Source organism: Bradyrhizobium sp. CCBAU 11434 (assembly GCF_028128895.1).
In the GTDB taxonomy this organism is placed as follows: domain Bacteria; phylum Pseudomonadota; class Alphaproteobacteria; order Rhizobiales; family Xanthobacteraceae; genus Bradyrhizobium; species Bradyrhizobium zhengyangense.
On the sequence record NZ_LBJX01000002.1, the window covers coordinates 269,161 to 325,821 of the forward strand.

Consider the following 56,661-nt stretch of genomic DNA (forward strand, 5'->3'; position numbering starts at 1 on the left):
CCCCCCCCCCCCCCCCCCCCACTCCTCGTTCAACGGCGTCAACCTGCTGAACGGCGACCAGCTCAAGCTGGTGTTCGACGAAACCGGCAAGTCGAGCCTCAACATCACCGGCGTGACCTACAACTCCAAGGGTCTGGGTCTCGCTTCGCTGGTGAGTGGCTCGGACTTCATCGACAACGCCGCGACCAACAAGGTGCTGACGAGCCTCAACTCGGCTTCCAGCACGCTACGCTCGGAAGCCTCGACGCTCGGTTCGAACCTCTCGGCCCCCCCCCCCCCCCCCCCCCCCCCCCCCCCCCCCCCCTCGTGCAGGTTCGTCAGGACTTCAACAAGAACCTGATCAACGTGCTGCAGACCGGTTCGTCCAACCTGACGCTGGCCGACACCAACGTCGAAGCGGCGAACAGCCAGGCACTGTCGACCCGGCAGTCGATCGCGGTCTCTGCGCTGTCGCTGGCCAACCAGTCGCAGCAGAGCGTGCTCCAGCTGCTCCGCTAATAGCAGCTCGCATCGCAAGCAAGATCCGGCGGCGGGGCTTCGGCTCCGCCGCTTTCTTTTTGCGCGGGATCACGATGCCGCTGCCTCAGATAAGGACGATGCCTTCGAAGGCAGAGCTCGCTCCGTATGGTTGACAAATGGCAAACGTCCTGCCGCCGTACCGACGCGCTCAGATGGGATGATGCAATCGAATGCAGCGAATTGCGCACTGTGAGTTATGGTTGACAAGTGGCAAACGTCCGGTCGCTGACTCGAAAAGCGTCATCCGATCATGACGATACAGGTTGGCTCGATCCGGCACGGAGCGCGTATATGGTGAATCCGCGCAAAGACTCGCGCGACACGCTTCATGCTTTGTTAGCCCTCAACGTTCACCGTCCCGGCATCGATTAATCCTAATCGAAGTTTGTTGCGTTGCGTACCAGAAGGGTAACAGCTTATGTCCGGTATCGTTCTCTCGTCCTCGGTTCGTCAGAACCTGCTCTCTCTTCAATCTACTGCTGATCTCCTCGCCACCACGCAGAGCCGCCTGTCGACCGGCAAGAGTGTCAACTCGGCTCTGGACAACCCCACCAACTTCTTCACCGCCCAGTCGCTCGACAACCGCGCCAGCGACATCAACAACCTGCTCGATGGCATCGCCAACGGCGTGCAAGTGCTGCAGGCCGCCAACACCGGCATCACCTCGCTGCAGAAGCTGACAGCGTGCTCCAGCTGCTCCGCTAATAGCAGCTCGCATCGCAAGCAAGATCCGGCGGCGGGGCTTCGGCTCCGCCGCTTTTTTGTTCACCATTGTTCGGCGAACAGCATTCGAGAAGGCGGGGAGCGATCGATAAAGTAACCAGCGGTTATGGTTAATGGAGAGTAAGCGCGCAAAATCGCCAACGATTTCAGATTGATTGCGAGACCGGCTAGCGCGCCCCGACGGTTTATGGTGAACGGGCGCTTATGAGAGTGAAGTTCGTTTCACCCTTTGTTAGCCATGTCATCGCACCCTGTGCCGGTCACTCGATCCAGAAGCGATCGAACGAAGACGCGTAAACCAGAAGGGTAAGAGTCATGTCCGGTATTGTTCTCTCTGCGTCGGTTCGTCAGAACCTGCTGTCTCTCCAGTCCACCGCCGATCTTCTCGCCACCACACAGAACCGTCTGTCGACCGGTAAGAGCGTCAACTCGGCCCTGGACAATCCCACCAACTTCTTCACCGCACAGTCGCTCGACAATCGCGCCAGTGACATCAACAACCTGCTCGATGGCATCGCCAACGGCGTGCAGGTGCTGCAGGCTGCCAACACCGGCCTGACCTCGCTGCAGAAGCTGATCGACAGCGCAAAGTCGATCGCCAACCAGGCGCTGCAGACCACTGTCGGCTATTCTTCGAAGTCCAGCGTTTCGACCACGATCGCCGGCGCGACGGCGGCCGACCTGCGCGGCACCACGAGCTTCGCCAGCGCAGTCGCCAACAGCAACGTGCTGTACAGCGGTGCTGCGGGTGGTGTGACCGCCGCTACGTCTGGCGCCACGCTGGGCGGCATTTCGGGATCCGACACGGGAACCGTCATCAACGCTGCGACGACTGCGGCCAAGCTCCTGAACGGCGCGGCTGCGGGCGACGCGAACGCCGGCGTTGCGGCCGGCGACACGCTCACCGTCAACGGCAAGACCGTCACGTTTGCTGCGGGTGACGTTCCGACCACGATTCCGACCGGCCTGACCCAGGTTGCGGCATCGGCAGGCGTGACCACGGGCAACGTCTTCACCGACACGAGCGGCAATGTCACCGTTTATCTCGGTTCGACCACGAAGGCCTCGATCGGCGACGTGCTGACTGCAGTCGACCTTGCCAGCGGAACGCAGAGCAACGTTGCCGGCACCCTCACGCTCAACGCCGGGCAGACCGCCTCTACCGTCACGGGCGGCGGCGCGCTGAAGCTGCAAAGTACCACCGGTTCCGACCTGAGCGTGACCGGCAAGGCCGACATCCTGAAGGCCCTCGGTCTCACCAGTGCGACCGGCGCCGGCAATGTCACGGCAACTGCTGCGCGCACCACGAGCTCGACGACCGTGTCGTCGCTTGTTTCGTCGGGTTCGACGCTGAACGTCGACGGACATGTCATCACCTTCAAGGATGCACCGACGCCTTCTGCGGCTTCACTCGGCGCCACTCAGGGTGTGTCGGGCAACGTCGTCACCGACGGTAACGGCAACTCGACGGTCTATCTGCAGAACGGCACGATCTCCGACGTTCTGAAGGCTATCGACTTCGCCACGGGCGTGCAGACCTTCACGCTCAACGGCAGCGGCAGCGGCACGCTCGCGACCGCCTCGGGCCAGACAGCCTCGTCGATCAACACCTCCGGCCAGCTCAAGATTTCGACCGGAGTCAATGCCGATCTGTCGATCACCGGTACCGGCAATGCGCTGTCGGTGTTCGGTCTCGCCGGCAATACCGGCACGGCCTCGGCCTTCACCGCTGCGCGCACCTCTGGTGTCGGTGGCATCGCCGGCAAGACCCTGACCTTCACCTCCTTCAACGGCGGCACGGCGGTCAACGTCACCTTCGGCGACGGTACCAACGGTACGGTCAAGACACTCGACCAGCTCAATTCGCAGCTTCAGGCCAACAACCTAGCCGCAACGATCGACGCCAACGGTCAGCTAACCATCACCGCCTCAAACGACTACGCGTCTTCGACGATTGGCTCGACCGCGGCCGGTGGTGCGATCGGCGGCACGCTGACGTCCGCTCTGACGTTCACGACCGCCTCCACACCGGTCCAGGACGTGGTGGCGCAGTCGGCCCGCGCCAATCTGGTGTCGCAGTACAACAACATCCTGAATCAGATCGACACGACCTCGGTCGACTCTTCGTTCAACGGTGTCAACCTGCTGAATGGCGACCAGCTCAAGCTGGTGTTCGACGAGACCGGCAAGTCAAGCCTGAACATCACCGGCGTGACCTACAACTCCAAGGGTCTGGGCCTTGCCGCGCTGTCTGTCGGTGTCGACTTCATCGACAACGCCGCGACCAACCGGGTGCTGACCAATCTGAACTCGGCCTCGAGCACGCTGCGTTCGGAAGCCTCGGCTCTCGGTTCGAACCTCTCGGTCGTGCAGATCCGCCAGGACTTCAACAAGAACCTGATCAACGTGCTGCAGACCGGCTCGTCGAATCTGACGCTCGCTGACACCAACGTCGAAGCGGCGAACAGCCAGGCGCTGTCCACCCGCCAGTCGATCGCGGTCTCCGCGCTGTCGCTGGCCAACACCTCGCAGCAGAGCGTGCTCCAGCTGCTTCGCTAATAAGAAGCTGAAATTACTCAATAAAATCCGGCGGCGGGGCTTTTGCCCCGCTGCTCTTTTTTGCGTTCCGAGTTAGGGCAGGGCGTACACCAGCCATTAACCCTATCCCTTAAACCGGCGTTAACCATACTTTAAAGGACAGGTCCTAAAACTGGACAAAAGCCCGCTTCCAGACCCGCGCGGCCGATTCGTATCCGGTTCAAGAGGAAGACCTGCCAATGTCCAACATCGTTCTCTCGGCGTCAGTTCGCCAGAACCTGTTGTCGCTGCAGTCGACGGCCGACTTGCTGGCCACGACGCAGGAACGGCTGTCGACCGGCAAGAAGGTCAACACGGCGCTCGACAATCCCACCAACTTCTTCACGGCGCAGGGGTTGGACAACCGGGCGAGCGACATCAGCAACCTCCTGGACGGTATCAACAACGGTGTGCAGGTGCTCCAGGCGGCGAATACCGGCATCACCTCGCTGCAGAAGCTGATCGACTCCGCGAAATCGATCGCCAACCAGGCGCTCCAGACCACGGTCGGCTACTCCACCAAGTCCAACGTCTCGACCACGATCCCGGGCGCGACGCCGGCGGACCTGCGCGGCACGACCTCGTATGCGAGCGCGACCGCCAACAGCAATGTGCTCTATACGGGCGCGGCCGGCGGCGTCACGCCGGTGACGGCGGCCGCCGCGCTCGGCGCCTCGCTGGGATCGACCGCCGGCACGTTGACGACCGGTACTGCGGTGAATGCCGCCGACAACAGCACCGCGCTCATCGGTACCGACACGCTGCTCGGCACCACCACGTCCACCACGTTCAGCACGCCCCCCACAGACGGCGACACCATCACCGTGAACGGCAAGACCGTCACGTTCCGCACCGGTCCCGCGCCAGCGACGCAGCCGACCGGCTGGGGCCTCAATGCCAGCGGAAGCATCGCCACCGACGGCAACGGCAACTCGATCGTCTATGAGGGAACCGCGGCCGCACCCAAGGCAACCGTCAACGACGTCCTCAGCGCGATCGACCTTGCCAGCGGCGTCAAGACGGCTACGATCAGCGCCGGCGCGGCCACGATCGCGACCAGCGGCGCGACTGTCGGTACGCTGCAGACGCCGTCCTCCATCACCGCCGGCGTGGTCACGCTGAAGAGCTCAACCGGCGCTGACCTGAGCGTGACGGGCAACGCCGACTTCCTCCACGCCCTCGGCCTGACGGCCGCGACCGGCGCGGGCAATGCCAGCGTGAGCGCAAGCCGGTCGACGACCGCGGGCTCGCTCGGCACGCTGGTCCAGGACGGCTCGACGCTGAACGTCGACGGCCACACCATCACCTTCAAGAACGCGCAGACGCCGCAATCGGCAGCGAGCGTGCCCACCGGCTACGGGGTCAACGGCAACGTCGTCACCGACGGCAACGGCAACTCGACGGTCTATCTGCAGAGCGCGAACCTGACCGACCTGCTCAACTCGATCGACCTTGCGACCGGCGTGAAGACCGCCAGCCTCTTCAACGGCGCAGCGACGATCAGCACCACGTCGGGGCAGATCCCGTCGTCGGTGAACTCCAGCGGCCAGCTCTCGATCTCGACCGGCATCAACGCCGACCTCTCGATCACCGGCACCGGCAACGCGCTCAGCGCCTTCGGTCTCAGCGGCAACACCGGAACGGCGACCGCGTTCAGCGCGGACCGCAAGTCCGGTGTCGGTGGCGTCAGCGGCAAGACCCTGACCTTCACCTCCTTCAACGGTGGCACGCCTGTCAACGTCACCTTCGGCGACGGCACCAACGGTACGGTCAAGACGCTCGACCAGCTCAACGTCCAGCTTCAGGCGAACCACCTGACGGCGACGATCGATGCCAACGGCGTGTTGACGGTGACCACCGTCAACGAATACGCATCCTCGACCCTCGGCTCGTCCACCGCGGGCGGCACGGTCGGCGGCACGCTCACCGGCGTGCTCGCCTTCACCACTGCGCAGCCGCCGGTGCAGGATCCCGTGGCGCAGACCGCGCGTTCGAGCCTGGTCAGTCAGTTCAACAACATCCTGGCGCAGATCGACACGACCTCGCAGGACTCATCCTTCAACGGCGTCAACCTCTTGAATGGCGACACGCTGAAGCTGGTGTTCAACGAGACCGGCAGCTCCACGCTCGGCATCAACGGCGTGGTGTTCAACGCGGCGGGTCTCGGCCTTAGCAATCTCGTGCCCGGCACCGACTTCATCGACAACGGCGCGACCAACAAGGTGCTGCAGAGCCTGAACGCGGCCTCGAGCACGCTGCGCTCGGAAGGGTCGTCGCTCGGTTCGAACCTGTCGATCGTGCAGGTGCGCCAGGACTTCTCGAAGAACCTGATCAACGTGCTGCAGACCGGCTCGTCCAACCTGACGCTCGCCGACACCAATGAGGAAGCGGCCAACAGCCAGGCGCTGTCGACCCGCCAGTCGATCGCGGTCTCCGCGCTGTCGCTGGCCAACCAGTCGCAGCAGAGCGTGCTGCAGCTGCTCCGCTAATCCGCGAACGCAAGAACGAAGCTTGAGACGGCGCGGCGGGGCTAATGCTCCGCCGCTCTTTTGAGGGAGTTCGCTAAGACAAGATTAGCCGCGATCGATGCGCATGATGCAGTGCAAGTTTACAGCTTGCGTCTCGCGCATTTATCCTCGCGCTCACAAGGACGCCGCGACCCGTAATAATCCGGAGTCCTTCCAGGCGCACATGTAAGCAAATCTTAAGCGCTACTGCATAGGGTTGGGAAAGAAATCCTTAAGTCCGTTCAACGGGCTAGGAAGCTTCCAAGGTGTGATTGATGTCGAATTCCGCTGCCTCGGCCTACGCGCGTGTTGCAACGACCACTGCATCTCCTCGCGACATCGAGGCGCAGACTCTGTTGAAGGCCGCCAACAAGCTCCAGGACGCGGTCAATGCCGCCGATCCGTTCAGCGAGCAGACTACGCAGGCGCTGCTGTTCAATCGCAAGCTCTGGACCATTTTCCTCAGCGAGGCGATGCGCGACAACAACCCGCAGCCGCTCGACGTCAGGCAGAAGATCGCCAACATCAGCGTGTTCGTGTTGAGCCAGACCGCGGCGCTGCAGATGAGCCCGCAGTTCGATCACTTCCGTCCGCTGATCGAGATCAACCGCAACATCGCTGCCGGTCTGTCCGGCCGGCCGTGACGGAGAGCCATGATGTCGGACATCATGAGCATCCTGTCGACCGCCTATAAGTCGAGCTCGCTTTCGAGCACCTCGGGCTCGTCCAAATACGTTCCGGTCGATTCGCAGCTCTATCAGGGCAACTGGAGCGGCACCTACTCTGACGGCAAGACATTCTCGCTCAATATCTCGCAGGTCGACGGGTTCCGCGCGCAGATCCACTACCAGAGCGGCGGGACCTCGCAATACCAGCAGGTGCTGATCAAGGATTCCTCGTTCCGCTTCGGCAATACGAAGTTCACGCTGACGAAATCAGGCGTGGCGCAGATCAAGAACGTCGTCACCGATCCTGCAACAGGCTCGAGCTATCTCGACACCGCCCAGGCCACGCTCGACAGCTGATCGACAGGCGCTAAGCGCTGAGGTCCGTGTTGAGCGGACGCGAGGGCTCCGACTTCAAATCCAGTGCGTGGAAATAGGCTCGCCGGCGCAGGATCGCCTCGTCGGGAAATTGATTGACCACTGCGTCGGTCTTTTCGTTGACGACCTGGAAAACCATGGATGCAGCCGCCTGGTCGAACACGACCTGGCGCGAGATGTTCGCGTTGCTCTGCAGATCATTGCTCGCAGGCGCGCTCGTATCGCTTGCGGCGACCGTCTGGCGCACCGGCAAATCGGTTTGCACGGCATCGTTCGCCGCCGAATTCGACGTCGCGACGATCTGTACGGGGGCCGGGATCCCCACCGGCCTGATGCTGAAATCTGTACTCATGGCAGCCTCCTGGTTGCCTCGCGTGAGTCAAATCCCAACCCCTCTCAATACGCAACCATGGAACAACAGGATTGAATACCCGGTAAGGAAACGTGCCTAACCGCGCGACGCTTTTGCCGCGCGGTTTTTCGTAAAATTTGAAGTGGTTTTGGTGTGTGCCTAGAGCGTGCGGCTAACCGCGAGCGGCGTGATGTGACGCGGGCCTGGCGTGGCACGGCGGCCCGCCGCGGTATAGGTGTTCGGCACGTTGCGCTTCTGGATCTCGGTGTTGACGCCGCGCACGACGCTTTCCGAGACCGCATGCGCGGTCGCGAGCACGGTGAGGTTGACCTGGAGCATGGCGCGGAAGGCGTCGTGATGCCGGTGCAGGGTCGACAGCAGCTCGGGCGCCGATTTTGCAAGCTTGTCCTGGTTCGCCTTCAGCTGGCCGACGGCGACGACATAGCGCCGCGACAGCTCCTGCTTCTTGCCTTCCATCATCATGGCCTCGCGGACCTTGCCGGCGCGGACCAGTTCGGTCTCGCGCTCGATCAGGCCGAGCAGGGCGTTCATCGCATCCATCAGATCTTCGGCGAGCTTGCGCGCCTCGGCGCTGCCTGGCGTGTTGCTCGGGCGCTGCGCGGGCATCGGCTGACGTGACGCGTTGAAGTGGTTCATCTCGTTTGACCTTATGCCGTACGAAGAGTGGTTTTGGCCTGCTGCATGATCAGGGTACGGTAGACGTCGCGGGCGACGCCGACGCCACCGGCGCTGGCGAAGTTCTTGGAATATTGCTCGGTCAGCATCGAGCGCCACACGCCGGTACCCGGCGTGTCGCCGAACGGACCTTCGCCCTTCAGGCCCGAGGTCATCTGCGCGAACATGCTGTTGAGGAACATGCCTTCGAAATCGGTGGCGGTCTTCTGCGCCTTGGCCTGCTGCTGCGGCGAGACCTTCTGAAGCGCTGCGGCAAGCTCGAAGTCGGGCCGGCCGTTACGGCTTTCCACCGAGAAGGCTGGGTTCGGGGATAGGGTGGCGGTGGCGAGATGCGCAGAGTTGATCATGCCGGTCTGCATCACATCACCTCGATGTCGGCTTCAATTGCGCCGGCGGCCTTGATCGCCTGCAGGATGCTGATGAGGTCGCGCGGGCCGATGCCGAGGCCGTTGAGTCCGTCGACGAGCTGTTGCAGCGAGACGCCGTCCTTGACGACGGCGAACTTCTTGCCGTCCTCGGTGACGCCGACGCTGGAGCGTGGCGTGACCACGGTCCGGCCCCGCGACAGCGGGTTGGGCTGGCTCACTTGCGGACTCTCGGAGATCGTGACCGTGAGATTGCCTTGCGCGACCGCGACGGTGGCGACGCGAACGTCGCGGCCCATCACGATGATGCCGGAGCGCTCGTCGATGACGATCTTGGCGGCGAGGTCCGGATCGACCTGAAGCTGCTCGATCTCGGTCAGGAAGGCGACCACATTGCCCTTGAACTCCGGCGGGATCGTCAGCTGCACAGTCGAGGGATCGATCGGCTCGGCGCTCTTGACGCCGAGATAGTCGTTGATCGCGGCCGCAATGCGTTTGGCGGTGGTGAAGTCGGCGTTGCGCAGCGCGAGCCGTACGTTCGGCAGACGATTGAGCGCAAACTCGATCTCGCGTTCGATGATGGCGCCGTTGGCGATGCGGCCCACGGTCGGCACGCCGCGCACGATCTTGGCCGCTTCGCCTTCGGCCTGGAAGCCGGAGATCGCGAGCGAGCCCTGCGCGACCGCGTAGACGTTGCCGTCGGCGCCGAGCAGGGGGGTGACGAGCAGGGTACCGCCGCGCAGATCCTTGGCATCGCCAAGGGCGGAGACGGTGACGTCCATGCGCGTGCCTTGCGTGGCGAAGGCCGGCAGGTTGCCGGTCACCATCACGGCGGCGACGTTGCCGGTACGGATCGTGGCGCCGCGGATGTTGACGCCCATGCGTTCCAGCATCGCTTGCAGCGACTGCTTGGTGAAGGGGATGTTGTTGAGGGTATCGCCGGTGCCGTTGAGGCCGACGACGAGGCCGTAGCCGATCAACTGGTTCTGCCGCACGCCTTCGATATTGGCGAGATCCTTGATGCGTGAGGTCGCGTTCGCGGACGCGACCGAAAGCGCCAGCGCCGACAGCGCGGCACAGGCCACCCCAAAAATCCTCACCCAACGAACGCCTGGCATCCTCTGCTCCCCAAGGCTCCCGAGAAGCCTCCTCACATCTCGGACCGTCTGCGACACTCCCATGTCGAGCTGGTCCGACGCTGTCCTTGCGAGTGCTGTGCCAACGCAGAGCGGAGGGGTTAGGCGATTGAATAGGTTGAGTAAATTTGTTTCCTCCGATGTCAGCGCCCGTTGTCGCTGAGGAGCGAAACTGCCGTGTGCCGGCAGATTTTGCCGGGCCGTTTACGCGTCGTTAACCATAATGCGGCGAATGTGGCGCATCGATCACCCGGATTGCTTCGATGCGCATCTACGGACCGAATGGCACCACGCTAGGGACGCCGGCCAGCCAGGCCAGGCGGACGAGCTCCGGCACCTTCGTGCTGCCGGATACCTCGTCGGCGCAGGAGACGCGCAGCGCGGCTGCGCCGAAGGCCACCGCCAACATCGACGGGCTGCTTGCACTCCAAGGTATCGAGGAAGATCCGGTCGAACGCCGGAAGCGTTCGGTTGCCCGCGGCAAGACCGCGCTCGACGTGCTCGACAATCTCAAGATGGGACTGTTGTCGGGCAATCTCGATAAGTCGACCGTGATGCGGCTGCGTGATGCGGCGGCAAACCTGAAGTCGTCCTCTGGCGATCCTGGCCTGGATTCCGTCCTGTCCGAGATCGAGCTGCGCGTCGAGGTCGAGCTGGCGAAGGCCGGGCAGGGCTGATCATTATTCAACTAGCTGAGCGTTCGGGGAACGGCTCGACGCCGCTTCCTCCTTTTGCTGCGTGTCGTAGCGGCGCTGGGCGGCGAGCACGTCTTTCAGATTCTCTTCGGCCCAATCGCGCAGCGGATCGACCGCGGTGGCGAGCGTCACGCCGAGCTGCGTGATCGAATATTCAACAGTCACCGGCACGGTCGCGATAGCGCGCCGCTTGAGCAGGCCGTCGCGTTCGAGCGACTTGAGAACCTGGCTCAGCATCTTCTGCGAGATCCCTTCAATCGTACGACGTAACTGATTGAAGCGCATCGGCTCCTCGCGCAGCAACAGCAGGATCAGCACGGCCCATTTGTCGCCGACCCGATCGAGGATTTGGCGCGTCGGACATTCGGAGGCATAGACATTGGGTTTCATCTCGGGCTCTCGCGCTTGCCTGGCTCGGCATCCGTTGTTGCTGGTTACTCGTGCGTAATCAGGTAAGCACAAAGTGCGCTCTTAACACCAGCATTCTTTGCGATATCTAGTTACTGTTAGTTACTATAGCAGCAAAGGAGCCTTCCATGAAAATCGCAGTCGCCGGCGCCTCGGGCCGGGCCGGGTCGGAGATCACCAAGGAACTGTCCCGTCGCGGTCACGCGGTCACCGCCATTGCCCGGAACCCGGAAAAGATTGCGGCGCTGCCGAACGTCACGCCGACCAAGGGCGACGTGCTCGACCGGGCCGCTCTGACGAAGCTCTGGGCCGGGCACGACGTTGCGGTGAGTTCCGTGCACTTCCTGGCGAGCGACCCGCACAAGCTGATCGGCGCAGCCAAGACGTCCGGCGTCGGGCGTTATCTGGTTGTCGGTGGCGCCGGCAGCCTTGAGGTCGCTCCCGGCGTAAAATTGGTCACAACCCCCGGGTTTCCCGCCCAATACAAGGCCGAGGCGGAGGCGGGATCCGCGTTCCTCGACCTGCTGCGTCAGGAAAAGGAGCTGAACTGGACCTTCATCTCGCCATCGGCGCTGTTCGTCGAGGAGGCGCGGACGGGCAAGTTCCGACTCGGCACCGACCGGCTTCTCGCAGATGCGAACGGCAAGAGCTGGATCAGCTTCGCCGACTACGCCATCGCGCTCGCCGATGAGATCGAGAAACCCGCCCATCAGAGGCAGCGTTTTACGGTCGGCTACTAGGCTTTTGGCCGCCCCCGGGCTTCTCCCGGATAAACCTTCCTGTGCAAGGGCTTGGGGGCGGTAACTGCGCCATTAAGGAAATATTGTCTGTCACAAGGGGTAGCTATATAAGCCCCGGCTCAACGGACCCCGTTCCGTTCGCGAGTCGTTGCTTAAAAAGATAGGCCGCCCTTGGAAAAGTTGAAAAACTACCGACCGACCGAAAAAGAGCCTTTCATGAACGACCGGCAGAAGGAGTACTTCCGTTTGAAGCTCCTCGCCTGGAAGGATGAGATCCTCAAAGAGTCCAAGCTCACCCTGCAAGCCCTGCAGGAGGAGAACGTGAACCACCCCGATCTCGCTGATCGGGCATCGTCCGAAACCGACCGTGCCATCGAACTCCGCGCCCGCGACCGCCAGCGCAAGTTGATCGCCAAGATCGACGCCGCGCTCCAGCGCATCGAGGACAACACCTACGGCTATTGCGAGGATACCGGCGAGCCAATCTCGTTGAAACGGCTCGAGGCCCGGCCCATCGCGACGCTCTCGGTGGAAGCGCAGGAGCGCCACGAGAAACGCGAGAAGGTCTATCGCGACGAATAGAATCCGAGCCGCAGAGATGCGGCTCTTTGTTTTTGGACTATGCCGCCACCCAAAGAACGGGTCGATCGCGGTTTAAGAACGAGTCGGTTGGTGCGAAGGCACATTTGCAACCGGCGGGCAGCGCGTGGTTAGAATATACGCGGAGTTCATGAGCCGCCAGAAGATGAAGGTCTCCTACACTCGCTTTTCGGCATTCGTTGCCGAACTTGGATTTGCCCGGGACGCGGACACCCGACGTCTGAAGAGACGGTGACGAGCGGGTTTGATGACGCCGCGCCCGACGAAACCAGTTCCGTCAACGCATCTTTTGCGCACAAACCCCGCCGATGCTGCGACCAACGGGCTTATTGCCAACACAGGTTAATCCCCCTAAGGTCTACCCCGCCAGCGAGAACAACGAATACGTGTCGCAGGGGAATCCCCTGCGAGGGAGATGCTCATGCCGCCGGCAGACGCCGCACCGTAGCGCTTCGGCGAGGGGCCAGGCTTTGGCTGCTGCCCCCACCTCCAGAACGGAGAATTCGAGACTTCAGGACGAGCGAACTCGCCGTGCGCGGGTTCGCCACGACACGACGCGACCTATCGGTAGGGAGAGGCGAGGTGGGACGGGCCTGGACTACGCAAGACGACGTTCGGTTGCGCTCCGAGCGCTTCAACAGCATCGAAACTCTGAAGAACCCGATCGGCAACTCCCAGATCGAAATCGTTCAACTCGGGCGGGGAAGGCTTTCTGGCGAGCTCCTGCATGGACGGATCGAGGACGTCGCTTTCAGTCGCGGGCAGTTCTCCCTCAGCGTACGCGCCACCGGCGTATTCAGCCCGGACAAGATCGTCGTCGGGACCCTCCTGGCCTGCGTTGGAGGATCCCGTAGCCTGGGCGACACCGTCGTCCCGGGGGACGTCCTCATGCATCCACCCGGAGCCGAGCATGATAGGCTCTACGAAGGCGCTGCACGGTTCGCAGGCGTGATGTGCGACCCCGCGGAGATTTTGGACTTGTTCGTGGCCGAGGAGCATGTCTCGGATCCGGAGTTCTGGACCAAACGCCGACACTTTCGCTTCACGGATCGCCGTACTGGCGCGCTCGGCGCGTTATTGGCGCTGCTTGCGGGCCGGCTGCAACATGGCGGCATCCCTCAAGGGGCGGCCGCGGAGTATTGGAAGCGCTCGGTCCTCGACGCCTTCATCGGTCCCGTCGCGATGGAGCCGGGGGCCGGCAGGGAGCGGCCCGTCGCGTCGTCGACGAGGATCGTCCACGACGTCGAAAGATACCTCCATAAATACGGTAATCGGGCCGTCCACGTCTCCGAGATCTGCGAGAAGCTCAAGCTCAAGCGACGAACCCTGTATCGCGCCTTCGACGAGGCCCTCGGGATCGGACCGATCGAATTTCTGAGGGCGAAGCGGCTGTCCATGGTCCATCTCCGCCTGCGACAGGCAAGTCCCGATGAGACCGGCGTCCTCGATGTCGCGACCGAGCTCGGCTTCCTCGAATTCGGTCGCTTTGCGCAGCAGTATCGGGCGCTCTTCGGCGAATACCCTCGCGAGACGCTTCACCGCAACGCTCGCAAGAAGCGGCCCGATCTAAAAACGTCCTCTTCCCCTGACGATTTGGCACGATTCGCATAACGCCGCGATCGCGTCCGAGTTTAAGCTACGCCCACGTAGTTTGCGTAACTATGCTTACCAGAATTCTTATTTCGGCCCGGGGCGACCCCGGAGGGAATTGGAAGCATGCGTGACATTGTTTGCGGCACTGTCCGTCGTTCAGTCTCGATCTCACTCTTCACAATCTCACTGACCGTTTCATCGCTGGATAAGGTCGCGGCGGCTCCCCTGCCTCCGCCAACGGTCATCCAGGCGCCAGATACAAGTTCCGCTGCCATCGAGGTACGAGCCGCCGCACGGGGAGGGCGTGCAGTCGTCGGGCCGCGAGGCGGTGCGGTGGTACACCGAGGCGGCGCCGTCGTCGGACCCCGAGGAGCGGCATACCGCGGCCGCACGGCGGTAGTCGGGCCACGCGGCAACGTGGCGGTGCGACGAACGACGGTCGTTCGGCCGGGCTATAATGGCGGCGGTGTCCGTTGGGCGCGCCCCGGCTGGTATCGGTGGCCCGCCGGTGGCGCGATTGCGGCAGGAGCCGCGATCGGCGTCGTTACCGCTGCGACCGCAGCGGCGTGGGCCGGTGCTGCGCCGGCGCCCGGCATGTGCTGGTACTACACGGATCCCTCCCGCACGCAGGGCTTCTGGGATTATTGCCAGTAGCCGCAGCGGATGGGCGCCATCATGTTGCAGGCAGAGAGCGATCATGATCGTCAAGGTGAGGCATCGACCGACGACATGATCTGGATTCCCGGCGGCATGTTCCGAATGGGGTCCGACCATCACTATCCCGAAGAGGCTCCGAGCCACAGGGCCGTCGTGGACGGCTTCTGGATCGATCGCACCCCGGTAACCAACCGGCAGTTCAAGGCGTTCGTCAACGCGACCGGCCACGTCACCACGGCGCAGATCGTTCCGGATCCGAAGGACTATCCCGGCGCCCGGCCGGAGATGATTTATGCGGGCTCGCTTGTGTTCTCGCCCCCATCGCTGGTGACCGATCTCAACGACTGGAGCCAGTGGTGGACTTTCATGAAGGGCGCGACCTGGCGTCGCCCTTACGGTCCCAAGAGCAATATCAAGGATCTGGACGACCATCCGGTCGTCCATGTGTCCTACAGCGACGCGCTGGCCTACGCGAATTGGGCCGGCAAGGATTTGCCGACTGAAGCCGAGTGGGAATTCGCCGCGCGCGGCGGACTCGACGGCGAAGATTTCGCCTGGGGCAACGCATTCAATCCGGGCGGCCGGCACATGGCCAACACCTGGCAGGGGATCTTCCCGCTGGAAAACCGCTGCGAGGACGGCTTCGAACGCACCTCGCCGGTGACGGCTTTCCCGCCCAACGGATACGGCGTCCACGACATGATAGGCAACGTTTGGGAATGGACTGCCGATTGGTGGTCGGCCCGGCATGATGCCGATGCGCACAAGGCTTGTTGCACCCCGCAAAATCCGCGCGGAGGTCCCGAGAGCGCCAGCTTCGATTCCTGCCAGCCTCACATCAAGATCCCAAGGAAAGTCTTGAAGGGAGGCTCGCATCTTTGCGCGCCCAATTACTGCCGTCGCTACAGGCCTGCGGCGCGCCATGCGGAGCCTATCGATACCTCAACCAGTCACGTCGGTTTCCGATGCGTCGTTAGAAAGGGGAGTGAACGATGAGCGAAAAGAAGCAGTCAAATCCCAATCGCCGCAGCATCCTTCTGAGCGGAACGGCGCTCGTCGCAGCGTCGATTGCAACCGACGCGTTCGCGCAGGCGCAGAAGGCCGCACCAGGTTCTCCCGCTGCGACCGCAGGTCCATCCGGCCGCAGGCCGAACATCCTCGTCATATTCGGCGACGACATCGGCCAGAGCAACGTCAGCGCCTATTCTTTCGGGCTGATGGGCTACCGGACGCCCAACATCGACCGGATCGCCCGCGAAGGCATGATGTTCACCGACTACTATGCCGAGCAGAGTTGCACGGCCGGACGGTCGAGCTTCATCACGGGACAATGCACTCTTCGCACCGGGCTATCGAAAGTCGGCATGCCGGGCGCGACGGTCGGACTGCAGGCACGCGACGTCACCATCGCCGAAGTGCTGAAGCCGCTCGGCTATGCCACGGGCCAATTCGGCAAGAACCACCTCGGAGACCGCAACGAGTACCTTCCGACTGTGCACGGCTTCGACGAGTTCTTCGGCAACCTCTACCATCTGAATGCCGAAGAGGATCCGGAATCCCGCACTTACCCGCGCGATCCGCGGTTTCTTGCAACGCTCGGCCCACGGGGCGTCCTGCGCTGCAAGGCCTCGGACCGGGACGATCAGACCGAGCAGCCGCGCTGGGGACGGGTCGGCAAGCAGACGATCGAGGATACCGGGCCTCTCACCAGGAAGCGCATGGAAACGGTCGACGACGAAACCTCGGCGGCCGCGATCGACTTCATGCAACGGCAGACACGGGCGAACACGCCCTTCTTCTGCTGGTTCAACTCGACCCGCATGCACTTCCGCACACATGTGCGGGACTCGCATCGTGACCAGCCCGGCCTGACCTCGAGGACCGAATACGCCGACGGCATGATCGAGCACGATGCGGTCGTCGGGAATATCCTCAAAGCACTCGACGATCTCGGCATCGCGAACGACACCATCGTGCTCTACACGACGGACAACGGCCCGCATCAGAATTCCTGGCCGGATGCCGGAACGACGCCGTTCCGCAGCGAGAAAAACACCAATTGGGAGGGCGCGTTCCGCGTGCCCTGCATGATCCGCTGGCCGGGCCACATTCAGCCGGGCTCCGTGTCGAACGACATCGTCAGCGGCCTCGACTGGATGCCCACGCTGCTTGCCGCGGCGGGCGAGCCAGACATCAAAAGCAAGCTGCTCAACGGCTATGACGTAGCGGGCAAGACCTTCAAGGTCCACCTCGATGGCTACAATCAACTGCCATACCTCACGGGTCAGCAACCGAACGGCGCGCGCAAGGAGTTCGTCTACTTCGATGACGACGGCGATCTCGTCGCCATGCGTTACGAAAACTGGAAGATCGTGTTCGACGAGCAGCGCGCGACTGGCACCATGCGAATCTGGGCCGAGCCGTTCACCAAACTCCGGGTTCCCAAAATGTTTGACTTACGGTCCGACCCGTTCGAACGGGCCGATATCACTTCGAATTCCTACTACGACTGGTTCATGTCGAACCCGGCGCCGTTCCTGGCCTCGCAATCGATCGTCGGGCCATTTCTCGCGACCTTCAAGGATTACCCGCCGAGCCAGCGGCCCTCGAGCTTCAGCATCGATCAGTTGGTCGAGAAGATGCAGAAGAATTTAGAGCCGGCGCATTAGCGCTGAATGAGGGAGGCTCCGGTGAAAAAAGGACTGCTCGCCGCGTTCGCACTGGTTTGCATTTCGGGCGCCGCCTTCGCGCAGGCTACAGATGACAGCCGCGTGCGCAGCCGCGCCGTCGAGGCCGTCATCTGGGGCATGCCGGCCGTCAACTTCGACCTGATGTTGCAGGCGGCGCTGAAGGCCGGAGCCAGGGAAAATCAGATCGTGTTCTGGTCGCGAATTCCGGATTGGAAGAACCAGACGCTCACGCCCAATCCCAGCACGATCTACCTGATGCCGTTCATCGACACGAAGAGCAACGGCCCGATGGTGCTCGAAATCCCGCCGGCGCGCGGAGGCGAGATCACCGGCACGATCATGGATGCCTGGCAAGCCGCCCTCGACGACGTGGGACCGGCGGGCGCAGACAAGGGCAAGGGCGGAAAGTATCTCATCCTTCCGCCGGGCTACGCCGAGAGAACTCCTGACGGCTACATTCCCCTCGCGTCCGACACCAACATGGGCTACGCGCTGCTGCGCTCGAACGTCGGCAGCGGCAGCGACGTCGACGTCGCCAAAGCGGTCGCCTACGCCAAGCAGATCAAACTCTACCCGTTATCCCAGGCGGCGGCGCCGCCATCAACGACCTTCATCGACGTCGTCGACGCCACGTATGACAGCACGATCCCCTACGACATCCGCTTTTTCCAGTCGCTCGATCGCTTCATCCAGCGGGAAACCTGGCTCGAACGCGACAAGGCGATGATCGATCAGGTCAAGGCAATCGGCATCGAGAAGGGCAAACCGTTCGATCCTAATCTTCAAGCGCAAAAGATGCTCGAGGAGGCGGCCCGAGACGCCCGCTTGTGGCTCGATCTCAGGTACGAAGGCCTCTTCAAGCCGCCCTTCTATGAAGGCGGCCAATGGGCGCTGCCGGTCGCGCACGACGTCACCGAAGGGCTGGCGAATCTCTTCACCAAGCCAAACGTCTACCCGGTCGACGACCGCGGCGCGTTCTACTCGTTCGCATTCTCCAGCGTGAAGCACCTCGGCACCGGCCAATTCTATCTCGTCACGATCCGGGACAAGGAGGGCAAGGCGCTCGACGGGGGAAGCACCTATCGGCTGACGGTGCCGGCCAACGCCCCGGTCTCTCTCTACTGGTCGGGCACGGTCTACGATCGCGAGACGCATGGACTCGTCAAGGACACGAAGTGGTCGAGCCGGGGGTCGAATACGCCAGGTCTGCAGACCAATCCCGACGGCTCGGCCGACATCTTCTTCGGCCCGAAGGCTCCAGACGGCAAGGAGTCCAACTGGGTTCCGACCAAGGCCGGTGGAGGATGGGAGATCATCTTCCGTTTCTACGGTCCGCAGAAGGCCCTCTTCGACAAGACATGGCGGTTGCCGGACATCGAGAGGATCGCGGCGCAATGAGCGGTCTCGATCTCTTCGCCTGGGTCGTGCTGATCATCGTGCTTGCCGTGATCGTGCTCGTCTTCTGGCTAATGGGATCCACTCCTGGGCATGTCGCGCGTCGCCGCGGCCATCCATGGGCCGAAGCGGTGGCGGTCGCCGGCTGGATCACACTGATCTTCGGTTTCGTGCTGTGGCCGGTCGCGATGATCTGGGCCTATGTCGACGTCCCGGCGAAGCGGACAGTGGAGCCAAGGTCATGATGATCGCCCTCATGGCGCTCTATCTGGCGCTGCTGTTCACGCTGGTCTGGCTTGGCGCGATCCGGTTCAACGCGTTCTGGAAGGCCTCGCCGCTTGTCGTGCTGCTTCTTCTGAACGTCGGCCTGTTCATCCCGATGGGATGGGGTGCTCCGCAAGGCAAGGCCCTGGTCTACCGCAATGCCGTCTCGATCGTTCCGGACGTCGCCGGCGAGGTCATGGACGTTCCGGTTCGGCCGAACGCGTCCCTGAAGCAGGGCGATGTCCTCTTCAAGATCGACCCGACGCCCTACGACGCCCAGGTGAAGGCGATCGAGGCACAGCTCAAGCTGTCGAGCACGCGCCTGACCCAGATGACGTCGCTGTACGAACGGGACGCGGGCCGCGGCTTCGACGTCGAGCAGCGGCAATCCGAAGTCGACCAGCTCAAGGCCCAGCTTCAATCCGCCCAGTGGAATCTCGACAAGACCGTGGTGCGCGCGCCGGCCGACGGCTACGTCACCAACGTTGCGCTGCGCAAGGGCGCCCGCGTCGGAAATCTTTCAGCCGCGCCCGTGATGGCCTTCATCGATACGTCCGCCACCCAGGTCGCGGTCGAGATCGACCAGATCAATGCCCGCTACGTCGCACCGGGCGACGCAGTGGAGATCGCGTTCAAATACGTTCCGGGGCGCGTGCTCTCAGGAAAAGTCGAGAGCGTGTTGCAGGCCGTCGCCACGGGACAGACCCTGGTCTCGGGCGCCGCGGTCGCGCCCAAGGGCATCGAAACCGTCCCGTTCGTCGTGCGGGTGGCGCTCGACGACGCCGAACTCGCGAAGGCGCTCCCTGCGGGTGCCACGGGAACCGCGGCCATCTTCACCGACCACGTCAAGGTCAGCCACGTGCTCCGCCGCGTTCTGCTGCGGCAGATCTCGATCATCGACTACGTCAATCCGTTCTAAGCAGGGGAGAGCATCATGAGCAAAAGGGCACGTTGCGCGCTGATGGCGACCCTCGGCTGGGCCGTCGCCGCCATTCCCTCCCCCGCTTTTGCCGATGCGGGCGGCGTCGGGTTCTGGCTTCCCGGGATATTCGGCAGCCTCGCCGCGACGCCGACCGTGCCGGGCTGGGCCTACGCGTCGATCTATCTGCATCTGCAAGCCAATGCCGGTGCCTCGCAGAACTTCGTCACCAGCAACGGCGCGCGCGGCTCGGTCGTCGCGGGCTTGAACGCGCATGGCGATGCCCTGGCGCTGGGAATCACCTATGTCTCCCCGACGCCGGTTCTCGGCGGCCAGGCATCCTTCGGGATCGTCACCGCCCCCGGCAATGTCGGGCTTGGCGTCGATGCCACGCTGACCGGGCCACGCGGTAACGCCATCTCCGGGGCTGTGACGGACAACCGAACGACGCTGTCGGACGTCTACTACCAGGGCTCCCTGAAGTGGAACCAGGGCGTGCACAGCGAGATGGTCTACATCACCAGCAACATCCCGAGCGGCACCTACGATCCGAACCGCCTCGCCAACCTCAATCTGGGCTTCGTCGCTTGGGACGTCGGCGGAGGCTACACGTATTTCGATCCCAAGACCGGCCACGAATTCTCGGCGGTCGCAGGCGTCACCTACAATCTGATGAACCCGTATTTGCAGTATCAGAACGGCATCGACTTCCATGTCGACTGGGCGGCCTCACAGTTCCTGAGCAAGAACTTCCAGATCGGCGTTGCCGGCTATTTTTACCAGCAGCTCACCGACGACAGTGGCCCCGGCGCCAAGCTCGGCGGCTTCCGGGGGCGCGCGATTGGGATTGGGCCTCAGGTCGGCTTCATCATTCCGATGTCGGATGGCTACCAGGGATATCTCAACATCAAAGGCTACAAGGATATCGAGGTGGAGAACCGGGCTTCAACCTGGAGCACCTGGGTGACGTTCGCGGTTTCCGCGGCACCGCCGGAGCCGGCGAACAAGCCCAAGCTGCGCAAGTAAGAATCTCAATGGGTTGAACGGTGCGACCCGGTGCTATTGTCAAAGGCGCCCGATCGCCCCATTCTTGAAGTCAACGCCGTCTTGTTCTATCGGAGCGGCATCAAGAAATTTCAATGGTTTAGGCGACCCCCTGTTAATGTGGCAGCATATGGACTCACGGTGCCGCTTGAGCGCCGCCGGGTTGGCGCGTAGATTCGCGCCGCCATGATGATTTGCTCCCTCAATATCGCTTCGGTCTTCTTCCTGGACTGAGCGCAGGCGCCTCCGCCACGGAGGCATTGCGTGCCGCGCGGCTTGCCTCGCGGAGTCCCGACCGAGCCGGCCGGTTCCGCATTGAGCGGACGATGAGGGCTGGCAAGCATAGAGAGACATCATGGCTGCCACTTCCCGCGCGCTCGACAACGCGCAAATCGCCCAATTCATTCGCGACGGCTTTGTCCGGATCGACAACGCCTTTCCTCGCGAGCTCGCCGAGCAGGGCCGCGCCATCTTGTGGCGCGATCTGCCCTGTAGCGAGCACGATCCGTCCACTTGGACGCGCCCGGTGATCCGGCTGTCCGGCTACGGCGGTCCTGTTTCGAGAGATTGCCAACACGCCGGTGCTGCATCGCGCGTTCGATCAGCTGGTCGGCGTCGGCCGCTGGCGGGCGCGCAGGGACATCGGCGGCACTTTTCCGGTCCGCTTCCCGCATCCGGACGATGCCGGCGATGCCGGCTGGCATATCCACCTCAGCTTCCCCGGTGAAGACTGTGACCCCAACGAGCGGCACGATCATTCGGCGTGGCGAGCCAACATTGTCTCGCGTGGCCGTGCGCTGCTGATGCTGTTCCTGTTCTCCGATGTCGGCGAGAATGACGCGCCGACGCGCATCAGGGTCGGCTCGCACATGCCGATGGCGCGCTATCTGGCGCCATGGGGTGAGGCGGGCTACGCGCGGATGGTGCTGGATGACATGGGCGCCGATTGCGAGATTGCGCTCGCGACCGGTGAGGCTGGTACCGTCTATCTCTGCCATCCTTTCCTGGTACATGCGGCGCAAAAGCACCGCGGAAAGACACCGCGCTTCATGGCGCAGCCGGATCTCCCTCCGGCCGAGCCCCATCGGCTCGAACGCGAGGATAGCGCCTACTCGCCGGTCGAGATCGCAATCCGGATCGCACTCGACGCCGCCTGAGGCAAGCGGCTTCAACAGGCCATGTCGTGGCGCAGCTTTAAGCGCCATGACATGGCGCCCATCCTTGCCATTGCGAAAAATGAATCGCGATCAATGAGCTAGAGTCGATTCCTGTGAACTCACGTGAGTTCACATGAGAAACAGCCTTCACTTCAGGTGCGAGGGGTTTTTGCGAGTCGCATCAACGAGATCGGCCCGGATGCTGTGAAGCTGATCAAGCAGCATCATGTTTCGCTGCAATTAGGCTTCATGCGACACGACGAGGCGCGCATCCCCATAAAGCCTGGACCAGCTCAATATTTCCTTAAATGCCGGCAGCAGGCCGTAGGCGGCATCGGTCAGCTCGTACTCGACCCGCAACGGCTTTTCCGCAAAGGCGGTGCGCGACACCAATCCGTCCTGTTCGAGCTCGCGCAGCTGCGTGGTCAGCACGTGCTGGGTGATACCTCCGATCGATCGCCGCAACGCACCGAAACGAACCGCGCCGTCCATCAGCGCGAACAGGATCTCCAGTTTCCACTTGCCACCGAGCGCATGGATGGCGCGCTTGAAGTCGGCAAGCAAGGCAGGGTCGGGGCTGCAATCGCACGCGCCGTCGCAAGCGCTGGTCAGGTTTTCCATACCGGTCTCGAACTCCATTCTACTTGTTCCCCCGGGAGATAGTGACCAGATGCGTCCTTGAGCAGGGGAGCGGAACAAATTGGCCGGCCGGCGCAACGAGGGAAATTTGGCAATGAGCACTGTTCTGGTTACCGGCGGGTCCGGCTTCGTCGGCATCCATGTGATCCTGCAGCTTCTGGCGGCCGGCCATGCTGTCCGAACGACGGTGCGCCGGCCGGACCGGCAGGCCGCGGTGCTGGCGATGTTGCGCGAGGGCGGGGCGGCATCGCCCGACAGCCTCTTGTTCTTCACCGCAGATCTCACGGCGGACCACGGCTGGCGCGAGGCGGCGATGGGCTGCGAGTACCTGCTCCACGTCGCCTCGCCGCTGTCGACCAGTGTTCCCAAGGACGAGAACGAGATGATTGTCCCGGCCCGTGACGGCACGTTGCGGGTTCTGCGCGCCGCGCGGGATACCGAAGTCAAAAGGGTCGTCGTCACCTCGTCGCTGGGCGCGATCGGCTACGGGCATTCGCCGCGCCAAAAACCGTTCGACGAGACCGACTGGACCAATCTCGATGGCGCCGACGTGCAGCCCTACATCAAGTCCAAGACCCTGGCCGAACGAGCGGCCTGGGATTTCGTCGCGCGCGAGGGCGGCGGCCTGGAGATGTCGGTGGTCAACCCCGCCGGCATTTTCGGCCCGGTGCTGGGGCCGGATTTCTCCGGCTCGATCGAGATCGTCAAATCGCTGCTCGACGCTGCCATGCCGGCGGTGCCGCGGGTCTATTTCGGCGTGGTCGACGTGCGTGACGTCGCCGATCTGCATTTGCGAGCGATGACCGCGCCGGAAGCAAAGGGCGAGCGTTTCATCGCGGTCTCCGGCGAGACGATGTCAATCCTCGACATCGCCAAGGTGCTGCGGCGGGAACTGGGCTTCAAAGCGCGCCGGGTTCCGCGGCTGCAGGCGCCGGACTGGCTCGTGCGGCTTGCCGCGCGCCGGATTCCCCTGCTGCAAGCGGTGGTGCCGATGCTCGGGCGTGTCAGGCATTCCACCAGCGCCAAGGCGAGGTCGGTGCTTGGCTGGCAGCCCCGTTCCAACGACGAAGCGATCCTCGCCACCGCCGAAAGCCTGATCCGGCTCGGCCTGATCAAGGCGTGATGCTGCACGCCGCCAGCGCTTGTCAGGCCGGGGCTGGGATGCTGAAGTGCCGCCCTTGATTAGGTAGCGTGGGAGAGGCGGCGCCGATGGACAAAATTCTCGTGGCCGCAAAGGCGATCGCGCTGGCGCGCCGCAACCATGCGCCGCTCGCGGCGCTGGAACATCCGCCTGCTGACGAGGCCGAGGGCTATCAGGTCCAGCGCGCACTGCACGATCTCCTGCTGCCGCATGTGGGGCCGCTGGTCGGCTACAAGATCGGCTGCACCAGCCAGGTCATGCAGGAGTACATCGGCATCCCGCACCCCTGCGGCGGCGGCGTGTTCCAGAAGGGTGTGCACGACAGCGGTGTCAAGCTCGCAGCGTCCGACTATGTCCGCGTCGGCGTCGAATGCGAGATCGCGGTGCGCCTGAAGAGGAACCTCGCCGCCGGCGAGGCGCCGTTTACGGCCGAATGGGTCGGTGAGGCCGTCGAGGCCTATCATCCCGCGATCGAGATCGTCGACGACCGCTACGTGAAATGGGAGACGATGGGCGCGCCGACCTTGATCGCCGACGATTTCTTCGCCGCCGGCTGCGTGCTGGGACCCTCCGTCCCGCGCTCGTCGGTGCCCGACCTGAAGGCCGTCAAGGGCCGCGCCATCGTCAACGGCGAGGAGATCAGCCACGGCACCGGCGCCGACGTGCTCGGCCATCCCCACAACGCACTCGCCTGGCTTGCCAACCATCTCGCCGCCGAAGGCAAGGGCCTGCATGCGGGACAACTCGTGCTGACGGGGAGCCTCGTGAAGACGCTGTGGCTGAAAGCCGGCGACAAGGTGCGGATGGAATTGGACGGGCTGGGCGTGGTGGAGGCGGAGTTTACGTAAGTTCGCGGACATGACTCGTAGCCGCAAGGCATCCTCGCCAAAAATACATGCGGCCCTCGCCAGGGGAGCTAGCGAGGGCCGCGTAGTACATCGTCGTTCGCGCCTAGGTTCGCGAGCACGATGTGGGAGCTCTTGCGGAGGTTAGAAGGGCAGCAGCACGTCCATGACTTGCTGGCCGTAGCGCGGCTGCTGCACGTCCATGATCTGGCCGCGGCCGCCATAGGCGATGCGGGCCTGTGCGATCTTGGTGGAATCGATGGTGTTGTCGCTCTGGATGTCTTCGGGGCGGACGATGCCGGCGACGATGAGTTCGCGGATCTCGTAGTTGACGCGGATCTCCTGCTTGCCCTCGACTACCAGGTTGCCGTTCGGCAGCACCTGCGTCACGACTGCAGCGACGTTGGTCTGCAAGGCTTCCTTGCGATCGACGCTTCCCTTGCCCTCGCTGGACGCGGTGGAGTCGGCAGTGAGGATGCGGCCGGGCAGGATCTTGTTGGCCTGCGTGATCGTCTTGGCGCCGATGAAGTCGGTAATGCCGGAGTCTTCCTTGTTGCTGCGACTGCGCTGGGTGTCGTTCTCGATGTTGGCCTTGTCGGTGATGTTCACGGTCACCGTCAGGAGGTCGCCGACCTGATGAGCGCGCTGGTCCTTGAAGAAAGCGCGGCTGCCATTGCGCCACAGCGAGTTCGGGTTGTAGGAGGCGACTTCCGGCTTCGGCATCGGCATCTGCACCGGCTTGTAGCCGGGCTGCGTCGTCGGATTGTCGATCGCCGACAGCTTCGGTTGCTCGCCGATCTGGGACAGGCGGTCGATCGAAGAGCAGCCGCCCAGCGCGCTGACTGTCAGCAACAGTGCGGAGATCGCGATGCGACGAAGACGGGAAGCCGAACTGAAAGCGGACATGACTAACTCTTACTTTGCTTGTGCTTGCGAGGCGCGAGCTTGCGGGATCTGGACTTGTGCGACTTGAGCCTGGGCAGCTTGACCTTGAGTGGCTTGCGAGGCGGGGGCCTGAACGAGATTGCGGACGAGGGCCTCCGTGTCGACAGGAGCGGGCGCTTCGTCCCGCTTGAGCGAGGAGGTCTGTTCGACGGCAGGTGCCATTGGCACGGACTGGCTCGCACCCTGCACGGTCACCTGGCCGCGGCCGGTGACGACCCCGCTCAGAGTACGCTTGGTCTGCAGATTGAGGACGCTCACGGTGTCGCCCTCGGCGCCGCTCTCGATCGCCTTGCCGCGGGTGGTGAGGTAGATGCCGGGGACCTGGTAGATGACGGTGACGCTCTGGTCGCGCGACACGAATTCGGGCTTGGCGACGTCGGCGACGCGGATCGGCATGCCGGCGCGCATCGGCCGGCGCAGCTGCATGCCGATGGCGCGCTCGCGCAGCGCTGCCTCGCCCGTCACTTCGGCCTTGGGCCGCCGCTCCAGCGCGACGTCGGAGGATTTCAGCGTCTCGGTGCGATCGACGTCGCGGGTCAGAACAGCGACCTCAACGGTCTCGATAGCCGTGCCGGTCAGGCGCAGTTTGGTCGGGGCCGGGTTGCTGTCGTTGTTGATCTCGAAAGAGATGTCGAAGCGGCCGCCGCGGGCATCGTAGCGGGTCCCAACCGGCTGTAGCGCGCCGGTGTTGGAGGCCTCCAGCCGCATGTCGGAGATGCCACGGTCGAAGGTGACGGTGATGTTGGCGGCATCGCCAAGGCCGAAGCGATGGTCGAGCGCGGAAGCGACCGCGTTTTCGAGGTCCTTGTTGGCGAGCGTGCGGGCAAGCCGGGTGACTTGGACTTCCCTGATGTCGCCGGTCATCACGCCGATCACCTGCTTGGCGCGGAGCACATTCAGCACCTGGGCAACCGGCAGAGCGCCGGTGGTGCCGAGATCGGGCGAGCGATAGACCGGGATCTGCGCGGCCGCTCCGGCATTGTCGATGAGGTCGCCGACCCGCACGACGTCGGAGGTGACGGTGACGCTGGCGCGCAGCGTCGGCGCGGCGATGTCGTCGTCGGCGGCCCGCGCCGGCAGGGCCAGCACGAGCAGCGCGGAGATGGTGGCGAGCGTGGTGCGGATCATCATCATCACCTCAGCGGAACAGCGCCGTGGTCGATTGCATCATCTGGTCGGCGGCGCTTATCACCTTGGCGTTCATCTCGTAGGCGCGCTGCGCGGCGATCAGGTCGCTCATCTCCGAGACGACGTCGACATTGGCCTGCTCGAGGCTGCCTTGCGTGATCTTGCCGTACCCTTCCGAATTCGCGGTGCCGTCCTGCGGCGTGCCTGAAGATGTCGTCTCAACGAACTGGTTGCTGCCGACCGGCTGCAGGCCCGCCTTGTTGATGAAACGGGTCACGCCGATCTGGCCGAGATTGGTGTTGGTCGACGAGCCCGGCAGCGTCACGGTCACCTGGCCCTGCTCGTTAACGGTGATGCCCGATGCGTTGTTCGGGATCGTGATGGTCGGCTGCACAGGGTTGCCGCCCGCAGTGACGATGCGGCCCTGATTGTCCATCTGGAACGTGCCGTCGCGGGTGTACTGGAAGGTGCCGTCGGGCATCAGGATCTTGAAGAACCCTTCGCCCGAGATGGCGAGATCGAGGTCGTTGCCGGTCTGCGACAGCGTGCCTTGCGTCATGCTGCGCGGCGTGCCGACGGTCTTGACGCCGCCGCCGATGTCGACACCCACGGGCAGGATGGTGCCCTGATCCGAGGCCTGGGCGCCGACGCGGCGCACGTGCTCGTAAATCAGGTCCTCGAACGCCGCGGTCTGCTTCTTGAAGCCGGTGGTGCGGAGGTTGGCGATGTTGTTGGAGATCACCTGAACGTTCAGTTCCTGTGCCGCCATTCCGGTCGCTGCGGTGTGAAGCGCCTGCATGTCAGTTCTCCCTCAATCAGGCCGGAACGTCGGCGAGCTTTTCGATCGCCGATTTGTGGAGGTCGCTCTGCTGCTGGAGCAGGTTGGCGATGGCGGTGTAGCTGCGCATCACCTCGACCATGCGGCCCATCTCGCCGACCGAATTCACGTTCGACTTCTCGATGTAGCCCTGCTGCAGGGTGGACTTGGTGTCGGGCTGCTGGGCGGCGGAGCCGGTGTCGTAGAGATTGGCGCCGAGCTTGATCAGCTTGGCCGGATCGTCGAACGTCACCATCTTGATCTTGCCGCGGATCGTGTCGATCTTGGCCGTGCCTTCCAGCACCGTCACGGTGCCGTCGGGGGCGACGTTGATGTCGTGGTCGGTCGGCTGGAACACGATCGGGCCGGCAGTGCCGAGTACGAGGTTGCCGTCCGAGGTCATGAGCTGGCCGGTGCTGCTGAGCGCGAATTTGCCGTCGCGGGTGTAACGCTCGGCGCCATTGGCCTGCACGGCGAAGAAGGCGTTGCCGCTGATCGCCATGTCGAGCGGGTTGTTGGTCGCCTCCATCGGGCCCTGGCCGACGTCGCGGTAGGTGCCGCGGTCCTGCACATAGGAGACCCGGCGGTCGGAGCCGACGAAATTGTCCTCATGCGCGTTCGAGCGGAGATACTCCTCGAACAGCGAATGGTCGGCCTTGAAGCCGTTGGTGTTGACGTTGGCGACGTTGTTGGCGATGACATCCATCTGCCGTTCCAACGTCATCTGCCGTGACAAGCCGATCAGAAGCGCATTCTGCATCGGTCGATCTCCCCTTGCGTGAGCTCGGCCATCTCGCTCTCCCAAGCGCCTTGGCCGATCCCGTGAACGAGGCCGTCCGGTTCTCCCAAACCATCCGGTCTCGCCCTTCTCTCAGCGAAAGCCGTGCCAACTCGAAAACATGCATGATTACAGTTGGTTGGCTATTTTTCGGCAGAGAAAGCAGGGGGCAGAAAGGTTCTGTTAGCCATGTTTGCCCGGCAGATTTTTCCTAGCGGAAGCCCGATCGAAAGGTTCCGTTAACCATTATTACCGTAGCGTTTGCGTGTGAGAGGAGCGCTTTGCGCTGGGGCATTTGTATCGCGTCACTGTCTGCCAGGAGGCCTCGCCCTTTCGACCCTTTATGAGATGAGCGAGCCCGGACGGTCATGGCAGAGAATGAAGCGGAAGGCGGCGCAGCCGCCGAAGGCGCGGAAGCCGCTGCCCCCAAGAGCAAGTTCAAGCTGATCCTGATCGTCGTCGGCGTGCTGGTCGTGCTCGGCGGCGGTGCCGCCACCTGGTTTCTGTTCTTCCGTCATGGCGATGACGAGCATCATGCCGAAGTCGCGCCCCCGCCCAAGCCGCCGGCCTTCGTCGAAGTGCCCGACATGATGGTCAACCTCGCCGGCGCGCCCGGCGAGCGTGTGCAATATCTCAAGCTCAAGATCGTGCTCGAGCTGAAGGAAGAGAAGCAGATCGAGGCGATCAAGCCGTCGATGCCGCGGGTCACCGACATCTTCCAGACCTATGTGCGCGAGCTTCGCTCCTCCGACCTCAACGGCTCCGCCGGCATCTTCCGTCTCAAGGAAGAGCTGACCAAGCGCGTCAACGCCGCGGTCGCGCCGATCCAGGTCAGCGCGGTGCTGTTCAAGGAAGTCGTGCTCCAGTGAGGATGCAGCGGAAGGGTACGGGCTAGCGTCATGGCCGGCAACGAGCAGATGGACCAGGATGCGATTGCCGCCCAATGGGAGGCATCGCTCGATTCCGAGGATCCCGCGGAGGCCGCGAAGGCTGCTGCCGAAAACGAACTCTCGGAGACCATGGCCCTGCAATGGGCGGCCATGGTCGAGGACGGCAGCCGCGATCTCGGCAACGGCAAGAATTCCGGCGAGCGGGTGCTGTCGCAGGAGGAGATCGACAATCTCCTCGGCTTCACCGTCGGCGACGTCACGCTCGACGATCACAGCGGCATTCGCGCGATCATCGATTCGGCGATGGTCTCCTACGAGCGTCTGCCGATGCTCGAAATCGTCTTCGACCGCCTGGTGCGGCTGTTGACGACCTCCTTGCGCAATTTCACCTCCGACAACGTCGAAGTCTCGCTCGACCGCATCACCTCGGTGCGCTTCGGCGACTACATGAACTCGATCCCGCTGCCTGCCGTGCTCTCGGTATTCAAGGCCGAGGAGTGGGAAAACTTCGGCATGGCGACGGTGGATTCCAACCTGATCTACTCGATGATCGACGTGCTGCTCGGTGGCCGCCGCGGCTCCAGCCAGCTGCGTATCGAGGGCCGGCCCTACACCACGATCGAGACCGAGCTGGTCAAGCGCCTGGTCGAGGTGGTGCTGGCCGATGCCGAGCAGGCGTTCCGGCCGCTGTCGCCGGTGACCTTCACGATCGACCGGCTCGAGACCAATCCGCGCTTCGCCGCGATCAGCCGTCCCGCCAACGCCGCGATCCTGGTGCGCCTGCGCATCGACATGGAAGACCGCGGCGGCAATATCGAGCTCTTGCTTCCCTACGCGACCATCGAGCCGATCCGGCCCGTTCTGCTGCAGATGTTCATGGGCGAAAAGTTCGGCCGTGATCCGATCTGGGAAGGCCATTTCGCCACCGAGATCGTCCAGGCCGAGATTTCCGTCGATGCCGTGCTCTACGAGGCCGACATTCCGCTCAAGCAGCTGATGCGGCTCAAGGTCGGCGACACGCTGCCGCTGGACATGCGCGCGGATGCCAACGTCACCGTGCGCTGCGGCGACGTCACGATCAGCGAAGGGCGGATGGGCCGGGTCGGCGACCGCGTCGCGATCCGCGTCACGAAACCCTTGCGCAAGCCAAATACGACACTTGCGATGTTCGAGAAGGTGGACGAACAGAATAAGCTGATGGAGGCCCCATGAACCACTCCCTAGGAATGGCGATCGAGACGCTGGTGGCCATCCTGCTGATGCTCACGATCGGCTATTGCATCCTGCTCAACAAGCGGCTGACCCGGCTGAAGGCGGACGAGCATTCGCTGAAGGCGGTGATCGGCGAGCTGATCACCGCGACCGAGATCGCCGAACGCGCGATCGGCGGGCTGAAGCTCGCTGTGCGCGACGTCAACGAGAATCTCGGCAGCCAGCTCGCGGCCGCGACGCAGATGTCCGACCAGCTCTACAAGCAGCTCGGCGAAGCCGACAACGTGGTGCGCCGCCTCTCAAAGATCGCCATCGCGGCCCGCCCCGTGACAAATCCGGACGCTGCCGCAGCGCCCGTCGCCAAGCCGTCGCCCGCGAAGGCGGTGGCCGCCGCCGCCGAAGCCTTCTCGGAGCGCCGCAGATCCAACGGTCTTGGGTCCAACGGTATCGCCGCATAAAGTCAGGGTATGAAGTCCTTTCGTAACATCCGCGTCATTCCGGTCGTGCTGGTTGCGGTCGCAGGTCTCGCCACGCTGAAGGTGGCGGGGCTCGTGATCAATGGCGGCTATGTGTTCGACTACCAGCCGAACTCCTTGAAGAAGTCCTGGGCGCAGGAGAATCTGAACTTCCCGACCGGGCGAGAGGACCCTGACATCACCGGCTCGACGCATGGCGAGCCGAAGGAAGCGCCGAAGCCGGCCGCACCCGAGAGCAAGCCCGAGGGCACTCCGGTCAAGATGGACGAAGCCCAGCCGCAGGTCTCGGCCTCGGAGCGTGCGATCCTGGAACGGCTGCAATCGCGTCGCCAGGAGATCGAGGCACGCCAACGCGAGATCGACATCCGCGAGAGCCTGTTGAAGTCGGCGGAAAAGCGCATCGAAGGCAAGGTCGAGGAAATGAAGGCGGTGGAGTCCCGCATCAGTGCGACCCAGGCCGAGCAGAAGGCCGCCGAGGCCCAGCGCTTGAAGGGCCTTGTGACCATGTATGAGGGCATGAAGCCCAAGGACGCCGCACGGGTATTCGACCGGCTCGAGATGAGCGTGCTGATCGAGATCGCCTCGGCGATCGCCCCCCGCAAGATGTCCGACATCCTGGGACTGATGTCGTCGGAAGCCGCCGAGCGGCTGACCGTCGAGATGGCGCGCCGTGCCAATGGGGGCGGGGATCAGGCTGCTTCCGTCGGGGATCTCCCGAAGATCGACGGCAAGCCGACGCAAAAGCCGAATTGAGGGCTCATACTTAAGAAGTCCTTAATTGGCAAAACTTACATTCGAAGGCATGGGCCGGCACCAGTGCCGGCGTGGATCCGTCGAACCGGAAGAAATGCCGCCAATGGCGCGAGAGGCTGCCGCTGGATTTGTGTCGCGAGCCCGCGCCTCGGCGCTGGGGCTGTCGCGCCATGTCCGCAAGGCGGTCTTGCTGGCCGCCTGCACGCTGGTCGGCCTTAATTCTTTTGCCCGCGCCGCCGATCCGATCCGGGGTGAGGCGACTTTCTCAGCGGGCGGCGGCTTTGCCCGTCTTGTGATCAAGCTCGGCGAGGACGTTCCCTCCGAGGTGACGACCGCCGGCTCCATTCTCATCATCCGCTTCGATCGCCCGGTCGACGTTCCCGTCGATCGCGTGCCGGAGGGCGCGCCCGACTATGTCAACTCCGCGCGTCGCGATCCCGATGGCAACGCGATCAGACTGTCGCTGGCGCGGCGCGTCACCGTCAACACCATGAACGCCGGCGAGCGCACCTTCATCGACCTGCTGCCGGAAGGCTGGAAGGGCCCGCCACCGAGCCTGCCGATGGACGTGGTGAAGGAACTTGCCGAGCGCGCGCGTGTCGCCGAGCGCGCACTGCGCGCCCAGCGCGCCGCGGCCGAAAGCAAGAAGCGTCCGCCGATCCGCGTGCGCGCCTCGGTGCAGCCGACCTTCGTGCGCTTCGTGTTCGAGATGCCCGACGGCGTCGGCGTCTCCTCCGTGCTCAACGAGCAGAAGCTCACGCTCGCCTTTAACGCCAACCTCAACTTCGATCTCGCTGATGCTGTCGTCGCTGCGCCGCCGAACGTCGCTTCGATCAAGCAGAAGGCTGACATCGATACGACCAGCGTCGAGATCGCGCTGATCGGCGATTCCGACGTGCATTCCTTCCGTGACGACAAGAATTATGTCGTCGACATCGCCTTCCAGCCCGACAAGGGCAAGACCGCGGCGACGCCGGAGGCCGCGATCGCGAAGGCTGAAGCTGGCGGTCACGGACCGGCGCCGGCGGCTGAAAAGCCGGCGGCCGCGAAGCCGAAGGAGGCTCACAGCGAGATCAAGCCGCCGACCTCGGAGGCGATCGCGCGCGAAGCCAAGATCGAGGTGAAGCCCGAAGCAAAGACGGAAGCGCCCGCCGCGATGCCGGCTGCCGAAGCCCCGAAACCGGCTCCCGCGGTAAACTCGACCGAAGCCCCGCACGTCACGGACGCGCCCAAGAACGCGCCGCCCGCGATGGAGGCCGCTGCACCTGCTGCTCCCGCCAAGCCCGCGGTGACCGAAACGCCCAAGGAGGTCGTGAAGGAATCAGCGAAGGAGCCGGTCAAGGAAGAGCCCAAGGAGACGGTCAAGGAAGCGGCGAAGGACGCGCCCAAACCGGCACCGGTCGAGGCGCAAGCCGCTCCGTCGCCCCCTGTTGCCAGCGTCGATGCGCGGCGCGACAGCGATGGCTTGCGCGTGACGTTCCCGCTTTCCGTTGCAACGCCGGCCGCAGCGTTCCGCCGCGGCGACACGGTGTGGCTGGTGTTCGACTCGCCAAAGCCTATCGATGTCGAAGCGATCCGCGCCCGGGGTGGTGCGATGATCGGCGAGGTCAGCCGCATGCCGCTCGAGAAGGGGCAGGCGGTGCGGATCCGTCTCACCCGTCCGCTGGTCTATTCGCTGACCAGCGAGGAGGTCGGCAAGGAGACCAACTGGCTGCTGACGCTTGCCGACAAGATCCAGGCGACGCCGCTGCCGCTGATGATGTCCCGCAACATCACCGATCCCGCGCTCGCCAACATTGCCATCCCCTTTGCCAATCCGGGCCAGCTGCACAAGCTTACTGATCCCGATGCCGGCGACATGCTCTATGTCGTCACCGCGCAGCGGCCGGTCCGCGGCTTCATCAAGCGACAGGATCTCGTCGATCTCTCGCTGCTGGAATCCGCACACGGCATCGCGATGCGGCCGAACTCCGACGATGTCGGCGTCGAGGTCGGACAGGACAAGGTCATTCTCGGAAAGAAGGGCGGCCTGACGCTGTCGCCGGTCGACGTCTCCGCGGAGCGCGCACCGACTGCGGTGCGGCCGGTCTTCAGTCCCGAGAGCTGGCGCAAGGGCCAATCCGAAGATTTCTGGACGCGCCAGAGCGATCTGATCACGGCGATCTCGGCCGTCGAGCCGGCGCAGCGCTCGCTGCCGCGGCTCGATCTCGCCCAGTTCTACATGTCGCGCGCGATGTATTACGAAGCCAAGTCCGTGACCGAAGTGATGCTGTGCGATCCGCTCAACAAGGAGGAGAGCAGCGCGCTGATCATCCACGCGATCGCGAGCATCCTGATCGGGCGCACGACCCAGGGCCTGAAGGATCTCGCCAACCCCGTGATCGGCAACAGCCACGATTCACAGCTCTGGAAGGCGCTCGCTTATGCGCGCCAGGGCAAATGGGCGGATGCCCGCGAAAGATTCAAGAACGTCGAATTCGCCATCGCCTCGCTGCCACTCGACATCCAGCGCATCGTGACGATGGATGCGATGCGCGCCTCGCTCGAGGTCAAGGACTATGCCGGCGCCTCCAAGCGTCGCGGCGAGATCGAAGTGGTCGGCGTGCCGCCCGAGGCGGCGCCGGACTTTGCGGTGCTGCGCGGCCGGCTCGCCGAAGCGCTCGGACACGACAAGGACGCGCTCGACGACTACAAATTCGCGGTTGCCTCGGACGACCGCCAGGCCGCCGCCGAAGCCAAGCAGCTTGAGGTCGCGTTGCGTCAGAAGCGCGACGAGATCAGCAAGGAAGAGGCGCTGAAGGAGCTCGAGACGCTGTCGATGACCTGGCGCGGTGACGCGATCGAGGTCAAGACGCTGCAGATGCTGTCGCAGCTCTATTCCGAGAACGGGCGCTACCGCGACGCGCTCACCGCTGCGCGCACCGCGACGAAGATGCAGCCGAACTCGGAAGCCTCGCGGCAGGCGCAGGATCTGGCGTCGGATCTGTTTACGCAAATCTTCCTGGGGCCCAAGGGCGATGAACTGCCGCCGGTCGAGGCGCTCGGGATGTTCTACGAGTTCCGCGAGCTGACCCCGATCGGCCGCCGCGGCGACGAGCTGATCCGCCGTCTTGCCGATCGTCTTGCCTCGATCGATCTGCTCGACCAGGCCGCCGAGCTCCTGCAATATCAGGTCGACCACCGCCTCGAAGGCGCAGCACGCGCGCAAGTCGCCGCGCGTCTGGCCATGATCTATCTCGCCAACCGCAAGCCCGACATGGCGATCACGGCGCTGCGGGCGAGCCGCATCAGCGACCTCTCCGGCGAGCTCAGGCAGCAGCGCCTGCTGCTCGAGGCGCGGGCGCAGAGCGACGTCGGCCGCCATGACCTCGCGCTCGACATCGTTTCCAACGTATCGGGGCGTGAGGTGCTGCGGCTGCGGTCGGACATCTTCTGGGCGGCGCGGCGCTGGCGCGAGTCTGCCGAGCAGATCGAGCTCTATTACGGCGATCGCTTCCGCGACTTCAAGCCGCTCAATGCGGTCGAGAAGAGCGACATCATTCGCGCAGCCGTCGGCTATGCGCTCGCCGACGATTCGATCGGGCTGTCGCGTTTCCGCGAGAAATACGCCCCCCTGATGAGCGAGAGCGCTGACCGGCTCGCCTTCGACATCGCCAGCAAGCCGGCCGGTGCCTCCAGCGCCGAATTCGCCGAGATCGCCAAACTCGCCGCAAGCGTCGACACGCTCGACGGCTTCCTCCGCGAGATGAAGCAGCGCTTCCCCGACGCCACCGCTCGCGCCCCGGCCTCGCCGCAGGCCAAGGATGAGACCGAGCACACCGGCTCGCTGCCGACGATCCCCGTCGTGCGGCAGATCAAGATGACGCGGTAGGAACCCTGCTACTTCTAGCCTCTCGACAGGCGCCAGCCGCGGCGGCAACCTGTCCACCTTCATGCCGGGAGAGGGACGATATGAGCAAGCCTGCCAAGACCGAAGCCGAACTCATCGCGATGGCACGGGCCGAGTTGAAGGTCCACTCCGACGGCCCTGACAGCCTCGTCATCTCTGTTGTCCGCGACGGCGACAGCTGGGAGTTCCGGGCCGATGCCGATCAGGCGACACGGGGCAAGCCAGGCTTCCCCGAAAGCGTCGCCATGCTGGTGCAGATCGGCGATCACCTCAGCAAGCAATATGATGTGAAGGGGTAGGGTGGCGGGTCGTTACCCCCCGTAGCTCTGCACCAGGCTTCCCGCGACCAGCGACCAGCCGTCGACCAGCACGAAGAAGATCAGCTTGAACGGCAGCGAGATCGTCGCGGGCGGCAGCATCATCATGCCCATCGACATCAGCACCGAGGCGACGACGAGGTCGATGATCAGGAAGGGGAGGAACAGCAGGAAGCCGATCTCGAAGGCGCGCTTCAGCTCGGAGATCATGAAGGCCGGGACCAGAATGCGCAGCGCAAGCTCGTCGGGCGTCGCCGGTGGCGGCTCGCCCGAGAGATCGAGAAACAGCTTCAAATCCTTCTCGCGCACATTCTTCTGCATGAACCCGCGCAAGGGAACGGAGGCGCGCTGCAGCGCGTCCTCGACGCTGATCTGGTTGGCGACGAGCGGGCGGATGCCGTCGTCATAGGATTTCTGCAGCACCGGTCCCATCACGAAAAAGGTGAGGAACATCGCCAGCGCCAGGATCACCGAGTTCGGCGGCGCGGTCGCCGTGCCCATCGCGGTGCGCAGCAGCGATAGCACGACCACGATGCGCGTGAACGACGTCATCATGATCAGGATCGACGGCGCGATCGACAGCACCGTGAGCAGAGCGATCAGCTGGATCGCACGCTCGGTGACGCCGCCACCGCCAGCGCCGCCGCCGCCGAGATTGATGCTGATGTCCTGCGCATGCGCGGGCATCGCGAGCGAGGTCGCGGCGATCAGGACAGAAAAAAAGAATACTCTACGCGGGAAGGACGGCAGCCCCCCCCCCCCCCCCCCCCCCCCCCGACGGCTTCGGACGGCCGAGCAGCGAGGCCATCTCGTCTTCGAGATTTTCAAAGCTGGTCTTCTCTTGAGCCGGCTTCGCCGGCGGAGCCGGAGGGGCGGGCGGCTCGGCCCGTGCAGCGCGCGGCGTCGGCGCATCCGGTGCGACCGGCGGGGCGATGGGCTCGCCGGCTGGGCGGCGCAGGGCTGCCTCGAGGCGCTGCGCCATCTCAGCGAGATTCTGTTCGGCGCTCGACGGCGCGGCGACGGCAGGGGCCGGCGGCGGAACGGGCGGAGCCTGTAGTCCATGCGGGGCCTGCGGCACAGGTGGAGGAGGCGGTGGCGCAGCTGCACGCTCGGCACGCACCGGCGGCATCTTCGCCGGATCGCTCTGGCGCGGCGGGCGCGGCATCAGCGGCGGCTCGTTGCGTGCAACGCGGGGCATCGGTTCGGGACGAGGCTCTCGCTCGGGACGCTGCATGGGTTCAGGCGAGAAGCCGCCGAGGTGCGGCTCGCTGCGGCGCTCGGCCAGTGCGGGCGCCGGGCGGCGGACCTCGTCGGCAAACGACGGACGCGCAGGCCGCGGCGGCGGCTCCGGCATCTGCGGTTCGGGATGGTCGAGCACTTCGGGGCGCGGGGCCTCGTCGGCCCAGCTGCCGGCATCGGGCATCGGGGCGAGGCGCGGCGGCTCGGCGGCGCTGGGACGCTGCGGAATCTGGTCGCGGCCGGCGGCGGCGCGCACGATATTCGGCTCGACGACGATGTCGGTCGGGCCCCCGATCATCAGGAGATGTTCGACATTGTCACGGCGTACCAGCACCAGGCGCCGGCGACCATCGACCGCGGCCGCGTCGATCACGGCGAGCCGGGGCATCCTGCCGCGCTGGGTGTTGGCGCCGAGCCGGGTGGTCGCGAATCGGCGGACCAGCCACGCCGCGACGCCGATCAACGCCAGAACGACGATGAACGCGACGATGAAGGTGATAGGACTACCGTTCATACCTGTCCCCGGTAAATGGCGCTTCTGTCGTGCCTATGGTCGGATCCTGACCACCGGCCTGCGATGCCCCAAAACTGCGATTTCTTAACGTCCCGCGGCAAGTTTTGCCGTCCCCAACTCTTAATAACCTATGAATCGCCCGATCCAAAACGACTTTCTTGGCCTGTGCATGCGTCGCCAAGCGGTTGGGTTAATGCGGCTTTTGGAACGGGTAGAATCACGGGGCAGCATGACATGTTTCAATCGGCAACATGGATCCGCCGCGTCTTAACCACCTGTTAACCATACACGCGGCAAATTCTGCCTAGCTTCGGATCTCAGGTCCGGAAGAGGCGGAAGGAGCCGCAACGATGTCCATCAACGATCTTCCGGTCCTGTCGGCGCTTCGCACCAAGATGCAGTGGCATCAGGAACGCCAGCGCGTCCTGTCCGAGAACGTTTCCAATTCCGACACCCCCAATTTCCGGCCACGCGACCTGGTCGAGCCGAAATTCGACAAGACGGGAGCCACCACAGGCTCGATGGGGACCCTGGCCATGACCGTCACCAGCGCCTCCCACATGACGCCGTCCGGGGCGGCCTCGAGCTTCGACCAAAACAAGAATGCGGGTTTCGAGACCAGGCCTGCGGGCAATGCCGTCAATCTCGAAGAGGAGATGATGAAGTCCGCCAACAACCAGATGGATTACGCGGCCGTGACCTCGCTCTACTCGAAGAGCCTGCATCTTCTGAAGACCGCGATCGGTAAAGGCTAGAGCTAACGGAGCCGAATGATGGCGAATGACAGCAGCGACTTTGCCCGCTCGATGGCGATCGCGACCTCGGGCCTGCGGGCCCAGGCCGGGCGCATGCGGGTGATCTCCGAGAACATCGCGAATGCGGACTCGACCTCGGCGACCGCAGGCGGCGATCCCTATCGGCGCAAGGTGCCGACGTTCTCCTCCGCGCTCGACCGCACGCTCGACGCGCAGGTCGTCACGCTCGGCAGGATCAAGCCCGACCAGTCCGACTTTCGCGTCAAATACGAGCCGACAAATCCGGCTGCGGACGCCAGTGGCAACGTCAAGTATCCCAACGTGAATTCGGTGGTCGAGATGACCGACATGCGCGATGCGCAGCGGTCCTACGAGGCCAATGTCAACATCATCAGTGCAACGCGCCGGATGATCCAGCGCACGCTCGACATCCTCAAGGCCTGAACAGGAATTTTTGAGCCATGGCAACACCGACAATCGCGGCCAATGCTTACGCCAATCTTGCGCGCGTGCTGGAAAACACCGGCGCGGGCAAGGGCAGCGAGCCGAACGGGCAATCCTTTGCCGCGCTGCTTAAAGACGCCGTCGGCAGCGTCATGGAATCCGGCCGCAAATCCGACGCGCAAACCGTGGCGATGGCCAACGGCAAGGCCAACGTCATGGACGTGGTGACGGCGGTCGCCGACACCGATGTCGCGGTCTCCACGCTGGTCTCGGTCCGCGACCGCGTGATCGCGGCATATGAAGACATCATGAAGATGCCGATCTGATTTCGTCCTCCGTCGTCATTGCGAGCGAAGCGAAGCAATCCAGAATCTCTCCGCGGCGGCAGCCTGGATTGCTTCGCCTCGCTCGCAATGACGGGTGAGGCCTTCGTTCCTCGTCAGTCTGGCGAGGATGTGACTTGAATAAAGGAATCCTGCAATGACCGGACCCGAGACCCTCGACGTCGCCCGCGATGCGATCTGGACCATCGTGATCGTGTCCTCGCCACTGATGGTGGTCGGGCTGGTGGTCGGCGTGATCGTGTCGCTGTTCCAGGCGCTGACGCAAATCCAGGAGCAGACGCTGGTCTACGTGCCGAAGATCCTCGCCATCTTTGCCACAATGCTGCTGGCGCTGCCGTTCATGGCCGATGCCCTCCATTCCCACATGCTGCGGATCTCGTCGCGAATCATCGGCGGCTGAGGCACAATGCGCCCACCATGCGCATCGACGTCTCGCTGCTGCCGGCGCTTGCCGCAGCCTTCATGCTCGCTTTCGCCCGGATCGGCGCGATGGTGATGCTGCTGCCGGGGCTCGGCGAGACCAACATTCCGACGCGGGTGAAACTGTCGATTGCGCTTCTGCTCACGCTGATCATCCTGCCGCTGCATCGCAATGCCTATAACGTCGACATGGGCTCGCTCGCGCCGATGCTCGTCCTGATGCTGCATGAGATCGTCATCGGCATCGTGCTCGGCGCCACCGCGCGCGTGACGCTGGCGGCCCTGCAGGTCGCAGGCGCGGTGATCGCACAGCAGATGGGACTTGGCTTCGTCACCTCGGTCGATCCGACCCAGGGGCAGCAGGGCGTACTGGTCGGCAACTTCCTGACCATGCTGGGCGTGACCTTGCTGTTCGCCACCGACAGCCATCATTTGGTGATCGCGGCGCTGAACGACAGCTATTCGATCTTTGCCCCGGGCGAGACCGTCTCGAGCGGCGACGTCGCTTCGCTGGCCACGCGAGCGTTTTCCGCCGCGTTTCTGCTCGGCCTGCAGCTGTCGGGGCCGTTCCTGGTGTTCGGCCTCGTCTTCAATATCGGGTTAGGGGTGCTGGCGCGCCTGATGCCGCAGATGCAGGTCTATTTCGTCGGCGTGCCGCTGTCGATCTTCGTGGGCTTCATGGTGCTGGCCGTGGTGCTCACGGCGATGATGGGCACCTACCTCGACTACTTCATCGGTGTCATGCACCAGATGCTCCCGTTGAAATAAGAGGGATCGATGGCGGAAGACAACGATCCAGAAAGTCAAACAGAAGACCCGACACAAAAGCGCCTCGACCAGGCGCTCGAACGTGGCGACGTCGCCAAAAGCCAGGAGATCAACACCTGGTTCATGATCGCGGGCGGCACGCTGGTAATCTCGACCTTCTCCGGCTCGGTCGGCAGTGGGCTGCTGACGCCGATGCGCAATCTGCTCGCCAATTCCTGGATGATCAAAACCGATCCCGGCAATCTGCTCGCGCTGATGCGGCAGATCGAGGTCGCAGTGCTGGCCGCGGTCGGCGTGCCGCTCTTGATGCTGGTGATCGCCGCCATTGCCGGCAACATGCTCCAGCACCGGCTGGTGTGGTCGACTGAATCACTCACCCCTAAGTTCAGCAAGCTCTCTCCGGCTGCCGGCTTCAAGCGCATCTTCGGCAAGCAGGCGGGGGTCAATTTTCTCAAGGGCATCGGCAAGCTCGTCGTGCTCGGTGTGGTCATGACCACGATCCTGTGGCCGGAGCGGCACCGCATGGAGGCGATGGTCAAGCTCGATCCGATGGCCATGTTGGGTGCCTCCACCGGTCTGACCGTCCATCTGCTCGGCGCGGTGGTCGCAGCCCTCGCGATCATCGCCATCGGCGATTATTTCTTCCAGTATCGCAGCTGGTTCCAGCGGCAGAAGATGTCGCTGCAGGAGATCAAGGAAGAGTTCAAGCAGTCCGAAGGCGACCCGCATATCAAGGGCAAGCTCAGGCAGTTGCGGCAGCAGCGCTCTAAGAAGCGGATGATGTCAGCGGTTCCCAAGGCGTCGGTAATCATCACCAACCCGACCCACTATTCGGTGGCGTTGTCCTACGAACGCGGCATGTCGGCGCCGATCTGCGTCGCCAAGGGCGTCGACAACCTGGCTTTCAAGATCCGGGAGATCGCGCGCAAGCACGACATCCCGATCGTCGAGAACGTGCCGCTGGCCCGTGCGCTCTACGCGACCGCCGAAATCGACAAGGAAATCCCCGTCGAGCACTACCATGCGGTCGCCGAAGTCATCGGCTACGTCATTCGGCTGAAGCGCGGTTTTAGTGCCGCGCGGCAATAAAACCCCCGAAAAGTACCGGAAATGGCCGTAAGCTGGGAATCAGCGTACCTTTCGCCCCTGTCGCCCTTGCGTCTGCGGGTCCGATTCAGGCAGGGAGGACCCCACGTGCCCCGTGGCGCGTTGATTCTCTGCCGACAGGCTAAACCTGCGTGAAATGACCGCCGAGACCGACCACGATCTGTCACGCGAGCCCGTTGCGGCGCACGAGCCGTCGCCGCGCTCGGGCAGCATTGCGCTGGTGCTACTGGTGGCCACCGGCCTCGTCGCCGTCGCCGTCGGCCTGATGACGCTCGGGCGCGCGCAGGCGCAGCCCTATATCCTCGGCATCCTCGCCGTGCTGGCGATGATCGGCCTGTTCAACCTGTTCGCCTTCGCGGCCGGAATCATCCGCTTCGCCGACCGTAATCTCGACGATCCCATCATCGGCCGCATCTCCGACCATGCCTTCGACGGCCTGGCGGTGACCGATCCGCGCGGTCATGTGGTCTATTCCAACGCGGCCTATCTGACGCTGACCGGTGCCGCCGGCCCGCAGGACGTGCGCCCCGTCGAGCGCGTCTTTATCGGCAATCCTGACGTTTCCGAAGCTGTGTTCCGCCTGTTGAAAGCCGCGCGTGAAGGAAAACGGCAACAGGAGGAGGTGCGCATTTCCGGCCAGGACGGCAGCCACGGGCGCTGGCTGCGCATGCGGGTGCGTCCGCTCGGCACCGGCAAGCGCGAGGCCAAATATGCGGTGTGGTCGATTGCCGACATCACCCGCGACCGCGAGCGCCAGGAAGACGTGTTTCAGGAGCTTCAGCACGCGATCGAATATCTCGATCACGCGCCGTGCGGCTTCTTCTCGGTCAATCCCGCCGGTGAGCTCGCTTATGTCAACGCGACGCTGGCGAACTGGCTCGACTATGATCTCGCCGAGATCGGCTCGGGCGGCCTGAAGCTCGCCGACATCGTCTCGGGCGACGGCGCTTCGCTGCTCTCGTCGATCGTGGCGGTGCCGGGCGAGGTGAAGACGGAAGTCTTCGACATCGATCTGCGCATGCGCACCGGCAAGACCATGCCGGTCCGGCTCTATCACAAGCTCGCCTTCGGCGCCGACGGTGCGCCGGGACCGTCGCGCACGCTGGTCATCAGCCGCGCCCGCGACGAGCGCAGCGATCCCGATCGCGCCGCCGAAGTACGCTTCATGCGCTTCTTCGACCACACGCCGATGGCGATCGCCACCGTCGATCGCGGCGGTAACGTCGTGCGGGCGAATGCGCGCTATGCCAAGCTCGCGCAGGGCCTCGGGCTCGACAGCGCCTCCAAGTCGATCTTCCGTGCGGTCAATGCGCGCGATCGGCACCTGCTGATCGCGGCGATCAATCAGGCCGCCGAAAACCAGGCCGACATTGCGCCGGTCGAGGTGGCGCTGGAAGGAGCCAAGGAACGCTGGGGCCAGTTCTTCGTCACGCCCGTCGATGCGGCCGAGAACGATGCGGAAGCCGCGATCGTCCACATGCTCGAGACCACCGAGCGGCGCGCGCTGGAAAATCAGATCAACCAGTCGCAGAAGATGGAGACGGTCGGCCAGCTCGCTGGCGGCATCGCTCACGACTTCAACAACGTGCTCTCCGCCATCATGATGGCGAACGACTTCCTGCTGAACGCGCACAAGCCGACCGATCCGTCGTTCCAGGACATCATGCAGATCAAGCAGAATGCCACGCGCGCTGCGACGCTGGTGCGGCAACTGCTCGCCTTCTCGCGGCGGCAGACGCTGCGGCCGCAGGTGCTCGATCTCGGCGATGCGCTGTCGGATCTCACCATGCTGCTGCGCCGGCTGATCGGCGAGAAGGTCAAGCTCGACCTGATCCACGGCCGCGATCTCTGGCCGGTCAAGGTCGACGTCTCCCAGTTCGAGCAGGTCATCGTCAATCTCGCGGTGAACGCGCGCGACGCCATGCCCGATGGCGGCAAGCTGATCATCCGCACCGCCAATGTCGCCACTGAAGAGGCGGGCAAGCTCGCCTATAAGGGCATGCCAGCGGCGGATTATGTGCGCATCGAGGTGGCCGACACCGGCACCGGCATTCCCGCTGATATCCGCGACAAGATCTTTGAGCCGTTCTTCTCGACCAAGGAAGTCGGCAAGGGCACCGGCCTTGGCCTTTCGACCGTCTACGGCATCGTCAAGCAGACCGGCGGCTTCATCTACGTTGATTCCGAGCCAGGACAAGGCACCTCGTTCCACATCTTCGTGCCGCGCCATCACGCCGAGCCGGAGGTGCAGGTCGAGCAGCCCGCGGCCGTGGCCGCCGCGACGAACGGCGCTGCCAAGGACGCTGCGCCTGCCGCTGTCGAGGCCAAGCCTCGCACTGATCTCACCGGGCAGGGCACAATCCTGCTGGTTGAGGACGAAGAGGGCCTGCGCGCGCTGAACGCCCGCGGCCTGCGTTCGCGCGGTTACACCGTCGTCGAGGCCGAGAATGGCGTCGAAGCGATGGAGGTGCTGGAGGAGCAGAGTGGCGGGATCGATCTGGTCGTCTCCGATGTTGTAATGCCGGAGATGGACGGTCCGACGCTGCTCAAGGCGATGCGGGAGAAGAACCCCGATATCCGCTTCATCTTCGTCTCCGGCTACGCCGAGGATGCTTTCGAGAAGAGCCTGCCCGAGGGCCAGCAATTCGACTTTCTGCCAAAGCCTTTCACGCTGAGCCAACTCGTGGCGGCGGTGAAGGAGACGATGACGAAGCAGGGGTGAGACCCTGCCGTCGTCCTGGCGAAAGCCAGGACGATTTTGCGGAGATATCGGGTGTTAACAGCCGGTATCCGGCGACCACAGTTTCCGCCGGTTTCCGGCCAAGCCCCCGTCAAATAAGGGCTTTTGCCATATCCCCGCGACTGAGGGCCGCAGCCGGGGGTTCCAAAACCGGCTTCCCTTTTGTAAACGGCTGCCCATCTTACTGGCACGTCCCCATGCCGGGGATTTGGGAAACGAACATGAATTTCTCGCAATGGTCCCGCAGTCTCGTGAAGACGCTTGCCGTCGTCCTGGCGCTTGCGCTGCCGACGGCGCTTGCGATCTCGTCCGCCGACGCCCGCGTCGGCGGCGGCTTCTCGTCGGGTTCGCGCGGTTCGCGGACCTTCTCGGCCCCGCCGTCGACCACGACAGCGCCGGGCTCGACCTCGCAATTCAACCGCACCTATAGCCAGCCCGGCGCCGGCATGAGCACGAGCGCGCCTTCGCGCGGCGGGCTGTTCGGCCGCGGCGGCGGCTTCTTGGGCGGTCTTGCGGCCGGCTTTCTCGGCGCAGGTCTTCTGGGCATGCTGTTCGGCGGCGGCCTGTTCGGCGGTCTCGGCGGCCTGTCGTCGTTCCTGGGCCTGATCATCCAGATCGTGCTCGTGGTGTTCGTGGTGCGGCTGGCGATGTCCTGGTGGCAGCGCCGCAATTCGCCGCAGGCGGCCTATGCCGGCGCTGATGCGGGTCCGCAGACCAACTATCGCAGCGGCCTAGGTGGCGGTCTTGGCTCTGGTCTCGGCGGCGGCTTCGGCTTTGGCGCCAACAGCGCGCCGCTCGAGATCAAGCCTGCCGACTACGCGGCGTTCGAGCATCTGCTCGGCGACATCCAGTCTGCGTGGTCGAACGAGGACGTTGCAAAGCTGCACACGCTCGCGACGCCGGAAATGGTCTCCTATTTCGAGCAGGACCTTGCGCAGAACCGCGCGCGCAATGCGGTCAACAAGGTGACCAATGTCAAGCTGTTGCAGGGCGACCTCGCGGAAGCCTGGCGTGAAGGCGAGACCGACTACGCGACGGTGGCGATGCGCTTCGCGCTCACCGACAAGACGGTCGACCGCAACACCGGCGCGATCGTTGCAGGCAGCGAGCAGCCCGGCGAGGTCACCGAAGTCTGGACCTTCGCCCGTCGCCAGGGCAGCCCCTGGGAATTGTCGGCGATCCAGCAGACCAACTGATCGCACGCAGGACAATAAACGAGGGCGTCGTGCTTCGGCACGGCGCCCTTTTTCTTTGCGCCGCTCATCTCCTGATACGGCCGACCACTTTGCGAGAAGCACTTAATTGCTTGTTGCCCGCGCCGGGCTCCCGCAATTTCGCGCCAGCCAGTTGGAGAAGGAGATTATTCGGTGAGCCAGTCCGTCGCGCGCTTCAGGACAAATCATGACAACGCCGCCACGAATTCGTCCCCGCTGCTGGAGGCGATTGATGCTGCGTATGACCGGATCGAGGCCGAGCGCGACCGCAATTGCTGGATCTATCTCCGCCCGCGGGAAGAGGCGCTCGAAGCATGCCGTAAGCTCGTGGCGCGCGCACGGACCGGCGAACATCTTTCGCTGCTCGGCATTCCCTTCGGCGTGAAGGACAATATCGATGTCGAGGGAATGCCGACCACCGCCGCATGCCCGGCGTTCAGCTATACGCCCTGGCATTCCGCGCGCAGCGTCGAACGCCTCACCGCGGCGGGCGCTATCTGCCTCGGAAAGACCAATCTCGATCAGTTCGCCACGGGCCTGTCCGGCGCGCGTTCGCCCTATGGCCCCTGCGCCTCGGTTGCCGACGCGCGCTATGTTTCGGGGGGCTCAAGTTCCGGTTCTGCGGTCGCCGTGGCGGCAGGGCACGTGGCGTTCGCGCTCGGCACCGACACTGGCGGGTCTGGCCGCATACCTGCCGGCTTCAACAACATCGTTGGGATCAAGCCGACCGTTGGGCTGGTGTCGTCACGCGGGCTGGTGCCGAATTGCCCGACCATCGATTGCGTTTCGGTGTTCTGCAATACCGTCGGCGATGGCGAAGCGATCCTCGACATTATCGAAGGGTTCGACTTCGAGGATCCCTACAGCCGCCAGCCCAGGGCCTTGTCTTTCGCGAGCGGAGCGGCGTCATCATTCCGGTTCGGCCGCATTGCATCAGCCGATCTCGAATGCTTCGGCATGCCGGAATGCGGCGAGCTCTATGAGCGCGCCTGCGAGCGGTTCACTGCGATCGGCGGAACGGCCGTTGAGGTGGACTTCGCCCCGTTCCGCCAGGCCGGGGAGTTGATGTTCAGCGGTCCCTGGGTGGCGGAGCGGCACTCGGCCATCGCTTCGCTGCTGGACATTGAGTCCGGCTCCCTGCTTGATGTCACCAAAACGGTTCTGGGCTCAGCGGGCGGCTACTCGGCGATCGACACGTTTGGCGCCATTCACCGGTTGCGCCGACTTTGTCGCGACGCCGAGTCGATCTTTGCGGGGATCGATGCGCTGGTGGTTCCGACCGCACCGCGGCCATTCACATTGGAGGAGATGTTTCGCGATCCGATCACCCTCAACAATCGCCTCGGCTACTACTCGTACTTTGCCAATCTGCTCGATCTCTGCGGCGTGGCGGTTCCGAATGCGACATTGCCTGATGGCATGCCGATGGGCGTGACTCTGCTGGCGCCGGCGTGGCACGATCGTGCGCTGATCGGACTGGCGCGGCGCTTCGAGGCCAGCGCAGACGAAACGGCGTTCGAATTGAAGCGCAGCGCCTGAAAGGCGGAGTCTATTCCACCTCCTGCCCGAGCATCGAAAGATCCAGGATCGAAATCACGGATCTGTCGTATCGGATCACGCCTTCCTCCTGGAGCCGCGCGAGTTGCACGGTCACCCATTGGCGGGTGGACCCGATGAGATTGGCGAGATCGCCGTGGGTGAACGGCATGCCGACGATGATCTCGTTGTCGCGCCTCACGCCGTAGACGTGCGACAGGAAGATCAGCAGGCTATGCAGCCGCTCGGTCACCGATCGCGTCCCGAGCATCTGGGCCATCGCCGAATAGCATCGCGCCTTGAACGCCAGGGCATCCAGCAAGGCGACGGCGATTGCCGGCGACTCCAGCGCAAGCCGCCGCAGCGCCGGTCCAGGCATGAACGTCAACTGGCTGCGCTCTGCCGCAACCGATGTCCACATGTGCGGGCCCGTTCCGAAGATATCGGGGCCGCCGACGAAGTTGCCGGGAAACCAGTAGGCGAGGGTGACCTCGCGGCCCGATGGCGCCGCATAGTAGCTGCGGATGCGCCCCTCGCTGATCAGGTAGATCCCGGCCTGTGCGTCGCCCTGAGACCAAACCAGTTGGCCGGCTTCCAGCGTCTTCGCGCGCCCGATCGCACGCAAGCGATTGCGATCGACCCGGTCAAGGCCATCGAGCAAGCCAGGCAGCGGCCTGACGAGGTCGTCCGACTCGGCCAGCATCACACCTGCCGCTATCGCGCTGTTCGCCCTGTGCATGGCCGGCTCCACTGTGAGACCCGGCATCGATTATTCAAGAACCATGCCAGCGCGCTACGGCCCTCTCTCGATTGGCGCGTTCGAGGCGATCAGCTCGCGTCCGACTGATTGAACGCCCGCAACCCTTCTGCGCGGATGACGTCGAGACAATCCTTTTTGAGGGAAAGATAGGTTGGCTCGACCATGATAGAACTCGACCGCGGGCGCGGTAGCTTGACCGCGACGTCGCGCAGGATGCGGCCCGGTCCCGCGCTCATGATGAGAACGCGGTCGGCCAGCACGATGGCTTCATCGATGTCATGCGTGACGAATACGATGGTCGCCTTGATCCGGTCGCGCAGCTCCAGCAGATTGTCTTGCATCACCGCCCGGGTCTGCGCGTCGAGGGCCCCGAAAGGCTCGTCCATCAGCAGCACTCGAGGCTGATTGGCCAGCGCCCGCGCAATCGCCACACGCTGTTGCATGCCGCCGGACAGCGTGTTCGGATAGGCATCGGCGAAACGCTTGAGACCGATCATCGCGATCAAATCGTCGGCGATGGCATTCGCGTCCGCCTTGGACTTCCCATGCATCCTGGGGCCATGAGCGATGTTCCTGCGAACTGACTTCCAGGGGAAAAGATGCGGCTGCTGGAACACCATGCCGACATCGGGCCGCGGGGCGTAAACAGGCGAGCCCTCCACCAGGATGTCGCCTTCAAACGGCACTTCCAGTCCGGCGATCGTGTTGAGCACCGTCGACTTGCCGCAGCCGGAGGGCCCGACGATGCAGACGAACTCGCCAGGCGCGACGTCAAAGGACACGCGATCCACCGCGATGGTCTGCCCGCGCTTGGTGTCAAACACGATGCTCAGGTTTGAGACTTGAATGGCGGGTTGCGTCCGCGCCGATTCCACAGAGACCGGCGGGCTTGCCAGGGCCAATTTCACGATCGATCGAGATCCCGACATCAACGCCACCAGACAGTACGTTCGGCAAGGGCCGCAAACAGCCGGTCAGCGATGAACGATATCAACCCGAGCGCGGCGAGCCCGCCCATGACCTGGCCCGTTTGCATGTTCTGCTGCGCAATCTCGATCCTGTAGACAATGCCGGCGAAAGTGCCTGCAAGTTCGGCCGCGACAAGCGTGTAAAAGGAGATGCTGACGGCGGTGCGCAATCCGACCACGATGTAGGGCAGCGCGCCCAACAGCACGATCTCCTGCAGCATCTGCCGCCGCGGCGTGCCGAGCATCAACGCCGCCCGGATCAGGCCGCGGTCGACCTTCTGCACGCCGATGTGGGTCGAAAGCCAGACCGTGAAGAACACGCCCCATACGACGAGGAACAGTTTTCCCGCCTCCGACAGGCCGAACCAGAGAATGACGATCGGCACGAAAGCAATCGGCGGAATTGGCCGCAGGATATGGAAGAGCGGGGACAGCAGGCTCGAAACGACAGGGAATTGGCCGGTGAGGATGCCGAGCAGAATGCCGAGTGCGCCGCCCACGATGAACCCGGTGGTGACGCGAAGGAGGCTCGCCGAGAGATCACCGAGGAATTGTCCGCTTCGTATCCATTCGAGGACGGCCGCGGCAACCACCGTCGGCGGCGGAAACAGCACCATGTTGACGGCGCCGGAGCGGGACGCCAGTTCCCAGAGGCCGACGAACAGCGGCAGCGAAAGCGCACCGACCAGAATATTGAGGCGGCGAAGACGTGCTGAATCCGTCCGCCGATTGCGACCATCAGTGCGGAGAGCAATCTTTTGTGGTGCTGAAGTGCCGTCCTGCATGGCTGTGCGGGTGCCTATTTCCACGAAAGGGTGACACGCTCCGGGGCGATCTTCTTCAGCGGCTCGCTGACGACGACCTTGCTGAAGTCTGGCATCGCCGCTCCCGGAGGGTGGTTGCCGCTCTCGAGGCGCCATGCGGAGTGGGTCTTGAGAATCTCTACCAGCCGGTCGTCGAGGCGCACGCGGTAGACATAGTCGGTCCAGATCGGGGCGAGTTCGTCCCGCTTCATGCCGACCGCGTCCGCCACGACCGTGATCGCGTCATCCTGATGTGCCTTCATCCAGACCTCGGCATCGATCAGTGCGGCGATGAACTTCTCGACCAGCGCGGGGTTGGCGTCCAGATAGGGCCTCATGACGACGATGTTGAACGTCTCGGAGTAGGTGCCTGAAGTATCGAGCTCAGCGACGGCTTCGCCCAGGGCCTTCTTCGCGTTGGCGATGTGGGGCTCCCACGTGTCGATCGCGTCGATGCTTCCTGCTGCAAGTGCCGGCAGCATCTCCTGCGGCCGCAGGTTGACGAGGGTGACATCCTTGGCAGTCAATCCCGCTGACTTCAGCAAAGTCGCAGTGTAAACCTCGCTGCCGGTGCCAGCCGTGAATCCGATTCGCTTGCCGCGAAGATCCGCCTTGGTCTTGACGCCGGCCTTGGCCGCGACGACCGTCTTGAGGTCGGAATATTCCATGCCCGCGACGAAGGCGATGGGCTGGTTTGCCATCGCCGAGGCGGTGACCGGTGCCTCGGCCGTCGTCGCGATGTCGGCGCCGCCACCGATCACGGTATCCAGGCATTGCTTGCCGGACGTGAAGTTCGAGACCGTGATGTCCAGTCCGTTCTTTTCGAAAATCCCCTTCGATTTGGCGACGATCGCAAGGCCGGAGATCGGTCCGAGGTTTTGCGCAAGACGGGCTTTGAGCAATTCTGCGGCCGAGACGCAGTCCGGGCTGATGACGAGGCAGCAAAGCGCCGCATAGCCGGCAATGGCCGAAAGTGGGCGGACGGTGTTCCAGTGCATGACGATTTCCCCTCGCGCCGCGCCCGGCGGCAGCCCCGATGTGATCGCGGATACCGCCCTGAACGGTTCCGCCACAGACTCCCGCGTCCTCCCCTGGCCGATCGCTTGAGGATCAGCCGATATTGGCATGCTCGCCCGGCGTTACGATCTCGGGAAGCAATTAATCGACACGTTCTTTGGGCAACCGGCGTGATGGACTGTCAGCAAGGCAGCGCCGACTCGTCCTGACGGAACCTTCGACCGCATGCTACATTGGGTTGTCGCTCCCACGCTCACGGACCCCTCCCATGAATTACGAGCTCTACTACTGGCCCGAGATCCAGGGCCGCGGTGAATATGTGCGGCTGGCGCTGGAGGAGGCGGGTGCGGATTACATCGACGTCGCACGCGGTCCGCGCGGCAGTGGCGCCATGATGAAGATGATGGAGGTCCACAAGGGTACGCCGCCCTTTGCGCCGCCGTTCCTGAAGGCCGGTAAGCTCGTCATTGGCCAGACCGCCAACATCCTGCTCTATCTCGGCAGCCGACACGCCCTCGCGCCGAAGACGGAAGCGGGCAAACTCTGGGTGCACCAGCTTCAACTCACCATCACCGATTTCGTGGTCGAAATCCACGACACCCACCATCCGCTCGGGCCATCGCAGTATTACGAAGACCAGAAGGCGCCCGCAAAGAAGCGCACCGCTGACTTCTGGGACGAGCGCGTGCCGAAATATCTCGGCTATTTCGAACAGCTCCTCGACGACACCGGCGGTGCCTATGTCACCGGTCGACGCTTGACCTACGTCGATCTCTCGCTGTTCCAGATCGTCGCCGGATTGCGCTACGCCTTTCCCAGGCGCATGAAGGCGTTCGAGAAGAAAATCCCAGGTCTCGTCGGCCTGCACGACCGCGTTGCCGCGCGGCCGAACATCAAGGCCTATCTCGCCAGCGAGCGCCGCATTCCCTTCAATGAGCAGGGCATCTTTCGACGCTATCGCGAGCTTGACGGTTAGAGCGTTTTCGAGCGAAGTGAGCGCAAGTTCGCGTCAAGAAAACGCGTCAGGACAACAGTCCAGCCGGTCCGGACAGGGGCTGGCGGCAGCCTCTGTTCAGGACCGGCCGCTTCGGGCGCGATCGGTCGCCCAAAGATGTCATGGCTCCCGACCGGCGGTGCGCGTCGAGGGCCAGATTGATCGTCGGTCTGATCGGGAGCGGATGCGAGGTCATGCTCGTCGGGACAGGGGGGCTTGCAGAACATCATCGCGTCTCGCGTCGTGCACCCGGATCGGATCAGTGTGCGGGTGCGGCCTTCTGTAGCGAGGCCCGGCTGCGGCGGCATCAGTCGAACGGAGGACGTGGAGTTGTTTCGGCAGTCGCGTTCACCACACTCCAGGCAACAGGCGGTAACGCACGCGTGCAGCATAATCGGCATAGCCTGACAGACCGGCCATGAGGGTACGCTCCTCGATGCCGATGCGGATCGCGAGCAGTACGAGAAAGAGCGGCGCGGTGGCCAGGCCCCACCACGAGCCGAGGATCAGCGGCACGCTGGCGAAGAACAGGATCATGCCGCTGTACATGGGATGGCGGACATGGGCGTAGGGCCCGGTCGAGATCACGCGTTGCGCGCGCTCGGCCTGTAGCTTCACCACGGGCGCGGCGAAGGAATTCTCGCGAAAGACCCACAATGTGAACAGCGTCGAGGCGATGAACAGCACGAAGCCCAGCAACTGCCACGCCACGTTCATACTGGAGGCAAGATGGCGCCGGTCGAGCCCCATCGCGACGAGCCAACCCAGCATCGCCGCGATGAAGGCGACCATGAAGACCTTGTCGGCGGCCGGTTGATCTCTCTGGAGAACGGGCCGCAGACGCTCCGCCAGAAGCGCCGGGTCGATCCGGTAAAGCCACCAGCCGCAGAGCGGGCCAAGCAAGACGGAGGTGACGAGAAACACCCACGCGCCGGGCCAATGCAGCGTGCCGGCGGCCGCGAACAGCAGCGCGCCCATTGCGGCGGTGAGAACAGTGTTCTGCAACAGCAGACGTACGATCATGTTCGATCTGCCTCCATCACGCGCGGGTGCAATGATCACATGCTTCCGGCAAACATAAGGCCGGTGCGGCAGGCGGGCTTCAGATCTTGATGGGCGGCGTGAAGGCCGCCAGCAGCCGCACCAGATCTGCCTGTCGTTTGGTTCCGGTCTTGGTGAAGATCCTGGCGAGGTGAGTCTTGATCGTCGTTTCGGCGACGCCCACGCTTTTGGCCACGTCAGGAACCCCGCCGACCTCGACGATGGAAAGGAATACGCGCAGTTCGGCTGGCGTCAGCTTGAACAGCTTACGGATCAGATCAGGCGCGACGATCGTGTCGAGCGCTGCCTTGCTGACGAACAGGACGGCGCAGGCCTCGTGGCTCGCCCCGAACATTTGCCGGCGCCCCGCGGTCAGTGGCACGAGATGCCCGACATAATACGAGCCATCGCGCGCTGTCAGATGCAGCGAGATGCCCATCGTCGCCCTGTCGCCGTGAGCCGTGCTCGCCAATGCCTGTCGCAGCATGCGATCCGCATTCAGGTCTGATGTCACGAGCCGGCCGTGCACGGCGCGAAGGACGTCGGCTTCCTCGAGAATGTCCCGCGCGCTCGCATTGGAATGCGTGATATGACCGACGGCATCGAGCAGCAGGACCGCGGCGCGCAGGGCGTCGAGCGTGTGGGCCGACGTCGTCTCCAATGCGTTCTGATGCTGTAGCTTTTGCCGGACATGCATGGCCCGTTGCATGTGCGGCGTGATGTAGGAAATTACCTGGTACATCCTGCGATCGACAAGGCCACCGGCCTTCATGATCGAGAGGCGGGACAATCCCGCAGCGGACTTGTCGAGCAGGATATTTGCGGCATCTTCGAGACCTTGCGGTCGCGTCCACTCGTTGTAGAACATGGTCGTCCGGAATTCGTCGACGTCGATCCAGTCTCCGATCGTCTGGATCTGGCCGACTGGCGCGTGGAGCACGGCCCGCGACGGATCGAACGGCTCGTAGGTTTCGATATAGGATTGAACAAAGGCGGGGTCGACGCCGACGGCATGCGAGATCACGGCCTCGCCGGCGGCTCCGATCCGGACCAGACCACCGCTCTGGCCGCCCGCGAGGTCCACGATGCTGCCAAGGGTCGACGTCCACAGGGAATCGTCGAGCGCTGCATCGTAGATGTCCCCGACCAGCGACAGCAGCTCTTCACTCGGTTCCATTGGCGCGTCCCATAAACATATGGATGGGCTTGTTCGGCCTCGAAGATGAGCACGCCGGATGTGGAATTTTGATGAGCCGGATCACACTTCAGGCCGCCGAGATCGCTTGCAGGATCCTGAGAGAGGTCAGCCTGGCGCCGAAAAGGACCTCGCGGTGCGCGCCAATGGCTGCGCGGCCTCGGCGACGCGAGCGAACGTTCGATGCAACGAGAGACGCGCAATGATGCGCGCGGCCGTCGCGCACGAGTCTGGCCGCGCCGTCCGCCAAATGCGGACGCGCGAAAGGCCCGGCCGTCAAGACCGGGCGATCCATCGCAGAAAAGTCAGATCAGGCGAGCTGATCGATCCGGGTGCCCTGACCCGGCGGCAGCGGCGCCGGCGGCGTCGGCTGGTAGGTCGGGTCGTTGTCCTTGGTCTTGGTCTGGTCGTCCGGCTGCTTGGTCGTGTCGTAGCTTGGGACCACGATCGTGACAGGCGGCGGCGCAACGCTGGAAACGCTCATCCACAAATCCTCACAGATTGAACCTGATGAGCCTGCCCTGTGAGGGACGAAAGGTCCGTCAAGCCGATCGTTAAAATGCGAGGGATCTGCGCGAAAAGACGCGCCTACTCGTCCTTCGGCCGCGTGATCGCGATCGCCGCGTCCGTCTTGGTGCGCGTGCATTCCATGTTGAGGCGCTTGTAGCGCATCGTGATCTTGTCACCGCGCAAGAGGCCCATGCGCTTCAGGCAGCGCGACGCCCCGGTCGTGGTGTCGTCCTTCGTCACCGTGAAGATGATCGCGGCCGCGGAGGCCACGAGATCATAGAACTGCGGCGTCGGCTTGCGGTCGCCTTTGGCGTAGAGCTCGTTGGAATAGGCCTGCCCCTGGGTTCGGCAGCCGAGCGACAGCTCCTTCGCAGCCGGGTGGGTGAGGTAGATGATGTTGGCGGCCTTGAAGTTGACCTTCAGCCCGTCGATGCCGCCGGCGAGCTGCTTGGCGATGTCGTCGCATTGGTCGGCACGCGCAGGCGCGGTGAGGGTCACAAGGCCGGTGATTGCGGCGGCGACAATAACCGCGCCGCGAAAGTGCAGTCTGGAAATCATGATGAAAAGCCCCTTGACGGCGCGCATTCAACCGTCGCCGCGCGCGAAGCGCAAGGGGTGCAACCCGGCTCGACCGGGCACGTCTACAGCTATTGAAGGCAGGCGGCAAAAATGGCCGCCAGAGCGCCGAATAAGACACCGAATCGGGATGCCCCGGCCGCGCCAGGACGCCTTCCCTTTGTGGCAAAAAAGCTTAGAACGCTTCTATGCTTAGAGGCCCGCGAGGGCTGCAAAACCCGAGATCGCCCCATGAACGCTCCCACCGCCTTCCCCGACCAGTCCAAGCCCGTCCCGCCCTACAAGCACACCCCGCTGTTCCCGCTCGGCAAGGACGAGACGCCCTACAAGAAGATCTCGTCCGAGGGCGTCAGGGTCGAGAAGGTCTTGGGGAAAGACATGCTGGTGGTGTCGCGCGAGGCGCTGCGGGCGCTGTCGGAAGCGGCTTTCGGCGACATCAATCACTATCTGCGCCCGGGCCATCTGAAGCAGCTCCGCGCCATCCTGGAAGACGGCGAGGCCAGCCCGAACGACAAGTTCGTCGCCCTCGACTTTTTGAAGAACGCCAACATCGCCGCCGGTGGCGTGCTGCCGATGTGCCAGGACACCGGCACCGCGATCATCATGGGCAAGAAGGGCTGCAACGTCATCTCCGACGGTGACGACGAGGCGGCGCTGTCTGAAGGCGCGCGCGATGCTTACCTCCGCCGCAACCTGCGCTATTCGCAGGTCGCGCCGCTCTCAATGTACGAGGAGAAGAACACCGCCAACAACATGCCGGCGCAGTGCGAGATCTACGCCGAGGGTGACGACGCCTACAAGTTCATGTTCATGGCCAAGGGCGGCGGCTCCGCCAACAAGAGCTTCCTGTTCCAGGCGACGCCCTCGGTGCTGACCAAGGACCGGTTGCTCGCCTTCCTGAAGGAGAAGATCCTCACGCTCGGCACCGCGGCGTGCCCGCCTTATCACCTCGCCATCGTCATCGGCGGCACCTCGGCCGAGCTCTGCATGAAGACGGTGAAGCTGGCGTCGGCCCGCTATCTAGATGCGCTGCCGACCCACGGCTCGCCCGACGGCAACGCCTTTCGCGACGTCGAGATGGAGAAGGAAATCCACAAGATGACGCAAAGCCTGGGGGTGGGCGCGCAGTTCGGCGGAAAATATTTCTGCCACGACGTCCGCGTGATCCGCATGCCGCGTCACGGCGCCTCGCTGCCGATCGGGCTTGGCGTGTCCTGCTCGGCCGACCGCCAGGTGCTCGGCAAGATCACCAAGGATGGCGTCTATCTCGAGGAGCTCGAGCACAATCCCGCTCAATATCTGCCGCAGGTCGAGCAGTCGCTCGGCGGCGAGGTCGTCAAGATCGACCTCAACCAGCCGATGAAGGACATCCTGGCGACGTTCGCGAAATACCCGATCAAGACCCGCGTCTCGATGACCGGCACCATGATCGTCGCGCGCGACTCTGCGCACGCCAAGCTGCGCGAGCGGCTGGAGAAGGGCGAGCCGCTGCCTGATTATTTCAAGAACCATCCGGTCTACTACGCCGGGCCGGCCAAGACGCCCGAGGGCTACGCCTCTGGCGCGTTCGGTCCGACCACGGCGGGCCGCATGGATTCCTTCGTCGACCAGTTCCAGGCCGCCGGCGGCTCGATGGTGATGGTCGCCAAGGGCAACCGCGCGCCGGCCGTGCGCGAGGCCTGCAAGAAGTATGGCGGCTTCTATCTCGGCTCGATCGGCGGTGCGGCGGCGAACCTTGCCGAGCACTGCATCAAGAAAGTCGAAGTGCTCGAATATCCCGAGCTCGGCATGGAAGCGATCTGGCGC

Annotated in this window: 54 protein-coding genes and 3 pseudogenes (1 of these 57 only partly in view); 37 read left to right on the plus strand and 20 right to left on the minus strand. The window is 63.8% G+C overall.

Features of this window, described 5'->3' with window-relative positions:
* The 6 genes and pseudogenes from XI06_RS03430 to XI06_RS03455 form a co-directional block, all read left to right on the plus strand.
* Nucleotides 1-498: pseudogene (locus XI06_RS03430) on the plus strand (flagellin); the annotation flags it as partial.
* A gap of 439 nt (nt 499-937) precedes the next feature.
* A pseudogene (locus tag XI06_RS03435) lies at nt 938-1,231 on the plus strand (flagellin N-terminal helical domain-containing protein); the annotation flags it as partial.
* A 326-nt stretch (nt 1,232-1,557) separates the two neighbouring features.
* On the plus strand, nt 1,558-3,801 hold the full coding sequence (locus XI06_RS03440) for a DUF1522 domain-containing protein (protein WP_237872664.1): 2,244 nt from the start codon (nt 1,558-1,560) through the stop codon (nt 3,799-3,801).
* Nucleotides 3,802-4,019: 218 nt separating this feature from the next.
* Nucleotides 4,020-6,308, plus strand: coding sequence for a DUF1522 domain-containing protein (locus tag XI06_RS03445; protein ID WP_237865517.1), 2,289 nt, complete (start codon nt 4,020-4,022; stop codon nt 6,306-6,308).
* A gap of 293 nt (nt 6,309-6,601) precedes the next feature.
* Entirely contained in the window at nt 6,602-6,970 is a 369-nt protein-coding gene (flaF, locus tag XI06_RS03450; protein ID WP_057747396.1) for a flagellar biosynthesis regulator FlaF, read from the plus strand.
* Between the two features lie 12 nt (nt 6,971-6,982).
* Nucleotides 6,983-7,351, plus strand: a complete 369-nt coding sequence (locus XI06_RS03455) for a hypothetical protein (protein ID WP_237865519.1) — start codon at nt 6,983-6,985, stop codon at nt 7,349-7,351.
* 10 nt (nt 7,352-7,361) lie between these two features.
* On the opposite strand, the gene XI06_RS03460 is transcribed toward XI06_RS03455, so the two are convergent.
* The 4 genes from XI06_RS03460 to XI06_RS03475 form a co-directional block, all read right to left on the minus strand.
* Nucleotides 7,362-7,721, minus strand: a complete 360-nt coding sequence (locus tag XI06_RS03460; protein ID WP_237865521.1) for a hypothetical protein — start codon at nt 7,719-7,721, stop codon at nt 7,362-7,364.
* A gap of 159 nt (nt 7,722-7,880) precedes the next feature.
* On the minus strand, nt 7,881-8,378 hold the full coding sequence (locus XI06_RS03465) for a hypothetical protein (protein WP_237865523.1): 498 nt from the start codon (nt 8,376-8,378) through the stop codon (nt 7,881-7,883).
* Nucleotides 8,379-8,389: 11 nt separating this feature from the next.
* Nucleotides 8,390-8,776: a flagellar assembly peptidoglycan hydrolase FlgJ gene (flgJ, locus tag XI06_RS03470; protein WP_237865525.1), complete on the minus strand. Its 387-nt coding sequence runs from the start codon at nt 8,774-8,776 to the stop codon at nt 8,390-8,392.
* Nucleotides 8,776-9,900: a flagellar basal body P-ring protein FlgI gene (locus XI06_RS03475; protein ID WP_237865532.1), complete on the minus strand. Its 1,125-nt coding sequence runs from the start codon at nt 9,898-9,900 to the stop codon at nt 8,776-8,778. The genes flgJ and XI06_RS03475 overlap by 1 nt, the downstream gene beginning before the upstream one ends.
* A 281-nt stretch (nt 9,901-10,181) precedes the next feature.
* On the opposite strand from XI06_RS03475, the gene XI06_RS03480 reads away from it, so the two are divergent.
* Entirely contained in the window at nt 10,182-10,595 is a 414-nt protein-coding gene (locus tag XI06_RS03480) for a flagellar assembly protein FliX (RefSeq protein WP_237865534.1), read from the plus strand.
* 3 nt (nt 10,596-10,598) lie between these two features.
* Here XI06_RS03480 and XI06_RS03485 read toward each other — a convergent pair whose 3' ends face one another.
* Nucleotides 10,599-11,003 carry a winged helix-turn-helix transcriptional regulator gene (locus tag XI06_RS03485; RefSeq protein WP_237865536.1) on the minus strand — a complete coding sequence of 135 codons (405 nt, stop codon included), beginning with the start codon at nt 11,001-11,003 and terminating at the stop codon, nt 10,599-10,601.
* A gap of 146 nt (nt 11,004-11,149) precedes the next feature.
* On the opposite strand from XI06_RS03485, the gene XI06_RS03490 reads away from it, so the two are divergent.
* From XI06_RS03490 to XI06_RS03540, 11 genes and pseudogenes are all read left to right on the plus strand, one after another.
* The gene (locus tag XI06_RS03490) at nt 11,150-11,761 is read left to right on the plus strand and encodes an NAD(P)-dependent oxidoreductase (protein WP_237865538.1); all 612 of its coding nucleotides are present in this window, start codon (nt 11,150-11,152) and stop codon (nt 11,759-11,761) included.
* Nucleotides 11,762-11,977: 216 nt separating this feature from the next.
* A complete protein-coding gene (dksA, locus tag XI06_RS03495) occupies nt 11,978-12,343 on the plus strand; it encodes an RNA polymerase-binding protein DksA (RefSeq protein WP_008554760.1) in 366 nt (121 codons plus the stop codon).
* Between the two features lie 600 nt (nt 12,344-12,943).
* Complete coding sequence (locus tag XI06_RS03500; RefSeq protein ID WP_237872666.1) at nt 12,944-13,972, plus strand: helix-turn-helix domain-containing protein; 1,029 nt, start codon at nt 12,944-12,946, stop codon at nt 13,970-13,972.
* A gap of 405 nt (nt 13,973-14,377) precedes the next feature.
* Nucleotides 14,378-14,608, plus strand: a complete 231-nt coding sequence (locus XI06_RS03505) for a hypothetical protein (RefSeq protein ID WP_237865548.1) — start codon at nt 14,378-14,380, stop codon at nt 14,606-14,608.
* 21 nt (nt 14,609-14,629) lie between these two features.
* Nucleotides 14,630-15,607, plus strand: coding sequence for a formylglycine-generating enzyme family protein (locus tag XI06_RS03510; protein WP_237865550.1), 978 nt, complete (start codon nt 14,630-14,632; stop codon nt 15,605-15,607).
* A complete protein-coding gene (locus tag XI06_RS03515; RefSeq protein ID WP_237865552.1) occupies nt 15,604-17,280 on the plus strand; it encodes an arylsulfatase in 1,677 nt (558 codons plus the stop codon). Before XI06_RS03510 ends, XI06_RS03515 begins: the two co-directional genes overlap by 4 nt.
* A 21-nt stretch (nt 17,281-17,301) precedes the next feature.
* The gene (locus XI06_RS03520) at nt 17,302-18,699 is read left to right on the plus strand and encodes a DUF1254 domain-containing protein (RefSeq protein WP_237865554.1); all 1,398 of its coding nucleotides are present in this window, start codon (nt 17,302-17,304) and stop codon (nt 18,697-18,699) included.
* The gene (locus XI06_RS03525; protein WP_237865556.1) at nt 18,696-18,941 is read left to right on the plus strand and encodes a DUF3302 domain-containing protein; all 246 of its coding nucleotides are present in this window, start codon (nt 18,696-18,698) and stop codon (nt 18,939-18,941) included. Before XI06_RS03520 ends, XI06_RS03525 begins: the two co-directional genes overlap by 4 nt.
* Entirely contained in the window at nt 18,938-19,879 is a 942-nt protein-coding gene (locus tag XI06_RS03530; protein WP_237865558.1) for an HlyD family secretion protein, read from the plus strand. The genes XI06_RS03525 and XI06_RS03530 overlap by 4 nt, the downstream gene beginning before the upstream one ends.
* Before the next feature lie 42 nt (nt 19,880-19,921).
* A complete protein-coding gene (locus XI06_RS03535) occupies nt 19,922-20,905 on the plus strand; it encodes a SphA family protein (RefSeq protein WP_237865787.1) in 984 nt (327 codons plus the stop codon).
* A 373-nt stretch (nt 20,906-21,278) separates the two neighbouring features.
* Nucleotides 21,279-22,080: pseudogene (locus XI06_RS03540) on the plus strand (phytanoyl-CoA dioxygenase).
* A gap of 240 nt (nt 22,081-22,320) precedes the next feature.
* Here XI06_RS03540 and XI06_RS03545 read toward each other — a convergent pair.
* A complete protein-coding gene (locus XI06_RS03545) occupies nt 22,321-22,719 on the minus strand; it encodes a winged helix-turn-helix transcriptional regulator (RefSeq protein ID WP_237865560.1) in 399 nt (132 codons plus the stop codon).
* Between the two features lie 94 nt (nt 22,720-22,813).
* On the opposite strand from XI06_RS03545, the gene XI06_RS03550 reads away from it, so the two are divergent.
* Together XI06_RS03550 and XI06_RS03555 are read left to right on the plus strand one after the other, a co-directional pair.
* Entirely contained in the window at nt 22,814-23,842 is a 1,029-nt protein-coding gene (locus tag XI06_RS03550; RefSeq protein WP_237865788.1) for an SDR family oxidoreductase, read from the plus strand.
* A gap of 86 nt (nt 23,843-23,928) precedes the next feature.
* Nucleotides 23,929-24,708 carry a 2-keto-4-pentenoate hydratase gene (locus tag XI06_RS03555; RefSeq protein WP_237865568.1) on the plus strand — a complete coding sequence of 260 codons (780 nt, stop codon included), beginning with the start codon at nt 23,929-23,931 and terminating at the stop codon, nt 24,706-24,708.
* A 141-nt stretch (nt 24,709-24,849) separates the two neighbouring features.
* Here XI06_RS03555 and flgH read toward each other — a convergent pair whose 3' ends face one another.
* Genes flgH through flgF form a run of 4 tightly spaced genes read right to left on the minus strand, consistent with a single transcriptional unit; the run spans nt 24,850 to nt 28,355 of the window.
* Nucleotides 24,850-25,611 (minus strand): flagellar basal body L-ring protein FlgH, encoded by a 762-nt coding sequence (gene flgH, locus XI06_RS03560; protein WP_237865570.1) that lies wholly within the window; start codon nt 25,609-25,611, stop codon nt 24,850-24,852.
* Between the two features lie 9 nt (nt 25,612-25,620).
* Nucleotides 25,621-26,778 carry a flagellar basal body P-ring formation chaperone FlgA gene (flgA, locus tag XI06_RS03565; RefSeq protein WP_237865789.1) on the minus strand — a complete coding sequence of 386 codons (1,158 nt, stop codon included), beginning with the start codon at nt 26,776-26,778 and terminating at the stop codon, nt 25,621-25,623.
* A 10-nt stretch (nt 26,779-26,788) separates the two neighbouring features.
* Nucleotides 26,789-27,577, minus strand: coding sequence for a flagellar basal-body rod protein FlgG (flgG, locus tag XI06_RS03570; RefSeq protein WP_237865572.1), 789 nt, complete (start codon nt 27,575-27,577; stop codon nt 26,789-26,791).
* A 16-nt stretch (nt 27,578-27,593) separates the two neighbouring features.
* Nucleotides 27,594-28,355 carry a flagellar basal-body rod protein FlgF gene (gene flgF, locus XI06_RS03575; RefSeq protein WP_237865575.1) on the minus strand — a complete coding sequence of 254 codons (762 nt, stop codon included), beginning with the start codon at nt 28,353-28,355 and terminating at the stop codon, nt 27,594-27,596.
* Between the two features lie 386 nt (nt 28,356-28,741).
* Between flgF and fliL the strand changes: the two genes are divergently transcribed.
* The 6 genes from fliL to XI06_RS03605 all read left to right on the plus strand — a co-directional run bounded on the left by fliL (nt 28,742) and on the right by XI06_RS03605 (nt 35,892).
* Entirely contained in the window at nt 28,742-29,242 is a 501-nt protein-coding gene (fliL, locus tag XI06_RS03580) for a flagellar basal body-associated protein FliL (protein ID WP_237865577.1), read from the plus strand.
* Between the two features lie 30 nt (nt 29,243-29,272).
* Nucleotides 29,273-30,475, plus strand: a complete 1,203-nt coding sequence (gene fliM / locus XI06_RS03585; RefSeq protein WP_237865579.1) for a flagellar motor switch protein FliM — start codon at nt 29,273-29,275, stop codon at nt 30,473-30,475.
* Nucleotides 30,472-30,933 (plus strand): DUF6468 domain-containing protein, encoded by a 462-nt coding sequence (locus XI06_RS03590; RefSeq protein WP_237872668.1) that lies wholly within the window; start codon nt 30,472-30,474, stop codon nt 30,931-30,933. The genes fliM and XI06_RS03590 overlap by 4 nt, the downstream gene beginning before the upstream one ends.
* Before the next feature lie 9 nt (nt 30,934-30,942).
* Complete coding sequence (locus XI06_RS03595; RefSeq protein ID WP_237865588.1) at nt 30,943-31,704, plus strand: MotE family protein; 762 nt, start codon at nt 30,943-30,945, stop codon at nt 31,702-31,704.
* Nucleotides 31,705-31,807: 103 nt separating this feature from the next.
* Nucleotides 31,808-35,575, plus strand: a complete 3,768-nt coding sequence (locus XI06_RS03600) for a tetratricopeptide repeat protein (protein WP_237872670.1) — start codon at nt 31,808-31,810, stop codon at nt 35,573-35,575.
* Between the two features lie 80 nt (nt 35,576-35,655).
* Nucleotides 35,656-35,892: a hypothetical protein gene (locus XI06_RS03605; RefSeq protein ID WP_237865592.1), complete on the plus strand. Its 237-nt coding sequence runs from the start codon at nt 35,656-35,658 to the stop codon at nt 35,890-35,892.
* Nucleotides 35,893-35,904: 12 nt separating this feature from the next.
* Here XI06_RS03605 and fliP read toward each other — a convergent pair whose 3' ends face one another.
* On the minus strand, nt 35,905-36,660 hold the full coding sequence (gene fliP / locus XI06_RS03610; RefSeq protein ID WP_249798448.1) for a flagellar type III secretion system pore protein FliP: 756 nt from the start codon (nt 36,658-36,660) through the stop codon (nt 35,905-35,907).
* Nucleotides 36,641-37,663 (minus strand): flagellar biosynthetic protein FliO, encoded by a 1,023-nt coding sequence (locus tag XI06_RS03615; protein ID WP_271604686.1) that lies wholly within the window; start codon nt 37,661-37,663, stop codon nt 36,641-36,643. Before XI06_RS03615 ends, fliP begins: the two co-directional genes overlap by 20 nt.
* A 350-nt stretch (nt 37,664-38,013) precedes the next feature.
* On the opposite strand from XI06_RS03615, the gene flgB reads away from it, so the two are divergent.
* From flgB to atzF, 9 genes are all read left to right on the plus strand, one after another.
* Nucleotides 38,014-38,418, plus strand: a complete 405-nt coding sequence (flgB, locus tag XI06_RS03620) for a flagellar basal body rod protein FlgB (RefSeq protein WP_237865615.1) — start codon at nt 38,014-38,016, stop codon at nt 38,416-38,418.
* Between the two features lie 18 nt (nt 38,419-38,436).
* Nucleotides 38,437-38,862 (plus strand): flagellar basal body rod protein FlgC, encoded by a 426-nt coding sequence (flgC, locus tag XI06_RS03625; protein WP_057747376.1) that lies wholly within the window; start codon nt 38,437-38,439, stop codon nt 38,860-38,862.
* 17 nt (nt 38,863-38,879) lie between these two features.
* The gene (gene fliE, locus XI06_RS03630) at nt 38,880-39,188 is read left to right on the plus strand and encodes a flagellar hook-basal body complex protein FliE (protein WP_057747375.1); all 309 of its coding nucleotides are present in this window, start codon (nt 38,880-38,882) and stop codon (nt 39,186-39,188) included.
* 154 nt (nt 39,189-39,342) lie between these two features.
* Nucleotides 39,343-39,606: a flagellar biosynthesis protein FliQ gene (fliQ, locus tag XI06_RS03635; RefSeq protein ID WP_027534765.1), complete on the plus strand. Its 264-nt coding sequence runs from the start codon at nt 39,343-39,345 to the stop codon at nt 39,604-39,606.
* 17 nt (nt 39,607-39,623) lie between these two features.
* A complete protein-coding gene (fliR, locus tag XI06_RS03640; RefSeq protein ID WP_237865617.1) occupies nt 39,624-40,394 on the plus strand; it encodes a flagellar biosynthetic protein FliR in 771 nt (256 codons plus the stop codon).
* 9 nt (nt 40,395-40,403) lie between these two features.
* A complete protein-coding gene (gene flhB, locus XI06_RS03645; RefSeq protein WP_237865619.1) occupies nt 40,404-41,483 on the plus strand; it encodes a flagellar biosynthesis protein FlhB in 1,080 nt (359 codons plus the stop codon).
* A gap of 154 nt (nt 41,484-41,637) precedes the next feature.
* Nucleotides 41,638-44,223: a cell cycle histidine kinase CckA gene (gene cckA / locus XI06_RS03650; protein WP_237865621.1), complete on the plus strand. Its 2,586-nt coding sequence runs from the start codon at nt 41,638-41,640 to the stop codon at nt 44,221-44,223.
* Between the two features lie 215 nt (nt 44,224-44,438).
* Nucleotides 44,439-45,437 carry a Tim44 domain-containing protein gene (locus tag XI06_RS03655; RefSeq protein WP_237865623.1) on the plus strand — a complete coding sequence of 333 codons (999 nt, stop codon included), beginning with the start codon at nt 44,439-44,441 and terminating at the stop codon, nt 45,435-45,437.
* A 171-nt stretch (nt 45,438-45,608) separates the two neighbouring features.
* Complete coding sequence (atzF, locus tag XI06_RS03660) at nt 45,609-46,994, plus strand: allophanate hydrolase (protein WP_237865625.1); 1,386 nt, start codon at nt 45,609-45,611, stop codon at nt 46,992-46,994.
* 10 nt (nt 46,995-47,004) lie between these two features.
* Here the strand turns inward: atzF and XI06_RS03665 are convergent, their stop codons facing one another.
* The 4 genes from XI06_RS03665 to XI06_RS03680 form a co-directional block, all read right to left on the minus strand.
* Entirely contained in the window at nt 47,005-47,730 is a 726-nt protein-coding gene (locus XI06_RS03665) for a Crp/Fnr family transcriptional regulator (RefSeq protein WP_237865627.1), read from the minus strand.
* 89 nt (nt 47,731-47,819) lie between these two features.
* On the minus strand, nt 47,820-48,659 hold the full coding sequence (locus XI06_RS03670) for an ABC transporter ATP-binding protein (RefSeq protein ID WP_237865629.1): 840 nt from the start codon (nt 48,657-48,659) through the stop codon (nt 47,820-47,822).
* A 20-nt stretch (nt 48,660-48,679) separates the two neighbouring features.
* Nucleotides 48,680-49,528 carry an ABC transporter permease gene (locus XI06_RS03675; protein WP_237865630.1) on the minus strand — a complete coding sequence of 283 codons (849 nt, stop codon included), beginning with the start codon at nt 49,526-49,528 and terminating at the stop codon, nt 48,680-48,682.
* Entirely contained in the window at nt 49,519-50,520 is a 1,002-nt protein-coding gene (locus tag XI06_RS03680) for an NrtA/SsuA/CpmA family ABC transporter substrate-binding protein (protein ID WP_237865637.1), read from the minus strand. The genes XI06_RS03675 and XI06_RS03680 overlap by 10 nt, the downstream gene beginning before the upstream one ends.
* 287 nt (nt 50,521-50,807) lie before the next feature.
* Here XI06_RS03680 and XI06_RS03685 point away from each other — a divergent pair, with 287 nt between their 5' ends.
* The gene (locus XI06_RS03685; RefSeq protein ID WP_237865638.1) at nt 50,808-51,515 is read left to right on the plus strand and encodes a glutathione S-transferase; all 708 of its coding nucleotides are present in this window, start codon (nt 50,808-50,810) and stop codon (nt 51,513-51,515) included.
* 366 nt (nt 51,516-51,881) lie between these two features.
* On the opposite strand, the gene XI06_RS03690 is transcribed toward XI06_RS03685, so the two are convergent.
* The 4 genes from XI06_RS03690 to XI06_RS03705 all read right to left on the minus strand — a co-directional run bounded on the left by XI06_RS03690 (nt 51,882) and on the right by XI06_RS03705 (nt 54,837).
* Nucleotides 51,882-52,556, minus strand: a complete 675-nt coding sequence (locus XI06_RS03690) for a methyltransferase family protein (RefSeq protein WP_237865639.1) — start codon at nt 52,554-52,556, stop codon at nt 51,882-51,884.
* A gap of 79 nt (nt 52,557-52,635) precedes the next feature.
* Nucleotides 52,636-53,751: a helix-turn-helix transcriptional regulator gene (locus XI06_RS03695; protein ID WP_237865640.1), complete on the minus strand. Its 1,116-nt coding sequence runs from the start codon at nt 53,749-53,751 to the stop codon at nt 52,636-52,638.
* 328 nt (nt 53,752-54,079) lie between these two features.
* A complete protein-coding gene (locus XI06_RS03700; RefSeq protein WP_237865641.1) occupies nt 54,080-54,253 on the minus strand; it encodes a hypothetical protein in 174 nt (57 codons plus the stop codon).
* Between the two features lie 104 nt (nt 54,254-54,357).
* Complete coding sequence (locus tag XI06_RS03705) at nt 54,358-54,837, minus strand: hypothetical protein (RefSeq protein WP_237865790.1); 480 nt, start codon at nt 54,835-54,837, stop codon at nt 54,358-54,360.
* A gap of 249 nt (nt 54,838-55,086) precedes the next feature.
* On the opposite strand from XI06_RS03705, the gene XI06_RS03710 reads away from it, so the two are divergent.
* Nucleotides 55,087-56,661 carry the 5' portion of a fumarate hydratase gene (locus tag XI06_RS03710; protein WP_237891163.1) on the plus strand. It continues 81 nt past the right edge of the window, so the window shows 1,575 of its 1,656 coding nt (coding positions 1-1,575); the start codon lies at nt 55,087-55,089; the stop codon falls past the right edge of the window.

Coding starts and splice junctions, on each gene's coding strand:
- XI06_RS03440 (WP_237872664.1), top strand. CDS start 1,558: ATGTCCGGTATTGTTCTCTCTGCGTCGGTTCGTCAGAACCTGCTGTCT.
- XI06_RS03445 (WP_237865517.1), top strand. CDS start 4,020: ATGTCCAACATCGTTCTCTCGGCGTCAGTTCGCCAGAACCTGTTGTCG.
- flaF (WP_057747396.1), top strand. CDS start 6,602: ATGTCGAATTCCGCTGCCTCGGCCTACGCGCGTGTTGCAACGACCACT.
- XI06_RS03455 (WP_237865519.1), top strand. CDS start 6,983: ATGTCGGACATCATGAGCATCCTGTCGACCGCCTATAAGTCGAGCTCG.
- XI06_RS03460 (WP_237865521.1), bottom strand. CDS start 7,721: ATGAGTACAGATTTCAGCATCAGGCCGGTGGGGATCCCGGCCCCCGTA.
- XI06_RS03465 (WP_237865523.1), bottom strand. CDS start 8,378: ATGAACCACTTCAACGCGTCACGTCAGCCGATGCCCGCGCAGCGCCCG.
- flgJ (WP_237865525.1), bottom strand. CDS start 8,776: ATGCAGACCGGCATGATCAACTCTGCGCATCTCGCCACCGCCACCCTA.
- XI06_RS03475 (WP_237865532.1), bottom strand. CDS start 9,900: ATGCCAGGCGTTCGTTGGGTGAGGATTTTTGGGGTGGCCTGTGCCGCG.
- XI06_RS03480 (WP_237865534.1), top strand. CDS start 10,182: ATGCGCATCTACGGACCGAATGGCACCACGCTAGGGACGCCGGCCAGC.
- XI06_RS03485 (WP_237865536.1), bottom strand. CDS start 11,003: ATGAAACCCAATGTCTATGCCTCCGAATGTCCGACGCGCCAAATCCTC.
- XI06_RS03490 (WP_237865538.1), top strand. CDS start 11,150: ATGAAAATCGCAGTCGCCGGCGCCTCGGGCCGGGCCGGGTCGGAGATC.
- dksA (WP_008554760.1), top strand. CDS start 11,978: ATGAACGACCGGCAGAAGGAGTACTTCCGTTTGAAGCTCCTCGCCTGG.
- XI06_RS03510 (WP_237865550.1), top strand. CDS start 14,630: ATGTTGCAGGCAGAGAGCGATCATGATCGTCAAGGTGAGGCATCGACC.
- XI06_RS03515 (WP_237865552.1), top strand. CDS start 15,604: ATGAGCGAAAAGAAGCAGTCAAATCCCAATCGCCGCAGCATCCTTCTG.
- XI06_RS03525 (WP_237865556.1), top strand. CDS start 18,696: ATGAGCGGTCTCGATCTCTTCGCCTGGGTCGTGCTGATCATCGTGCTT.
- XI06_RS03530 (WP_237865558.1), top strand. CDS start 18,938: ATGATGATCGCCCTCATGGCGCTCTATCTGGCGCTGCTGTTCACGCTG.
- XI06_RS03535 (WP_237865787.1), top strand. CDS start 19,922: ATGGCGACCCTCGGCTGGGCCGTCGCCGCCATTCCCTCCCCCGCTTTT.
- XI06_RS03545 (WP_237865560.1), bottom strand. CDS start 22,719: ATGGAGTTCGAGACCGGTATGGAAAACCTGACCAGCGCTTGCGACGGC.
- XI06_RS03550 (WP_237865788.1), top strand. CDS start 22,814: ATGAGCACTGTTCTGGTTACCGGCGGGTCCGGCTTCGTCGGCATCCAT.
- XI06_RS03555 (WP_237865568.1), top strand. CDS start 23,929: ATGGACAAAATTCTCGTGGCCGCAAAGGCGATCGCGCTGGCGCGCCGC.
- flgH (WP_237865570.1), bottom strand. CDS start 25,611: ATGTCCGCTTTCAGTTCGGCTTCCCGTCTTCGTCGCATCGCGATCTCC.
- flgA (WP_237865789.1), bottom strand. CDS start 26,778: ATGATCCGCACCACGCTCGCCACCATCTCCGCGCTGCTCGTGCTGGCC.
- flgG (WP_237865572.1), bottom strand. CDS start 27,577: ATGCAGGCGCTTCACACCGCAGCGACCGGAATGGCGGCACAGGAACTG.
- flgF (WP_237865575.1), bottom strand. CDS start 28,355: ATGCAGAATGCGCTTCTGATCGGCTTGTCACGGCAGATGACGTTGGAA.
- fliL (WP_237865577.1), top strand. CDS start 28,742: ATGGCAGAGAATGAAGCGGAAGGCGGCGCAGCCGCCGAAGGCGCGGAA.
- fliM (WP_237865579.1), top strand. CDS start 29,273: ATGGCCGGCAACGAGCAGATGGACCAGGATGCGATTGCCGCCCAATGG.
- XI06_RS03590 (WP_237872668.1), top strand. CDS start 30,472: ATGAACCACTCCCTAGGAATGGCGATCGAGACGCTGGTGGCCATCCTG.
- XI06_RS03595 (WP_237865588.1), top strand. CDS start 30,943: ATGAAGTCCTTTCGTAACATCCGCGTCATTCCGGTCGTGCTGGTTGCG.
- XI06_RS03600 (WP_237872670.1), top strand. CDS start 31,808: ATGGCGCGAGAGGCTGCCGCTGGATTTGTGTCGCGAGCCCGCGCCTCG.
- XI06_RS03605 (WP_237865592.1), top strand. CDS start 35,656: ATGAGCAAGCCTGCCAAGACCGAAGCCGAACTCATCGCGATGGCACGG.
- XI06_RS03615 (WP_271604686.1), bottom strand. CDS start 37,663: ATGAACGGTAGTCCTATCACCTTCATCGTCGCGTTCATCGTCGTTCTG.
- flgB (WP_237865615.1), top strand. CDS start 38,014: ATGTCCATCAACGATCTTCCGGTCCTGTCGGCGCTTCGCACCAAGATG.
- flgC (WP_057747376.1), top strand. CDS start 38,437: ATGGCGAATGACAGCAGCGACTTTGCCCGCTCGATGGCGATCGCGACC.
- fliE (WP_057747375.1), top strand. CDS start 38,880: ATGGCAACACCGACAATCGCGGCCAATGCTTACGCCAATCTTGCGCGC.
- fliQ (WP_027534765.1), top strand. CDS start 39,343: ATGACCGGACCCGAGACCCTCGACGTCGCCCGCGATGCGATCTGGACC.
- fliR (WP_237865617.1), top strand. CDS start 39,624: ATGCGCATCGACGTCTCGCTGCTGCCGGCGCTTGCCGCAGCCTTCATG.
- flhB (WP_237865619.1), top strand. CDS start 40,404: ATGGCGGAAGACAACGATCCAGAAAGTCAAACAGAAGACCCGACACAA.
- cckA (WP_237865621.1), top strand. CDS start 41,638: ATGACCGCCGAGACCGACCACGATCTGTCACGCGAGCCCGTTGCGGCG.
- XI06_RS03655 (WP_237865623.1), top strand. CDS start 44,439: ATGCCGGGGATTTGGGAAACGAACATGAATTTCTCGCAATGGTCCCGC.
- XI06_RS03665 (WP_237865627.1), bottom strand. CDS start 47,730: ATGCACAGGGCGAACAGCGCGATAGCGGCAGGTGTGATGCTGGCCGAG.
- XI06_RS03680 (WP_237865637.1), bottom strand. CDS start 50,520: ATGCACTGGAACACCGTCCGCCCACTTTCGGCCATTGCCGGCTATGCG.
- XI06_RS03685 (WP_237865638.1), top strand. CDS start 50,808: ATGAATTACGAGCTCTACTACTGGCCCGAGATCCAGGGCCGCGGTGAA.
- XI06_RS03690 (WP_237865639.1), bottom strand. CDS start 52,556: ATGATCGTACGTCTGCTGTTGCAGAACACTGTTCTCACCGCCGCAATG.
- XI06_RS03695 (WP_237865640.1), bottom strand. CDS start 53,751: ATGGAACCGAGTGAAGAGCTGCTGTCGCTGGTCGGGGACATCTACGAT.
- XI06_RS03700 (WP_237865641.1), bottom strand. CDS start 54,253: ATGAGCGTTTCCAGCGTTGCGCCGCCGCCTGTCACGATCGTGGTCCCA.
- XI06_RS03705 (WP_237865790.1), bottom strand. CDS start 54,837: ATGATTTCCAGACTGCACTTTCGCGGCGCGGTTATTGTCGCCGCCGCA.